The sequence below is a fragment of the Paenibacillus ferrarius genome, assembly GCF_002027705.1.
In the GTDB taxonomy this organism is placed as follows: domain Bacteria; phylum Bacillota; class Bacilli; order Paenibacillales; family NBRC-103111; genus Paenibacillus_E; species Paenibacillus_E ferrarius.
Window position 1 is genome coordinate 1 of sequence record NZ_MBTG01000028.1, and the last position, 57,671, is coordinate 57,671.

General features: G+C 46.6%; 47 protein-coding genes, 1 pseudogene and 3 riboswitches (1 of these 51 running past the window's edge). Of the genes and pseudogenes, 38 read left to right on the forward strand and 10 right to left on the reverse strand.

Annotated features, from left to right (window positions below):
• Nucleotides 1-78 precede the first annotated feature (78 nt).
• Nucleotides 79-1,235 (forward strand): annotated as a pseudogene (locus tag BC351_RS26290) (IS3 family transposase).
• A gap of 293 nt (nucleotides 1,236-1,528) precedes the next feature.
• Here the strand turns inward: BC351_RS26290 and BC351_RS43985 are convergent.
• A complete protein-coding gene (locus tag BC351_RS43985; protein WP_279628370.1) occupies nucleotides 1,529-1,654 on the reverse strand; it encodes a hypothetical protein in 126 nt (41 codons plus the stop codon).
• A gap of 27 nt (nucleotides 1,655-1,681) precedes the next feature.
• Between BC351_RS43985 and BC351_RS26295 the strand changes: the two genes are divergently transcribed.
• Both BC351_RS26295 and BC351_RS26300 read left to right on the forward strand, forming a co-directional pair.
• On the forward strand, nucleotides 1,682-1,885 hold the full coding sequence (locus BC351_RS26295; RefSeq protein WP_079416613.1) for a hypothetical protein: 204 nt from the start codon (nucleotides 1,682-1,684) through the stop codon (nucleotides 1,883-1,885).
• A 271-nt stretch (nucleotides 1,886-2,156) separates the two neighbouring features.
• Nucleotides 2,157-2,990: an alpha/beta fold hydrolase gene (locus BC351_RS26300; protein ID WP_158082237.1), complete on the forward strand. Its 834-nt coding sequence runs from the start codon at nucleotides 2,157-2,159 to the stop codon at nucleotides 2,988-2,990.
• A 192-nt stretch (nucleotides 2,991-3,182) separates the two neighbouring features.
• Here the strand turns inward: BC351_RS26300 and BC351_RS26310 are convergent, their stop codons facing one another.
• The gene (locus tag BC351_RS26310) at nucleotides 3,183-3,983 is read right to left on the reverse strand and encodes a LytR/AlgR family response regulator transcription factor (RefSeq protein ID WP_158082238.1); all 801 of its coding nucleotides are present in this window, start codon (nucleotides 3,981-3,983) and stop codon (nucleotides 3,183-3,185) included.
• A gap of 153 nt (nucleotides 3,984-4,136) precedes the next feature.
• Between BC351_RS26310 and BC351_RS26315 the strand changes: the two genes are divergently transcribed.
• On the forward strand, nucleotides 4,137-4,766 hold the full coding sequence (locus tag BC351_RS26315; RefSeq protein WP_079416621.1) for a hypothetical protein: 630 nt from the start codon (nucleotides 4,137-4,139) through the stop codon (nucleotides 4,764-4,766).
• Here the strand turns inward: BC351_RS26315 and BC351_RS26320 are convergent.
• The gene (locus tag BC351_RS26320) at nucleotides 4,737-5,378 is read right to left on the reverse strand and encodes a helix-turn-helix domain-containing protein (RefSeq protein ID WP_079416623.1); all 642 of its coding nucleotides are present in this window, start codon (nucleotides 5,376-5,378) and stop codon (nucleotides 4,737-4,739) included. The two genes, BC351_RS26315 and BC351_RS26320, sit on opposite strands and share 30 nt — an antisense overlap.
• Nucleotides 5,379-5,574: 196 nt before the next feature.
• Between BC351_RS26320 and sigI the strand changes: the two genes are divergently transcribed.
• From sigI to BC351_RS26340, 4 genes are all read left to right on the forward strand, one after another.
• Nucleotides 5,575-6,354 (forward strand): RNA polymerase sigma factor SigI, encoded by a 780-nt coding sequence (sigI, locus tag BC351_RS26325; RefSeq protein ID WP_079416625.1) that lies wholly within the window; start codon nucleotides 5,575-5,577, stop codon nucleotides 6,352-6,354.
• Nucleotides 6,355-6,383: 29 nt separating this feature from the next.
• Nucleotides 6,384-7,868, forward strand: a complete 1,485-nt coding sequence (locus BC351_RS26330; protein WP_079416627.1) for an anti-sigma-I factor RsgI family protein — start codon at nucleotides 6,384-6,386, stop codon at nucleotides 7,866-7,868.
• A 206-nt stretch (nucleotides 7,869-8,074) separates the two neighbouring features.
• Nucleotides 8,075-9,088 carry an aldo/keto reductase gene (locus BC351_RS26335; protein ID WP_079416629.1) on the forward strand — a complete coding sequence of 338 codons (1,014 nt, stop codon included), beginning with the start codon at nucleotides 8,075-8,077 and terminating at the stop codon, nucleotides 9,086-9,088.
• A 6-nt stretch (nucleotides 9,089-9,094) separates the two neighbouring features.
• A complete protein-coding gene (locus BC351_RS26340) occupies nucleotides 9,095-10,624 on the forward strand; it encodes a leucyl aminopeptidase (RefSeq protein WP_244209179.1) in 1,530 nt (509 codons plus the stop codon).
• Between the two features lie 241 nt (nucleotides 10,625-10,865).
• Here BC351_RS26340 and BC351_RS26345 read toward each other — a convergent pair whose 3' ends face one another.
• A complete protein-coding gene (locus tag BC351_RS26345) occupies nucleotides 10,866-11,423 on the reverse strand; it encodes a hypothetical protein (RefSeq protein WP_079416633.1) in 558 nt (185 codons plus the stop codon).
• Nucleotides 11,424-11,553: 130 nt separating this feature from the next.
• On the opposite strand from BC351_RS26345, the gene BC351_RS26350 reads away from it, so the two are divergent.
• From BC351_RS26350 to BC351_RS41780, 5 genes are all read left to right on the forward strand, one after another.
• A complete protein-coding gene (locus BC351_RS26350; RefSeq protein WP_079416636.1) occupies nucleotides 11,554-12,828 on the forward strand; it encodes an MFS transporter in 1,275 nt (424 codons plus the stop codon).
• Nucleotides 12,828-13,751, forward strand: a complete 924-nt coding sequence (locus BC351_RS26355; protein WP_079416638.1) for a Gfo/Idh/MocA family protein — start codon at nucleotides 12,828-12,830, stop codon at nucleotides 13,749-13,751. The genes BC351_RS26350 and BC351_RS26355 overlap by 1 nt, the downstream gene beginning before the upstream one ends.
• A 31-nt stretch (nucleotides 13,752-13,782) precedes the next feature.
• Nucleotides 13,783-14,757 carry a helix-turn-helix transcriptional regulator gene (locus tag BC351_RS26360; RefSeq protein WP_079416640.1) on the forward strand — a complete coding sequence of 325 codons (975 nt, stop codon included), beginning with the start codon at nucleotides 13,783-13,785 and terminating at the stop codon, nucleotides 14,755-14,757.
• Nucleotides 14,758-14,823: 66 nt separating this feature from the next.
• Nucleotides 14,824-15,231 carry a VOC family protein gene (locus BC351_RS26365; protein ID WP_079416642.1) on the forward strand — a complete coding sequence of 136 codons (408 nt, stop codon included), beginning with the start codon at nucleotides 14,824-14,826 and terminating at the stop codon, nucleotides 15,229-15,231.
• A gap of 35 nt (nucleotides 15,232-15,266) precedes the next feature.
• Complete coding sequence (locus BC351_RS41780) at nucleotides 15,267-15,455, forward strand: DinB family protein (protein ID WP_244209183.1); 189 nt, start codon at nucleotides 15,267-15,269, stop codon at nucleotides 15,453-15,455.
• 69 nt (nucleotides 15,456-15,524) lie between these two features.
• Here the strand turns inward: BC351_RS41780 and gcvPB are convergent, their stop codons facing one another.
• From gcvPB to gcvT, 3 genes are read right to left on the reverse strand one after another with little or no spacing between them, the layout of a single operon-like run.
• Nucleotides 15,525-17,006 (reverse strand): aminomethyl-transferring glycine dehydrogenase subunit GcvPB, encoded by a 1,482-nt coding sequence (gcvPB, locus tag BC351_RS26370; RefSeq protein ID WP_279628371.1) that lies wholly within the window; start codon nucleotides 17,004-17,006, stop codon nucleotides 15,525-15,527.
• Nucleotides 17,003-18,361 (reverse strand): aminomethyl-transferring glycine dehydrogenase subunit GcvPA, encoded by a 1,359-nt coding sequence (gene gcvPA / locus BC351_RS26375; protein WP_079416644.1) that lies wholly within the window; start codon nucleotides 18,359-18,361, stop codon nucleotides 17,003-17,005. Before gcvPA ends, gcvPB begins: the two co-directional genes overlap by 4 nt.
• 33 nt (nucleotides 18,362-18,394) lie before the next feature.
• Complete coding sequence (gcvT, locus tag BC351_RS26380) at nucleotides 18,395-19,486, reverse strand: glycine cleavage system aminomethyltransferase GcvT (RefSeq protein WP_079416646.1); 1,092 nt, start codon at nucleotides 19,484-19,486, stop codon at nucleotides 18,395-18,397.
• Nucleotides 19,487-19,597: 111 nt separating this feature from the next.
• Nucleotides 19,598-19,710, reverse strand: a riboswitch (glycine riboswitch).
• A 3-nt stretch (nucleotides 19,711-19,713) separates the two neighbouring features.
• Nucleotides 19,714-19,810: riboswitch (glycine riboswitch) on the reverse strand.
• Between the two features lie 188 nt (nucleotides 19,811-19,998).
• On the opposite strand from gcvT, the gene gcvH reads away from it, so the two are divergent.
• From gcvH to BC351_RS26420, 6 genes are all read left to right on the forward strand, one after another.
• Nucleotides 19,999-20,388 (forward strand): glycine cleavage system protein GcvH, encoded by a 390-nt coding sequence (gcvH, locus tag BC351_RS26385; RefSeq protein WP_079416648.1) that lies wholly within the window; start codon nucleotides 19,999-20,001, stop codon nucleotides 20,386-20,388.
• Between the two features lie 809 nt (nucleotides 20,389-21,197).
• Nucleotides 21,198-23,168, forward strand: a complete 1,971-nt coding sequence (locus BC351_RS26395) for a serine hydrolase domain-containing protein (RefSeq protein ID WP_079416652.1) — start codon at nucleotides 21,198-21,200, stop codon at nucleotides 23,166-23,168.
• 54 nt (nucleotides 23,169-23,222) lie between these two features.
• Nucleotides 23,223-23,897 (forward strand): response regulator transcription factor, encoded by a 675-nt coding sequence (locus BC351_RS26400; RefSeq protein WP_079416654.1) that lies wholly within the window; start codon nucleotides 23,223-23,225, stop codon nucleotides 23,895-23,897.
• A complete protein-coding gene (locus tag BC351_RS26405; protein ID WP_079416656.1) occupies nucleotides 23,894-25,246 on the forward strand; it encodes a sensor histidine kinase in 1,353 nt (450 codons plus the stop codon). The genes BC351_RS26400 and BC351_RS26405 overlap by 4 nt, the downstream gene beginning before the upstream one ends.
• Nucleotides 25,247-25,284: 38 nt before the next feature.
• Nucleotides 25,285-26,484, forward strand: a complete 1,200-nt coding sequence (locus tag BC351_RS26410) for a DUF418 domain-containing protein (RefSeq protein ID WP_144028540.1) — start codon at nucleotides 25,285-25,287, stop codon at nucleotides 26,482-26,484.
• A 793-nt stretch (nucleotides 26,485-27,277) separates the two neighbouring features.
• Nucleotides 27,278-27,880, forward strand: a complete 603-nt coding sequence (locus tag BC351_RS26420) for a DUF2238 domain-containing protein (RefSeq protein WP_079416660.1) — start codon at nucleotides 27,278-27,280, stop codon at nucleotides 27,878-27,880.
• A gap of 255 nt (nucleotides 27,881-28,135) precedes the next feature.
• Here BC351_RS26420 and BC351_RS26425 read toward each other — a convergent pair whose 3' ends face one another.
• Nucleotides 28,136-29,260, reverse strand: coding sequence for a PepSY-associated TM helix domain-containing protein (locus BC351_RS26425; RefSeq protein ID WP_079416662.1), 1,125 nt, complete (start codon nucleotides 29,258-29,260; stop codon nucleotides 28,136-28,138).
• Nucleotides 29,261-29,869: 609 nt separating this feature from the next.
• On the opposite strand from BC351_RS26425, the gene BC351_RS26430 reads away from it, so the two are divergent.
• Nucleotides 29,870-30,136 (forward strand): hypothetical protein, encoded by a 267-nt coding sequence (locus tag BC351_RS26430; RefSeq protein WP_144028541.1) that lies wholly within the window; start codon nucleotides 29,870-29,872, stop codon nucleotides 30,134-30,136.
• Complete coding sequence (locus tag BC351_RS26435; RefSeq protein ID WP_079416666.1) at nucleotides 30,112-30,429, forward strand: hypothetical protein; 318 nt, start codon at nucleotides 30,112-30,114, stop codon at nucleotides 30,427-30,429. The genes BC351_RS26430 and BC351_RS26435 overlap by 25 nt, the downstream gene beginning before the upstream one ends.
• 78 nt (nucleotides 30,430-30,507) lie before the next feature.
• Here the strand turns inward: BC351_RS26435 and BC351_RS26440 are convergent, their stop codons facing one another.
• Nucleotides 30,508-31,263 (reverse strand): spermidine synthase, encoded by a 756-nt coding sequence (locus BC351_RS26440; protein ID WP_079416668.1) that lies wholly within the window; start codon nucleotides 31,261-31,263, stop codon nucleotides 30,508-30,510.
• Nucleotides 31,264-31,413: 150 nt separating this feature from the next.
• On the opposite strand from BC351_RS26440, the gene BC351_RS26445 reads away from it, so the two are divergent.
• The 15 genes from BC351_RS26445 (at nucleotide 31,414) to BC351_RS26520 (ending at nucleotide 55,568) form a co-directional block, all read left to right on the forward strand.
• A complete protein-coding gene (locus tag BC351_RS26445; RefSeq protein ID WP_079416670.1) occupies nucleotides 31,414-31,914 on the forward strand; it encodes a DinB family protein in 501 nt (166 codons plus the stop codon).
• Nucleotides 31,915-32,906: 992 nt separating this feature from the next.
• Nucleotides 32,907-34,238, forward strand: coding sequence for a redoxin domain-containing protein (locus BC351_RS42445; RefSeq protein ID WP_158082239.1), 1,332 nt, complete (start codon nucleotides 32,907-32,909; stop codon nucleotides 34,236-34,238).
• A 353-nt stretch (nucleotides 34,239-34,591) separates the two neighbouring features.
• Nucleotides 34,592-35,269 (forward strand): L-serine ammonia-lyase, iron-sulfur-dependent subunit beta, encoded by a 678-nt coding sequence (gene sdaAB / locus BC351_RS26455; protein ID WP_079416672.1) that lies wholly within the window; start codon nucleotides 34,592-34,594, stop codon nucleotides 35,267-35,269.
• Complete coding sequence (gene sdaAA / locus BC351_RS26460) at nucleotides 35,270-36,154, forward strand: L-serine ammonia-lyase, iron-sulfur-dependent, subunit alpha (RefSeq protein WP_079416674.1); 885 nt, start codon at nucleotides 35,270-35,272, stop codon at nucleotides 36,152-36,154.
• A 1,175-nt stretch (nucleotides 36,155-37,329) separates the two neighbouring features.
• Entirely contained in the window at nucleotides 37,330-44,934 is a 7,605-nt protein-coding gene (locus BC351_RS26470; protein WP_079416678.1) for an S-layer homology domain-containing protein, read from the forward strand.
• Between the two features lie 94 nt (nucleotides 44,935-45,028).
• Entirely contained in the window at nucleotides 45,029-46,240 is a 1,212-nt protein-coding gene (locus tag BC351_RS26475) for a HupE/UreJ family protein (protein ID WP_079416680.1), read from the forward strand.
• A gap of 48 nt (nucleotides 46,241-46,288) precedes the next feature.
• The gene (locus tag BC351_RS26480; RefSeq protein ID WP_079416755.1) at nucleotides 46,289-47,308 is read left to right on the forward strand and encodes a permease; all 1,020 of its coding nucleotides are present in this window, start codon (nucleotides 46,289-46,291) and stop codon (nucleotides 47,306-47,308) included.
• 10 nt (nucleotides 47,309-47,318) lie between these two features.
• Nucleotides 47,319-48,248 (forward strand): TIGR03943 family putative permease subunit, encoded by a 930-nt coding sequence (locus tag BC351_RS26485; protein WP_079416682.1) that lies wholly within the window; start codon nucleotides 47,319-47,321, stop codon nucleotides 48,246-48,248.
• Between the two features lie 33 nt (nucleotides 48,249-48,281).
• Complete coding sequence (locus BC351_RS26490) at nucleotides 48,282-49,139, forward strand: cupredoxin domain-containing protein (RefSeq protein WP_158082240.1); 858 nt, start codon at nucleotides 48,282-48,284, stop codon at nucleotides 49,137-49,139.
• 134 nt (nucleotides 49,140-49,273) lie between these two features.
• A complete protein-coding gene (locus BC351_RS26495; RefSeq protein ID WP_079416757.1) occupies nucleotides 49,274-50,248 on the forward strand; it encodes a sugar-binding transcriptional regulator in 975 nt (324 codons plus the stop codon).
• A 117-nt stretch (nucleotides 50,249-50,365) separates the two neighbouring features.
• Complete coding sequence (locus BC351_RS26500; protein WP_079416686.1) at nucleotides 50,366-51,133, forward strand: C40 family peptidase; 768 nt, start codon at nucleotides 50,366-50,368, stop codon at nucleotides 51,131-51,133.
• 104 nt (nucleotides 51,134-51,237) lie between these two features.
• The gene (locus BC351_RS26505) at nucleotides 51,238-53,304 is read left to right on the forward strand and encodes a molybdopterin-containing oxidoreductase family protein (RefSeq protein ID WP_079416688.1); all 2,067 of its coding nucleotides are present in this window, start codon (nucleotides 51,238-51,240) and stop codon (nucleotides 53,302-53,304) included.
• Between the two features lie 31 nt (nucleotides 53,305-53,335).
• Entirely contained in the window at nucleotides 53,336-53,560 is a 225-nt protein-coding gene (locus BC351_RS26510) for a hypothetical protein (RefSeq protein WP_079416690.1), read from the forward strand.
• 421 nt (nucleotides 53,561-53,981) lie between these two features.
• A complete protein-coding gene (locus BC351_RS26515; RefSeq protein WP_079416692.1) occupies nucleotides 53,982-54,689 on the forward strand; it encodes a DNA alkylation repair protein in 708 nt (235 codons plus the stop codon).
• Nucleotides 54,690-54,878: 189 nt separating this feature from the next.
• The gene (locus BC351_RS26520) at nucleotides 54,879-55,568 is read left to right on the forward strand and encodes a DUF421 domain-containing protein (RefSeq protein ID WP_244209180.1); all 690 of its coding nucleotides are present in this window, start codon (nucleotides 54,879-54,881) and stop codon (nucleotides 55,566-55,568) included.
• A gap of 300 nt (nucleotides 55,569-55,868) precedes the next feature.
• Here the strand turns inward: BC351_RS26520 and queF are convergent, their stop codons facing one another.
• The gene (queF, locus tag BC351_RS26525) at nucleotides 55,869-56,369 is read right to left on the reverse strand and encodes a preQ(1) synthase (protein WP_079416694.1); all 501 of its coding nucleotides are present in this window, start codon (nucleotides 56,367-56,369) and stop codon (nucleotides 55,869-55,871) included.
• An 11-nt stretch (nucleotides 56,370-56,380) separates the two neighbouring features.
• Nucleotides 56,381-56,424: riboswitch (PreQ1 riboswitch) on the reverse strand.
• Between the two features lie 177 nt (nucleotides 56,425-56,601).
• Here queF and BC351_RS26530 point away from each other — a divergent pair.
• Both BC351_RS26530 and BC351_RS26535 read left to right on the forward strand, forming a co-directional pair.
• Complete coding sequence (locus tag BC351_RS26530; protein ID WP_079416696.1) at nucleotides 56,602-57,546, forward strand: thymidylate synthase; 945 nt, start codon at nucleotides 56,602-56,604, stop codon at nucleotides 57,544-57,546.
• A gap of 27 nt (nucleotides 57,547-57,573) precedes the next feature.
• Nucleotides 57,574-57,671, forward strand: partial view of a dihydrofolate reductase gene (locus BC351_RS26535; protein ID WP_079416698.1) — the start only. Its footprint extends 385 nt past the window's final position; only the first 98 of its 483 coding nucleotides appear in the window; its start codon is at nucleotides 57,574-57,576; its stop codon lies beyond the right edge, outside the window.

The following is a 57,671-nucleotide window of genomic DNA, read 5'->3' on the forward strand; positions in this document are numbered from 1 at the left end:
TGAAGTTAGACTATTTCGTAGACACACCTTAAGGAACAACCTTTATAATATAGATATTAAATAAGGTCGAGGTGTGGCATGGGATCACAACGTGAAAGTTATGATGAGGAATTTAAACGCAAGACAGTTGAACACATGGAGTCTGCTAATAAGAGACCAATTGAAATTTCTAAGGAATTAAATATTCCTAAAAGTACCCTAAGTCGGTGGATTAAACAGTACGGCAGTAGAACTGTAGAATCTCAGTCTCAGGTGTTTGTAGACTATGAACGAATGAAGAAGTTGGAGCAAAGCATCCTCGAATTAAAAGAGGAAAATGAGATTTTAAAAAAGGCGATGCACTTCTTCACAAAGGACCCGTGCTGATTTATTCGTTTATTTATAAACACCGCTTCCAGTACCGGGTCGAGAAGATGTGCACCGTTTTAGAAGTCTCACGAAGCGGATATTACAAATGGATTAAGAGGGAACCTAGTGCTCGTGAAAAGCGCTTAAAAGCGCTAGATCGGAAGATAAGAAGACTGTTTAATCACTTTAAAAAACGCGCAGGAAGTCCGACGATTACAGCCGTATTAAGAAAAAATGGGACTGCGGTTTCTTCCAAAACGGTCAGTCGGCGTATGAAGGAAATGGGATTGAAGTCAATAACCGTAAGGAAAGTAACGGCTACGACGAATTCTAAACATGACTTGCCTGTGTTCGAAAATGTGTTAAATCGTCAGTTTACTGTGCTAGCGCCGAATAAAGCTTGGGTAACGGATATCACTTACATCCAGACGGGCGAGGGCTGGTTGTATTTGGCAAGCGTAATGGATTTGTACTCTCGCAGAATTGTAGGATTTTCAATGGGAGCTCGAATGACAAGGGAGCTCGTTTTAGACGCGCTAGAGAAGGCATATAAGCGTCGCAAGCCTGAGCCAGGATTAATTCATCACTCTGATCGTGGCTCTCAATACGCTAGTCATGACTACCGCGCAAAGTTACAAGAGTACAAAATGATTGGCAGCATGAGCCGTAAAGGAAATTGCTATGATAACGCTTGTATCGAGTCCTTCCATAGCACGTTGAAAAAAGAATTTGTGTACCAAACAAAATTTAAGACCCGTAAACAAGCCATGAGAGAACTCTATGCTTACATTGAGTTTGACTATAATCGACTACGACCACATTCTACTCTAGGATACGAGACGGCTCATCATTTCGAACAAATTTACTACAGAAATCAGGCTGTCTAATGCCGTGGTTGTTCCTTAATTTTGTGTCTACGCTATTGACAGAAGTACAGTTTGCTGGAATTTCCCCATGGAGGGGTGTAATAAGGGATCGTACTTCCCTTTCAGCTACAAATTTCGGATTCTGAGTCAAATAGCGGATCATAGTTCCTTTTTGTAAGCTTGTTCTTGCAATTTTCTAGGTCGACAAGGGAAGGCGGACGAGAGTCCTGCCTTCTTTTTTCTTTCCATCAAGCCATGAAAATCGTCTGTTGGCTGTTGATTGGCTGCGAATGCTGAGATGCTGCGATTAATGATTAAGCCTCTACGCTGCTCCAGCAACCGATCGATTGCTGGAGCAGTCCGTGTTCAACCAACTTACCGGGTTGGTCGTGCAGGGTTAGACGGAGCTCGATTGCTGTGGCAAGAGAAGTTACAATCATCGTTATGATAACCTAGAGGATAAGCAAATGCAGACCCATGTCGCCGTTAGCACTGACGTGCACTCTCTTTATGTGTTCGCGGCAGACGTTGCATACGACTATGATGTTAGAACAGAAGATTTGGAACATGACACCGCTGTATACAAAGACGATCATTTGGACGAATTCTCGCGGAAGAACGCAAGACTTTTGGGGATCGATGATGCTTCAATTAGCAAACTAGCTTATTGAAGCTCAAAGAAAAGTATCTACACCAACTTCAACCCCCAAGTATGCGCAGTATGCCATCACGATCCTTCGTACCCATTACAACTATTGCCAACCCTATAAATCGCGGGACAAGCAGAAACTTACTCCTGCTCAGCGTCTTGGCTTAGCAGATAAACCATAAACTATCAAGGATATTATTTACATGATGTGAAAAATGATTGTTAATTTAAGGTTTCATAGTATAATTTTAGAAATAACACGGCTGCCACTACTACTAGGAGGATTGAGATGGATGCAAAGCTATTTCGTTAAAAGATCTGAAGGATTTCAAACTCACTATTTAGAATGGAAACCTGAAACACCAAGCAATAAACTCCCCGTAATTTGTATTCATGGGACTTTTTCTAATGCAAGGACATATAAATGGATTGGAGAAGAACTCTCCTCGGGGCGAAACGGAAGTCCCAGACATGTGGTTGCAATTGATACCAGAGGCTGCGGCGAAAGTGGAATGCCCAAAAATGGTTTTACACTAGAGCATATGTCAACAGATATTGATGCTGTAATGAAACATTTAGGTATTAATAAGGCACATTTCATTGCACATTCAAGAGGAGTATCCTACGTATTGAAGTATGCTTCACTTCACCCAAATAGTGTTCATGGATTTGTGGTTGGAGACTTCCAAGCACATCACCCAAAGGTAAAAGATGAGTGGGCTAAGAAACTTACTGATTCATACGAAACATATGAATCATGGGATCACTTATATACAATTCTAACGGCAGCCAAGGAACTGAGCCGTGAGGAATTTGAAGTTAGGAAAGATGATTTCTATATCGAAAAAGATGGCGTTATCTATAAAAGATTTGCTAAAGAATTGCCGATGTGTCTGCTACATGGACTAGAGGATTATGACCTTTCACCTGCTCTTGACAATATCGAGGGACAGCTGCTAATCCTGAAGGGTGCTGAGAATGGTTCTCTTTTAAACGACGATCATCTGAGAGAATATCAAAAACATAACCCAAAGATTATTATAGTAGATCAGGCTGGACACGATGTTCTAGAACCGAGAGAGCAAGTAAAAGATGCACTAATAAAATACTTTGACCAAGGCCTATAATTTAACGAAAAAGGATGGCGATTTCGCCATCCTTTTTACGTTTCACAATACCAAAGTAGTTGTCAATTTGAACGTCTAAAAAGTTTTTGCACCTCAAAACGGAACCCGTTACGATGAGCCATAACCGTTTTCCTTTTTTATTACAATCGCCAGTTGCAGTTATCGGTTCCCGAGAACGTCTTTGCAGTTGACTCACTGCGAATCCTGCAGTAATCTCGCAAACTCTTTCTGCAAATTCCGGCTTAGCGGTATTTGAATCGGGGTATGGTTCAGATGAATGAGAAACCTTCGCGATGTGGGAAATCCAATTTCTTTGTCATAGGAAACAACATGCCTTAAATTAACTAGAAACCCTTTGAAGGGACTGAACATATAGGAGGAGCTCTGCGCCAGAATATCCGATAAATTCGTACTGGATTCCATTTGCGCGCCATTCATAAGATGAATGCGTGTTAATCGCTTGTCCTCTTTCTCTATGAAAAGGATGGAATCCTCTGAAATTGGCAATGTTGATTTCTGATTTTTCACTGTAATCCATGTTGCAGCTGTAGGTTTATCGGTTTGAACCTGCTGACTGCGCGCTAGATGTATCTCATCGATCGCTTTCCGAATGGCTGCTTGGAACTTAGGCAGCATGACAGGCTTCGATAAAAAGTAGAGAGAGCCTAAGTCATGAAAGCTTGTCAAAACATGGTCAATATTCGTCGTGCCGCTGACCATGATAACTTTCTGCTGATACCCAGCTCTACGCAAGGCTTGAACCATTGAAATGCCATCTAATTTCCCTTCTAATCCTATGTCTACCAGCAAAATATCAGGCTGCAGCTGGTCATACAACCGAATGAATTGCTCACCATCAGAAACGATGGAGATAACTTTCAATCCGCACTGCTCACTGTAGCTCTCGAGCAATTTGCCTGCCCAGTAATTATCTTCTACAATCGCAACTGTGTGACGGTGCCCCATACGTTCATCGCACTCCAATTCTCTCACCCATGCCTCTTGCATCCTGTCAGCTTATGCTCAGAAACAGCCAACTTAGTCCACTTTGAACGCAAAAGCTCCGTAATCCTGTATAATTCTAGGTGCAGATAATAAGTTAAGGAAGACAGCTTAATAGCATGCTTAGAAATGAGGGATTTGTACTTGTTTACATGGGTGAATTTTATCCTAACCTGTATTGATTTTGTACCCATGATCTTATTTTCATTGGTGCTTTTCAGACAAAGACTGAAACCGCATTGGAAACAAATATCGCTCGCTGCATTGGCAGGAACGATTGTCACTTATTTTGATAATTGGCCTTTACTATACGTAATTATTATTTGTGTGCTGCTTAGAGTTGTATGGAAATTCAGTGTAATACCTTCGCTGCTTATCGCTTTGTCGGGCTACATTTTGTCTGTTATTGTCTCTACGGCTGTTCTTATTGGTTGTGAAATGACGGAGTTCATGCCCTATGCAGACCTCGGTTCAGATTCCAAAATAGCCAATGTGACGCTAATGCTTATTCTGACAGCCAAATGCAGTGTATTGTATCTCATTCTCAAGCTGCGCTTGGGGTTCACTTTTTTATCCAACTATACAAGAATTCCATTTACACCAGCCAATGTTGGTTTTTACTTGTTTATTGTTGTAGTTATCATCGGGATTGCCAATCGTCATTCGTACGCAGACAATGTCCTAAGCGCGCTCATGCCCATCCAAATGTTAAGTATGGCAACCGTGCTCTTCCTTTGCGTGATGTTAGGTAAGGAACTTGGCTTTCAGCGTTGAGTGTCCCAAAGCGGAATCTTCACCAATGAATTGGCCATTGTTACGAGCAGCACAATCAAGAAGGATCTGGTGATACTTTTTTTGCGGCAAAGCCGCGATGGTGACTCCGCAATGGTCCTCATAAAGATCAAAATAAAGTTTGCCTTCAGCGGGGGCATACTTTTTTATTTTGTTGAGATTCACGAACAAATGCATATCCATTTTCACAAATTCATGATCGGTTAAGGCATCTATAAAGCTTGTAAAAGCTACGAGTGATTCCACGTTTTCTTCTACCCTTGCCTCTGCCGTAACATATGTAATCGTTTTGATCCCGAACTCAACATACCAAACTGTATCTAATCGGACAGACAATGGCGTCTGTCCAGAAATCGCATCTTCTAAATAGCCGGCTTTCATTAATAAATCGGTATATGGATACTCATACGCTTGGGATAATTTCCTTAGAGTGTCTGGAGATGGCTTGATGACATCATTCGTGGTACGATTACGTCCTAGCTCTAAGTCTCTAATATAAGCATGAGATAAACCGCATTTGCTTGCCACTTTGCGCAAGGACATCTTGCCGCGTAATGACTCAAGAAACTTGCCAAATTGATTGTCTTGTTCCATAGGAAACACCTCCTTGCCCTAATTGTAAAGGATTCTTGATGAAAATGAAATCGCAACCAAAGGTTTTATTTGCCATTAGGTGATGATTTGCACATGTATGGTATAATAAATCTACTTTTTATTTTTTTATTTCAATTTATATACCCCCCTAATTAGGATACATAAGGACGAAACTACTATACTGTGAGGTGGAAAGGTGCTACTGGTACTATTCAAAAAGTTCCTTGGGAAGAAACAGTCCCAGGGACAAAGTGAACCCCATGCCTCTTCCCTTGAGGTTACAATCCATCAAATTCAAGCAGGGGACCTGCGACTAAGGAATCAATTTATTTCGGACTACCAGCCCTACGTAGCCAAAGTAACCAGCAGGTTCTGCAAACGATATATTGACCCGGCTCGAGATGATGAATTCAGTATCGCTCTAGGGGCGTTTAACGAAGCAATCAATCAATATTCTTCTGTGATGGGAAGATCTTTTCTGGGTTTTGCTGAAACCGTTATGCGAAGAAGATTAATTGATTTCTTGCGCAAGGAGCAGCGATTCAAAGGCCAGATTCCATACAGTTCATTCGATCAGGAAGATGATGAAGATAATCTGTTGAATCCGATTGAGATTCATCAAGCAATTGAAGCTTATGAAAAGCAAAAAGGTTTGGAAGAACGACGAAGTGAAATTCTTGATTTTAGCCGATGCTTACGTGATTTCGATATTGAGTTCTCTGAATTGACAGAGGCAGCCCCCAAACACGATGATTCCAGACAGATGCTGTTCGGTATCGGCCGCACGCTAGCACAGGATGCAGAACTTATGCGTACTCTTCTGACGAAACGGCAGCTGCCTATCAAAGAGCTGCTCGAGCAAGTACAGGTTTCCAGAAAAACATTGGAGCGGAACCGTAAATATTTGATAGCGATAGCTCTCATATTTAATGGTCCATACCCTTACTTGCGGGATTATTTACAGATTCGAGAATGAGGACAGCATAAAGAAGGGAAGAACAGCGCATGAACAAGGGAATCGTAATGGAACTGAGCGAAAACTCCATTATTGTCATGAATCCAGAGGGTCGGTTTGAGAAGCTTCCAAGGGGAACACGGAATTGTGAAGTTGGGGAAGAAATCCTGTTTGCCCCTGTAAAACGACGTTTGCGCGTGCCGCAGATGGCCATTGCATCGGGATTGACAGCTGCTATTCTTTTATGTTTTGTGTTAGTGTCAACGCTGACTGGAAGCGTTCCAGGCGGCCAAGTGGTTGCCTATGTAACGATAGATATCAATCCAAGTGTAGAAATTGGCATTGATAATGACGAAGTCGTACAAGACTTGCAAGGCTTGAACTCAGATGGCGACGAACTAATCAAGACGTTAGTGTTCAAGGGCAAATCGCTGGAGGCCGTTACCTCGGATATTCTTGACAAAGCGGAACAGGGCGCACTGGCTAAGGGGGAAGGCGATATTATTATCAGTTCAACTGTCGTCCAGCAGAAGACAGCTGTGAATGATGAAACTATCGCAACCAAGCTCAAAGCGCAAGTTAGCAAGCATATTGAAGCGGCACATCCGGATCAAGTGAACAATTATGGTGTGACCGCTTTCGCTGCACCGCAGGAAATCAGACAAGAAGCCAAAGCCAGCGGTGTATCAGCTGGGAAGTACGCGGTTTATCTTAATGCGGTGGATAATGGTGCTAAAGTCTCTCTGGACGATATCAAAACGGTGTCGATTCACCAGCTAGCCAAAGAAAGCGGCGGACTCGATAAGCTCGTCAAACCAGATAAACCGATAGATAAATCCTCCCTGCAGCGGTTGGTCGAAGAGGAGAAATCTGGCAAACTGAGCGAGAAAATTCAACAGATTCAAAACGAGAAATCGGATAAAGACAAAAATAACGGCAAAAACAACGATAAGAATAGTGATAAGAACAACGACAAGAACAATGATAAGAATACCGATAAGAATGATAAAAACAACGGCAATACAAAGAACGGCACCAATGGGAAGTCTACGAAGCCAACCCCTACGCCTAAGAATGATCGCAATACGGGCAAAAACGATAAGAACGATAACAAGAATGACAATAAAAATGACAACAAGAACGACAATAAGAATGACAATAAGAACGATAACAAGAACGATAACAAGAACGATAACAAGAACGATAACAAGAATGATAACAAGAACGACAACAATGATAACAAGAATGATGGCAAGAACAACAACAAAAATGACAAAAATGATGACAACAAGGCAACCCCAAAGCCGGGACGCTCGGATGAAGGTGATGACGACAATGATCCCAAGAAGGGATCTTCCAACAAGCCGAAACCAACGCCAACACCTAGTATGAAGCCTACATCCAAGCCCACAGCGAAACCAACGGCTAAGCCAACTGCGACACCAAAAGGGAATGATAGAAACGCGAATTTCAATTGGAATTGGGGAGATCGGGGATCAGATTTCAGGAATAGTGGAAATGATTCTAGAGATTAATTCATACAGGCAGCGGACTACAAGCACTTCAGGAACTCTTCGGTAGCGAGGAATTCCTAAAGCGCTTGTTTTTTTGTTTGAAAAATTCACGCAGGTACATTTTCTATGCATGGTTCATGGAAAGTAGGACCAAGTTGTATTACAATATGTTGTATATGCAATTATTCATGTAATCTTGGCAGCTGAATGGGAAGGGAGATAGAGACTTGCGATATTCAAGGTTTGGAAAGTCTGGTTTCAATGTATCATCACTTGGATTTGGTGCTATGAACCTGCCAAGCGTGCCCTTAGAGCAGGCAAGAGAAGCTTTAAATTATGCCCTTGATCAGGGTATTAACTATATAGATACCGCAGCGGCTTACCGCAATAGTGAAGAAATCATTGGCGAGTGCATTTCCCATCGCCGACAGGAATATTTCTTAGCGACGAAGACCGGGGCACGTGACTATGAAACGGCCAAAGCGGAAATCGAACGCAGCTTGGTACGGATGAAAACTGATCATGTTGATTTGCTTCAAATTCACTATGTAAATTACGTAAGCGAGTATAAGAAAGCGATGGATGTGGAAGGGGCCTATAAAGCAGCCCTCGAAGCTCAGCGGGAAGGGAGTGTCCGATTCATTGGCATTTCCGGACATCGCCCGGATCTTCTTGTCAAATGGATTGCCAAAGGGCAATTTTCACAGATTTTGTTTCATCTGAATTTGGCGCAGCCATTTGCGTTGGATGAATTGATCCCCAAAGCGACGGAAATGGATTTGATGAAAGTGGCGATGAAGCCTTTATCGGGCGGGTTTATTCAGCCTGTTGATCGTGCAATCCGTTATCCGTACAGCCAAGATGTACACGTTACCATCTCAGGAATGGTGAGCGTGCAGGAAGTTAAGGAAAACTTGGCGGCACAAGAGGAAGAAGTGGGTACGGAGGAACGCCTTGAGCTCGAGCAGTTGGCTTCCGAGCTGGGCCAGCATGATTGCAGGCGCTGCAATTATTGTTCCTGCCCGCTTGAAATCTCGATCCCGGATGTGATGATTGCCAGTAAATTCAGGGAGAAATTCGGGCTGCTGCCCAAAGGCCATGGATTTTTCGAGCGGCAAAAGGAAAGAATAACAGGCTGTGCAGATCACGATCCATGCCAAGAAAAGCCGCTATGCGAAGAGAAATGTCCTTATCACTTGCCGATGCAATCGGTTGTGCAGAAGGCCGCATCTTTCTATTAATATGATATGAACAGGGAGATTGAAGCTATGTTTGCTAAAATTACGAATATCACCACGCAAGTACATACGTCATTGCTGGAAAATGAGACGGGGGCAGACGCGATCCTTGTCTGCCTAAGTGAAGCTGAGCTGCGCCAGGACGCCGTCCTTGGGCATGCGCAGCTTGATCAAGCCCTTGCGCGCATGCGCGCCAAGGGCCAATTCACCGGCGCCTCAGACGAGCTTGAGGCGCTGCCTACCTACGGGCTGCTGCCGTACGCGTACGTGCTCGTTGCGGGGCTTGGCCCCGCAGCGTCACGCGATACGCTGCGCGCAGCCGCGGTGTTCGCAAGCCGCAAGGCGCTTGCGCTTGGGGTAGAGAGCTTGGCGCTGAAGCTGCCAAGCGGATTCGACAGCCGGTCAGCCGCCTCGGCGCTGACCGAAGGGCTGCTCCTCGGTACGTACCGCATCGCGGCGTACCGCAAGAACGAGCCGGCGCGAGCAGAGCTGCGCCGGGCGGTACTGCTCACAGAAGCGGCTGCGGATGCAGCGCTTCTGGAGGAAGCGATCGCAGCCGCCGAGGCGGTTGCGGAGGGCACGAACTATGCCCGGGATCTCACGAACCTCCCGGGCAATAAGCTCATTCCGGCTTCCCTCGCAGAGGAAGCCGTTCGGCTCGCGCAGCACTATGGCTTCGCCTGCGAAGTGCTGGACGAGCAAGAGCTGGCCGCCCGCGGCATGGGCGGTCTCCTAGCGGTTGGCGCAGGCAGCGTCAACCCGCCTCGCATGATCACCCTTCAGTATAAGGGGGATCCGGACTCAACCGACGTGCTGGGCCTCGTCGGCAAAGGCGTGACCTTCGATACCGGCGGCATCTCGATGAAAAGGCCAGATGGCATGGAAGAGATGATCAGTGATATGGGCGGAGCCGCCACACTGCTGGGTGCTTTGCACATCGTTGGGCAACTGAAGCCGAAGGTGAACCTAGTTGTGGTTATACCGGCTGCGGAGAATATGACATCAGGCGCTGCCTATCGTCCTGGCGACATCGTCACGCTGCTCAGCGGGCATTCCGTGGAAGTGCTGAATACAGATGCCGAAGGCCGGATTATTTTGGCTGAGGGCATCACCTATGCGAAGCAGCAGGGAGCTACCCGCTTAATTGATGTAGCGACGCTAACAGGCGCCATTCTGATCTGCTTTGCGGATGTCGCAACAGGTGCGGTTACGAATGACGATGAATTTCTGAAACCGCTGCTTCAGGCAGCTTCGGCGGCAGGCGAGAAAGTTTGGCAGCTGCCAAACTACCCTGAATATCGCGCCATGCTGAAGAGCGATGTCGCTGATATCAAGAATTCCACGTCCTCCGATCGCTGGGCAGGAGCGATTACAGCGGGCTTATTCATTGGCTTCTTTGCGGAAGAAACGCCGTGGATCCATTTGGATACGGGCGGCACAGCCTGGTTATGGTCCGCCAAAGGCATCGAGCCTAAAGGAGCAACCGGAGTGATGGTTCGGACGCTTGCCGCCTACTTGTGCGGGGAGCAGCTCAATTAGAAGTTAGCTGTTTTCAGGGGATAAGAGTCTTGAAGGACTCCTATTTGCATGAATAACAGGATTAAAATAAAAATAAGAGTCCCTAGGGACTCTTATTTCAGAAATAATGCCAATAGCAATTTTAGAAATTAGGAGTCTCTAAAGCCTCTTATTCCCTGGGAAATGCTCAATTTTCCGCGAATAAGAGCCTGTAGGGGCTCTTATTTTTTGGAATTTCGTCGTCCTCGGTTATTGCTCTAACCTAAGCGCCCACACTTTGTCCCGTTGCTGCTGGTTGTGAAATCGGCCGCTGGAGCAGCTCATTCACATCCGAAAGCTGAATTACTAAACGGCTAATTTCATTCGTTGTATAAGACAGCTGTTCGGTGCGCTGCTTAAGTTGGTTTAAGGAAATGCCAACCCAGTTCTTTTTGCTCCGGTGGAGAAAGAGATCATATTTTAATACCGTCATCGCAGCGGCTAGGGGATCCGGCTTGATGTACACATTTTTCATAACATCATCCAGTTGAAAGTAAAGCTTCCCGCTTGTCCAATTGACATAACCTGGTTCAAAATAGATCACAAGAAAATCGGAGTCCGCGTTATCTTTGTTTTCCATAGTAATCAGTCGGACAGCACCCTTGGCTTGATGCGGTTTAATGAATTGGCTGGTCCGGATATCAGGAAGAAAAGGGACAATGAGAAGAGGACCTACGCTTGCGATATACAAATAAGTTGTTGACTGAAACACAAGAGAGAGTACAATGAAGATCAAAAAGAGTAGTAAGCTTGTGATAAGACCAAATTGGTTTGGTTTCATAGCTATTCGATGATCCCGCCTGACATGATAGATTAGGAAGTCAGTCCTATTTTACCATAAGCGCTCTATAATTTGTAACTAGAAGATCAGCTAAACAACGAAGATTTACAAAATGGAGGCGGATTTGCTTATGAATGTATGGGATCGTGTGCGGCATCCTAGAAAAAAAATGTCCTCCAATCGAAAAAGCTTGCTCGTTGCGACCATGGAAGGCTTCCCGGCTGTTATCATCTTTCAGCTGTTAGGCGGCCCCTTCTTAACCGGATATTTGCTGTTTCTGGGCGCAACTTCAACGGAAATCGGCTTTGTTTTGGCGATCACAACCGTTGTGAATATGATCCAGATTGGTATGGCGGTGATCATGCAGAAATTCAGAAACCGCAAACGCATGCTGCTCATTTTTGCTTCTGCTCATCGTTTCTTATGGACTTCTGTTGGTATTATTCCTTTCGTATTTCCCAAGGACATGTGGGTTTTCATGTATATCGTGCTCTACACAGCCGCTCATTTAGGCAATGCCGCGGGGGGAATTGTTTGGACTTCGCTCATTAGCGATGCTGTCCCAGGTCCGGTCCGCGGACGTTATTTTGGGATGCGCAATACGATTCTGGGCGGTGTCAGCTCACTTGCCTTGTTCATAGGCGGGCAAATTCTGGACCGTTATCCCGGCGGGCAAGGTTTTAATATTTTATTTATGATCTGTGCGGTATGTGTTGTTTTGAATATATTAGCCTTCTCTTTATACCCGAACCCTCCCTTCGAGCCTTCGACGGAATCCAATCCGGTAGGGATGATCGGCAAGCCACTGAAGGATCGCGCGTTTCTGAAAGCGATTCTCTTTCTAGCTGTATTTTTATTCGTACAAGGGGTGACGGTGCCGCTCTTCTCGTATGTTATGCTTAAGTTAATGAAAATCAATTATGAAACGGTGTCGTTCATTACCGTGGTACATACTTTGGTCATGATGGGCAGCTACTATGTATGGGGCAATTTAAACACACGGTTCAGCGCACAGACCTTGCTGCTGTGGTCTTTGCCGATCATTGCTTTGGCTTGTTTATTATGGGGAGCAATCGCCTTCATTCCGGCTATCGTTGTTTTGTACGCTGTTCACATTGTGCTGGGCATTGGCTTAGGCGGGTTTAATCAGATGGTCTTCACATTCACGATTGGCGACACGCCGAAGAGTGAACGTCCGATGTACATTGCAACTTATTCAGCGATTACCGGCTTTGCAGCGTTCTTGGGGCCTATTTGTGGCGGAAAAGTCTATGCCTTGCTGACCGATGCTCCGCAGTGGGTTCAGATATACGGCGTTTCAACGATTGTTGGGGTGATTTTGCTCGTGTTAGGCTTGTTGGTGGGACGTTTGGTACTAGGAAAAGAATTAAGGAGTGAAGGATAATGACGAGAAAAAGAATTGGAATTATTGGATTAGGTGATATCGCGCAAAAGGTGTATTTGCCGCTGCTGTCGGTTAACGAACAAGTGGAGATTGCAGGGATTATGAGCTTTACGCAGGCCACGGTTGAACGGATGAAAGCTAAGTATCGCATTCCGTTTGGGACGACGAATTTGGAGGAACTTCTGGCTCTAGGATTGGACGCCGTATTCGTACATAGCCCGACATCAACACATTACGATATTGCAATGACCTGCATCAAGCATGGCGTTGCTGTTTATGTAGACAAGCCGTTGTCCTGTGATTGGGACCAGTCTGTTCAAATGGCCTCTTATGCGGAGCAAAAAGGGGTACTCCTCGCAGCTGGCTTTAATCGCAGATTCGCCCCGCTGTATATGGAGGCTAAGCAGTGGCTGCAGGAGACAGGCGGCTTCGATTGGTGCTCAGCTGTAAAGCATCGCGTGAAGCTGCAAAATCATGGCGCGAAGGAGACGCTTTATGATGATCTGATCCATATGCTGGATCTTTTGCTATGGCTCGGGGAAAAGCCTTATGACATCCAGGCCTATCATCAACAAGTCGACGAAGCGGGCAAATTGCTGCATGCATCCGGTACTTTGGCGTTTGGTTCCTCTTTGGGGACCTACAGCATGGTTCGACTTGCCGGTGTTGATTTGGAAAAAGTGGAGCTTCACGGCAGCGGCCGATCGGTAGAGGTAACGAATCTAGAGTCTGCTGTCTTCTATGAAAAGGGGACTGCTCCACGCATACGCACATTCGGCAGCTGGGATACAGTGCTGGAAAGAAGAGGTTTTGCCAGCGTTGTCCAGCATTTCCTGAATAGCTTGGATAATCCGAGCGCATGCACCATCCGTGGTGATCTTGTACTGGCTTCCCACCAATTAGTGGAACGTTTATCGGTCTGATCTATCGGTGGTCAGGAAAGGAACGAATGACATGTCCAAAGCGGATCATATGCTTTCTATCCTATGGCTGCTTAAGTCGCAAAGGCGGATAACAGCCAAGCAGCTTGCTGAGAAGCTGGAAATCAACATAAGAACGGTCTATCGCTATATCGACGCGTTATGTGCGAGCGGTGTTCCAATCATCGCTGATTCAGGCCATAATGGCGGGTACAGCCTTCTTGGACAGTTTAACGATGCTCCGCTTGTATTTGATCTGGACGAGCAAAAGGCGCTGATACATGCAGCCGCATTTGCTCAGGAGGCGGGCTACCCTTACGGGGAGAAGCTTAGTCAAGCCATTGCCAAGCTGAAAATGTACACAAACCAAGATCAGCTTCGCCAAATCAACCTGCACGAGCAAGGATTAGATGTTATTCACCCGCAAGCAGATGCTTCAGAAGCCGTTCTCCTGCAGGAAGTGGAAGTAGCTGTAGCTCAGAGCAAAACGATTCATGTGCAATATCAGAAAGGGTATGGCGCTGTCACGGAGGCCCGTGAGATCGACCCCTACGGACTAGTTTGCTGGAAAAATAAATGGTATGTGGTCGGTCATTGCCGTCTTCGCAATGAAATCCGCAGCTTTCGCGTAGACCGGATTCGTGCGCTGGACACGAGGGATACATCCTTTGAACGGCCGGCGGATTTCTCAGCGCGAAAGTTCCTCCTCGCCGGTGTGCTGCCGGAATCCGATAAATCCGTTCAATTGATATCGGTTAAAATTACGGGAAAAGAGCAAGCATTAGACGATTTATGCGGGCATTGGTTTCTTGTTCACACCCTAGTGGAGCGAACACAGTTTGAAGCGCATTTTAGAATGGAGGAAGGGGCCATTCGCTTGCACTTTCCTTATTTACTTCTGACTTACGGGGGCACCATTCAAATTAAAGAGCCGCCGCTGCTCAAAAAGTTAATGGTTGGGATAACGAAAAATTTATACAATTATTATGCGGCAGCGGAGCTTGACTGACCATTTCTGTCAGTGAAGATGGGCTAGAATGGGTGTAAAGCAAGCGAAACCCAAGGAGGAAATAAAATGAAACTGCTGCAAGTGCGTATTTTGGTGGAAGACTTTCAGAAAAGTGTAGCTTTCTATAGGGATCAATTAAAATTGAAGGTCGACTGGTATGAAGAATCCATGGATTATGCCTTGTTTGACACAGGCGCTGCGCGGATTGAGCTGATGTCCCGCAAAGCAATGAGCGAGTCGCTTGGCGAAGATCTGGGGCCAACTCTTCCATATGCAACGAATTTCTTGCTCAATATTGAAGTGGAGAATCTTGATGCTGCTTACGCTCGTTTACGAGAGCATGGTGTTCATTTTGTGAAAGAGCCTTTTCTTAATCCGCTATGGAATGGACAGTTTGCTTATCTACGGGATCTTGATGGCACATTAATCGAACTATATCAAGCTGCCCAAAAAGAGGGAGAGGCTCATGTCTAATTTTTTCTGAGGATTGTCGGAATTTCTTGAGCGGCGTGGAGGATGTCCAAGGTACTATACGTTTTCCGCATCCAATCTTAGGGGTTCTCGCTACCAACATCAACGAAGTGATTCAGCACATCGTGAATCATGGTACCTACCACCGCGGCAATATTTTTCGATGCTCCGTCAGCTCGGACATGCGGGTGCGTCCAGCGATTATGTGTTTTATTTGTACGAGGTGAATCAGGTTAAGTAGGGCGTAAGCAAAGAACCTTCAAGTCCACAGAAGAAGTGGATTTGAAGGTTCTTTGTTATCCGCAGGTGCAGTTAAGAACGGGCTTGCGAGCGGCGAGCGCTTCGTCCATCCGGCTTACGACGGTTGTATAAGGCGCATTTTTGACAAGCTCCGGATTATCTTCCGCTTCCTTGGAGATGGCAATCATCGTGTCGATGAATTCGTCCAAGGTTTGTTTGCTTTCGGTTTCGGTGGGCTCGATCATGATGCACTCTTCCACGCTAAGCGGGAAGTAGATGGTCGGAGGGTGATAACCGAAGTCGAGCAGCCGTTTGGCGATATCGAGCGTACGTACGCCAAGCTTCTTCTGTCTGTTGCCGGACAGCACGAATTCGTGCTTGCAGAAGCGAGGATGCGGCACATCGAAATATGGCGTTAGCCGAGCGAGCATATAGTTCGCGTTGAGTACAGCGTATTCGGACACTTTGCGCAAGCCTTCAGGACCAAGCGTGCGGATGTACGTATAGGCGCGCACGAGGATGCCGAAGTTGCCGTAGTAGCCTTTGACGCGCCCAATGGTTTGCGGGTAGTTGTAGTCAAAATAAAAGCTGCCGTCTTCCCGTTTGGCAATGAGCGGTGTTGGCAGGAACGGAATCAGCTTCTCTTTGACACCGACAGGACCTGCTCCAGGGCCCCCGCCGCCGTGCGGTGTGCTCATGGTTTTGTGCAGGTTGAGATGCACGACGTCGAAGCCCATATCGCCGGGACGCGTGATGCCCATAATCGCGTTGGCATTAGCACCGTCGTAATAGAGCAATCCCCCAGCGGCGTGCACGATCTCGGCGATTTCGACGATTTGTTCTTCGAACAAGCCAAGTGTGTTGGGATTCGTGAGCATGAGCGCTGCGGTATCGGGACCCACCGCCCGGCGTAATTCATCAAGGTTGACGAGGCCGCGCTCGTTGGACTTGATGGTAATGGTTTCGAACCCGGCAACGGTGGCGCTGGCTGGATTCGTGCCATGCGCGGAGTCAGGGCAGATGACCTTGGTGCGTTTCTCGCCGCGGCTTTCGTGGTAAGAGCGAATCATCATGAGGCCGGTCCACTCGCCATGAGCGCCTGCCGCAGGCTGCAAGGTTACGCGGTCCATGCCAGTGAGCGCTTCAAGGTCATTTTGGAGATTATAGAGCAGCTCCAGTGCGCCTTGCAGCGATTCTTCCGGCTGGTACGGATGTATTTTGGCGAAGCCTGGGAAGCGAGCGACGTCTTCATTAATTTTGGGATTGTACTTCATCGTACAGGAGCCAAGCGGATAGAATCCGTTATCGACGCCGAAGTTGCGACGGGAAAGAGCGGTATAATGACGGATCACATCTACTTCGTATACTTCAGGGAGGTCCGGCGCTTGTTTGCGGACGAATTTCGCAGGCAGAGCCTCGTCAAGATCTATCTCTGGGACATCTGACTCCGGCAAAGCATAAGCGACACGACCGGGGTGGCTCATTTCAAAAATGAGCGCTTTGCCGTCGGCTTTCACGTTTACGTTATTTTCACTCATACGAGTTCCTCCAGTACGGCGGCGAAGGCATCGATCTCTTCGCGCGTTCTTTGCTCGGTGACGGCAATCAGCATATGGCCAGCTAGTTCGGGGTAGTCGCGGCCGAGGTCGTAGCCGCCGATGATGTTATGCTGCAGGAGCTTGCTGCTGAGCTCCTGCACATTCGTGCCGTCCGGCAGCTTGACGGCGAACTCATTGAAGTAGCTGCCTGTGAATGGCAGCGAGAGTTTCTGTGACGCGGTCAGGCGCTTCGCCGCGTAGTGGGCTTTGTGGACGTTGAGCTTGCCAACGTCCTGAATGCCTTGCTTGCCCATCGTGGACAAGTAAACGGATGCGCAAAGCGCGAGAAGCGCTTGATTGGAGCAAATATTCGACGTGGCTTTCTCACGGCGAATGTGCTGCTCCCGCGCTTGCAGCGTAAGCACGAAGCCGCGCTTGCCGGCGCGGTCGACGGTTTGGCCCACGATGCGCCCCGGCATGCGGCGCATCCAGCTTTCGGCGACGGCGAAGTAGCCGCACGTCGGCCCGCCCAGCGAAGCTGGGATGCCGAGCGGCTGGCAGTCGCCGACGACGATGTCAGCGCCGAGCTTGCCCGGCGCTTCGAGCAGCCCGAGCGTGAGCGGATTCGCGCTCACGACGAGCAGTGCGCCCGCGCCGTGCGCGAGGGGCTCCACCGCCGCGATATCCTCCAAGCAGCCGAAGAAATTCGGCGATTGGAGGATGACTGCGGCCGCGGTGTCGCCCTCAAGCTTGGAAGCGAGGTCTTCGAAGTCGGTCACGCCAGCTGGCGTGAGACCGATCTCGACCACTTCCAAGTTGAGCCCGCGGGCGGTCGTGCTTAGAATCGCGCGCGCCTCCGGATGCACCGCGCGGGAGACAAGCAGGCGGCTGCGCTTCGTCGCACCGCTGGCGAGGGCGCCAGCTTCAGCGAGCGCCGTGGCGCCATCGTACATCGAGGCGTTTGCCACGGCCATGCCGGTCAGCTCGCAGATGTACGACTGAAACTCAAAAATCGCCTGCAGCTCGCCCTGGCTGATTTCCGGTTGGTAAGGCGTATACGCCGTGTAAAACTCCGAGCGCGAAATGACGTGATTGATCACCACCGGAAGGTGATGATCGTAAATGCCAGCGCCAAGGAAGCTGGCATAGCGGTCGAAGTCGGCGTTGCGACCCGCCAGACCGCGCATATAGCGCAGCAAACCTTGCTCATCGAGCGCTTGGGAGACCTGTAGTTCCCCTTGAAAACGCACCTTCTGCGGAATATCTTGAAACATTTCCTCCATCGAGGAAATGCCGATAGTGTCCAGCATTTCTTTTTGATCCTGCTCGGTAATAGGCAAATAGCGGTGTTTCATGACGGGAAGGACTCCTCTCAAGGGACAAATAGGTTAAGGTTTTCTTTTATGAAAAGGGGTAGCTGCGACTTTCGCTTTCACTTGCACCCCTCTAATTTCAACGTTCACTTCGGTACCTAACGCGCTGTAAGCGGAATCGATTAAAGCCAGGCCTACATTTGTTTTGTATGTCGGAGACTGTGTCCCGGTTGTGACCTCCCCGATCTGTTTGCCCTCTGCATACAAAGGATAATGCGGGCGGGGAATACCGCGTTCGAGCATTTCGATACCGACCAGCTTGCGGGGGAGTCCATTTGCTTTTTGCCCAGCCAATACGTCACGACCGATGAATTCGCCCTTATCCAGCTTCACAAAAAATGAAAGTCCAGCCTCAAGCGGCGTAATATCTTGGGAAAGCTCTTGCCCATAGAGTGGGAGTCGTGCTTCGAAACGAAGCGTATCGCGAGCGCCTAATCCGGCAGGAACAAGACCATGCTCACGACCTGCCTCAAGGAGGAGCTTCCACAGCTCCACGGCATCCTTTTCAGCTATATAAAGTTCAAATCCATCCTCGCCCGTGTAGCCCGTGCGCGAGACAAGAGCTTTAATTCCCTTGATATCTACCTCGTTCAGGAAGCGAAATGGTTTCAAGGCATGAATCCGGGCGTCCGTCACGTTAGCCAAAATCTGTTCAGCGAGCGGCCCTTGCAAGGCGAGCAGAGCCGTATCTTCCGAAACATTGACAAGCTCCACTTGCCCAGCAAGGTTCATCTGCATCCAAGCGACATCCTTGTCGATATTGGAGGCATTGATGACCAGCATGTAGTCGTTATCGGTGAGCTTGTATACGAGCAGATCGTCTACAACACCGCCATTTGGATAGCACATGAGGCTGTACTGGCATTGTCCGGCTTCTAGTTTCGCTGCGTCATTCGTCGTTATGCGCTGGATAAAGTCGAGCGCATCCTCTCCGCTTACCCTGACCTCGCCCATGTGGGACACGTCAAATAGTCCTGCTTGCTGTCTCACGGCATCGTGTTCTTTCTGAATGCCGGCGAACTGTACGGGCAGCTCCCAACCGCCGAAATCAATGACTCTCGCTCCATGCTCCGCATAAATCGGGAAGAGCGGCGTTCGTTTTAGCATGCTCCCAACCTCACCTTCGATCCACAATTTGTATACTGTTTATGTTGCCCGAAACATCCTGACAGGCATGCAAAAAAGAGCAAAAAGTATGCAACACAAACATACCTTTTGCTCTGTCCTTTATACCTGAGAGTTACCTTGAGCGGGCTATCTTTCGCGTTCCGTCAAGTTTCCCCTTGGGTGTCCGATGTTCCGCCGAGTGCGGTCATCGAAGCTCTCCAGAGTTGCGTCCGATACAGGTCCTTTTGCCTGAGAGATTCACCACTGCGGGCTTACTCCTTCGGCGCCGCGAGCTTGCTCTGCGGTCTCTCCCTATACCATCATTCGCTAATATTTAATTACTTTAATATTTGCCCAAGTTGGTGGGAATTGTCAACTGCTACTTTTTTTGCGTCTTGCTTCGGTAAGCATGTGGGGCTGATTCGGTACATTTTACGCAACTCGCCTTGACTTTGAGGTTCCCCTTAGATTAAGCTAAAAGCAAAATTTGCTGGTAAGTGAGGCGTTAAGCGATGAGTGAAGTACAAGCCAATTTGTTATACACCAAAGAGCATGAGTGGGTAGAGAAGCTGTCGGAGACCGTTGTACGTGTGGGCATTACCGATTTTGCCCAAGATCAATTGGGTGATATTGTGTTTGTGGAGCTCCCGAAGGTCGGAACAACCATTACCGCAAATGAAAGCATCGGAAGTGTAGAATCTGTGAAGACCGTTTCTGATATTTTCTCACCCGTCTCAGGCAAAGTAACAGCTGTGAATAGTACGCTCGAAGGTTCGCCCGAATTAGTGAACAGTGCGTCTTTCGCTGAAGGCTGGATGGTCGAAGTGGAAGTATCGGGCGCGGATGCGTTGGAAGGCTTGCTCACCGCCGATGAATATGCTTCGTATATTGGCAACGACTAACGTGTAGTTGATTTTTCCATCCTGGCCGATCGTTAACACATGACCGGTCTGTGTTTCATTAGGCTCATTGTCTTATTAACAGGATATGAGCAAAGGAAATTTGCGTGTCTTTGCAACAAATCTACTGAATATTTGGGGCTGTCTCTCAAGTAGATAAATCTACTGCGGGCAGCCTTTTTCATTCTGAAATGGGCTGCTTTTGACGAAAAGACAGCTGGAATCAGCGGGAACATGCCCAATTTGGTTGATTTGAGTCGCTTGAGTATGGCCCAAGCTGGCAGTTGTTCTTCGCGGCCGTAAATTTCGCCTAATTCCTGCGAATATGCATCCTTTTCGTCTTGGAAATAGGGGAAATAGGGAAAAGCCTGCGATTGTGCATCTTTTCGAGACCTTATTTCGATTCCTGGATGGAAAAGCTTAAAAAACCTGCATAATCGCAGGCTTTCTGAGGTTTTCGCATGATTTGAGCGAAAAAGCCTGTATTTTCGCAGGTTTTTCAAAATCGGTGAGCTATGGACAAAGCTTATAAACACTGGGCAGCCTCTGAAGCTTGCCGAGGGGAGATGCTCAGTGCCGGATTTGGCTAGCCGAAGCGCGACCTGTTCATCTCTTTCCCGCGTCTCGGGTACGGTGGCGCATTCGCTATCCGTGGCTTTGAGTCAGTCCTATTGTTGTGTATTTGTATTTCTATTGTTCGAAGTTCGTTATTAAGAACAATAGGTTCACTCTGCGTTCACACTTTTTTGATAAGATTTCTTCAGAAAGTCAAGAAGCAGCTATCAAAAAAACGGGAATGTTGGAGGTTTATCATGTCATCGTCTATGAGGAAAATATCTTGCAAAATGATGTTGATGGCGATGCTGGTCGCTATAATGGGGACGAGTATATTAGGCAGCAGTGGATTGCCTGCAGCGGCAGCGGCTCCCTCAACTGCAGGGACATCCGTGAAATCGGACGGAGCGGCGGATTTGAATGATGTCGCCCAGCTAACGGCTTTCATCGATGGTATTATGAAGGGGCATATGGACAGCTTCAAAATTCCAGGCGCCGTCGTCTCGATCGTTAAGGATGGGAAGCCCCTGCTTGCTAAGGGGTATGGTCATTCGGATATGGAGGAAGGTAAGCTAGTTGATCCGGAGACCAGCCTCTTCCGAATCGCTTCGACAACGAAGCTGTTTACGTGGACAGCGGTGATGCAACTGGTCGAGCAGGGCAGGCTCGATCTGGATACAGACGTTAACACCTATTTAAAAACGTTGCGAATACCCGATACCTTTCCAGAGCCGATTACATTGCGTCATCTCTTGACCCATACGGCCGGTTTTGAAGAAGGTGGCGTAGGCTATCAAATTACCACGGATCCTCAGAAGCTGCCAGTGTCGATCTCGGAAACGCTTTCCAAGCACATGCTGGCACGGGTGAAGCCTCCTGGGGAGCTTGCGTCTTATTCCAACTATGGCGCCTCATTGGCAGGGCTGATCGTTGAGGAGGTTAGTGGTACTCCTTATAACGACTACATAAAGAAACATATTTTTGATCCGCTTGATATGAAATATGCAACGGTCCAGGAACCAATTCCGGCGTCTTTGGAGCCGTATGCGGTGAAGGGATACGCACGTGAGAATGGTCAATTCGTTACGAAGCCACTGACGTTCGAGGGAGGCTTCCGCCCAGCAGGGTCAGCGGCCGTATCGGCGCTTGATATGGCGCATTTCATGATTGCCCATCTGCAGGACGGACGTTATGGGAATAAGCAAATCCTCAAGCCGGAATTCGCCAAATTGATGCATGCAACTGCTTATCAGTTTGACAAGCGGCTGCCGGGAATGGCCCTTGGCTTCTATGAATTGAACATGAACGGACTGCGTGTTATCTCTCATGGGGGTGCAGACCCGCTGTTCATTTCGGAGCTGTATCTTGTACCCGATAAGCAAATTGGCATCTTCGTTTCCTATAACGGCGGGGATGGCGGAGCGGCATCGCAAGGGTTGTCCAAAGCCTTCTTTGATCGCTACTTCTCGGCGCCAGAACTCAAGCTGCCTCCTGCAAATGCGGAGCTTGAAAATTCCTTGCAGAAATACGCTGGTTCCTATCAGTTTACGCGACGCAATTTAACCGATATAGATAAGTTTTTTAGTTTTATGTCGCAGATGAGTATTGCCGTTTCGGATAATCGATTATCCATTGGAAGTGGAGCTGAGCAGCAAGTTTTCGCTCCGATCGCGCCTGATTTATTCCAGGAAGTCGGGGGCGTGCATCAGATTGCATTCCGCACGGATGCATCTGGGAAGAGTACGCATATGCTTTTTGATTTTCTTCCCTTCATGCCGCTTGAGCGCACGCCGCTGATGGATCAGAATAAGTTCTGGTTTCTCCTTATTGGCATCTCAATCGCGCTGTTTATTACTGTTTTGTTAGGGTTTGCTTACCGCAGGGGGGATATCAAAGCGATGCCGAGACCTCAGAAGTGGGCAGTTCGACTGTCGGCAATTACCGCTGCTTGGGCTTTAGCGACCTTAGCTGGTACATTCGTTGTGGTATTGAACATGGATATGCTGGATCGCCTAAGTCGTATCACACCATCGTTAAATCTCTATCTGTTCATGCCGATCATACTAGTCGGATTGACAGTAGCGATACTAGCTTTAAGCGTGATGGCGTGGAAAAGCAAGTATTGGACGATGCTGAAACGTGTGCATTATACGCTCGTTGCGCTATCGGCAGTGGTCTTATGTTGTTTTTTCTATCATTGGAATTTATTGGGGTGGCATTTCGGTTGAACCAAGCCCCTGTTCAGGAGAAATAGGTCGGAGATTGGAGAGGAGCGGGTTCTTGTGGCTAGAATTCTTATCGCGGACGATGATGTCTACATTCGCGAGTTGATCACCTTATTTTTACGGAATGAAGGCTTCGAGATTCTGGAAGCAAGAAACGGAGCTGAAGCGCTTGCGATAATGGAAGAGACGCGTGTGGATTTAGTTATTCTCGACATTATGATGCCTGAAATAGACGGTTGGGAACTATGCAGGGAGATTAGGCGCATTGATGTGAATATCCCGCTTTTGATGGTCACGGTCAAGGGAGAATCCGGACAAAAAGTCAAGGGATTTCAGCTTGGCACGGACGATTACTTAACGAAACCGTTCGACCCGTTTGAGCTTGTGATGAGGGTGAAGGCGCTGTTAAAACGGTATATGATCGTCTCTTCACAAACCATACAACTGGGCGGCATTATGTTGAATCGGCGCAACTTTCAAGTTGTTCGAGGAGAGGAAATACTGAATCTGCCGTTAAAGGAGTTCGAGCTGTTGTTCAAGCTGGCTAACCATCCGGGGCAAATCTTTACTCGGGAACAGTTGATCACGCATATCTGGGGGATGAATTACGAAGGCGATGATCGAACGGTAGATGTTCACATTAGTCGGCTTAGGGAAAGGTTTGCCGACGATGCCCACCATTTTCAAATTGAAACGGCCCGCAGTTTGGGGTATCGGCTTGTGATAACATGATCAAAACCTTGTACGTTCGCGTCATTTGTACGTTTCTTGCAGTCATTATGTTCAGTTTGCTATGCTCTTTTTTTATCGGTTACTCCGTATTCAAAACAGAAATCAACCATGCCGGACAAGAGGATATGATTGCTGTTGGTGAGGAAATCATTCGTCTTTATGATCAATCAAAGCCCGTTGACTGGGATGCGTTTGTAAAGCGCATGGTCAAGGTGTCCTCTTATCCGATTCATATTTATGATGATGCCAACAACGTAACGTTCTATGACTTAAAAGATACGCAAAGTGTTGAAATTACGCCGGAAACAGTTCAACAGGTGCTGCGGGGACAATATTATCGTGCTCCGAGCAATGCAAGCCAAACCTATATCGGTCTTCCTTTTTCAATTGAAGGCAAACCGCATGCTATGTTTATGCAGTTTTCCCCGCAGAATGAAAATATCTTTAATCGGATGATCTTGTTTATTTTGCTGCTTGCCTTGGTTATTGGAAGCCTCTGTATTTTGATTGCGGCCAGGTACTTGGTGAAACCCCTTCAGGCTTTGACACGTGCGACCAAACGACTAGCGAAGGGAGATTTCGACGTTGAGATCCAAACTAAACGCATGGATGAAATGGGCGCCTTGACTCAAAGTTTTAACGAGATGGCGAGTGAGCTTAAACAGCTCGAGAAGATGAGGCAGGATTTCGTATCGAATGTTTCCCACGAAATTCAAACCCCGCTAACGTCAATCTCCGGTTTTGCTACGGCTATGAAGAGCAGCAGTCTAGTGGCGGAAAGCGATCGCAACTATTACCTGGATATCATTATTGCGGAGAGTGGGCGACTATCCCGGCTTAGCGATAATTTGCTCAAGCTCGCTTCATTGGATTCGGAGCATCATCCGTTCGAGGCGGTTACGTATAATCTCGACGAGCAAATCAGGCAGCTCGTCGTCACTTGTGAGCCGCAGTGGCTGGCTAAGGGCATTCGCATCGAATTGGAAATGTCCAGCGGCGTCAAAATTAACGCGGATCGAGACCAGCTTAATCAAGTTTGGATGAATTTACTTGGCAATAGCATCAAATTTACGCCGATAGGCGGGCATATCGAAATAAGACTGAATCATACAGCAAATAAAATCTTCTTCGCGATCAGCGATTCGGGGATTGGCATAGCACCGGAGAAGCTCGAATATGTTTTTGAGCGGTTTTACAAAACAGACCCGTCGCGGAACCGCAGCATTGGCGGCAATGGCTTGGGGCTTGCCATCGCGAAGAAAATCGTTACGCTCCATCATGGCAGTATTGGCATGAAAAGTCAGATCGGCACAGGTACGACTGTGATTGTTCAGCTGCCAAACCGCTAATGCCCACGAAATTCAAAGGCTAATTGGAGGTGGTTCAAGTGGTTCATCAATCAAATAGATTGTGTATTATAGACAGCATGCGGGGATTCAGCTTGCTGGGCATTCTGCTGGCGAATATGCTTATTTTTCAATATGGCATATGGGGAAAGGACGAAATAGCCTTATATTCCTTATCGCAAGCGGATTCGGCTGCCAGGACGCTTTTGCACATTTTCGTCGAGGGCAGCTTTATGCCCATTTTTACATTTCTATTCGGCTTTGGGATGATCAAGATGAAGGAGAGTCTTGAAACGAAAGGCTTGAAACCCAAAAGGTATTTGGCTCGCCGGTTTCTTTTGTTGTTTGCAGCAGGCATTGTGCATGGCACTTATTTGTGGGAAGGGGACATCCTAGGTTTCTATGGGGGCATGGGCTTCTTTCTGCTTCTTTTCATGAATAGGAAAGCGAAGACTCTGCTGATATGGGGCGCATTGCTGCTGAGTTTGTTCGGCCTGCTGGGGTTAGCGCCTGAAAGCACGAGTAATCATTCCTTAACAGAAGATAAGCCCCGTATGGAAACCTATGTGAAGGAAACGATCACGATTTACGGAACGGGCACTTACGAGGAGATCAAGCATCACCGCAATACGGCAGATCCACTTGGATTAAATGATTACTTGATTGTAGGCATGCTGCTGTTTGCGCCGCTGCTGACGGCACCATTGTTTCTGTTCGGTATGTATGCGGCCAAAAAACGATGGTTCCGCCAACCAGATGATGAACGATCTATGTATTTGAAAGGAATGCTCAATTTCCTGCCGATAGGACTCCTGTTGAAAGGGGCAAAGGTTGTGTTTCCTGGCCAAGGCTGGAGCGAAATGGCCGAAATGATCGGAGGAAATCTCTTGTCGCTTGGGTACATTTTCGCGTTCTCTCATCTGTATGCGGCAGCCAAATCGTCGCCTTGGTTCTTGCGTTTCGAAGCTTTAGGGAAGTTATCTCTGACCAACTATTTATTGCAATCCATCATCTGCACATCGATTTTTTATGGCTACGGAATGGGATGGTTCGGCAAGCTGGGGGTAATCGCAGGCTGCGGGCTAGCCCTTGTCATTTATATCGGTCAGCTCTTCCTTAGCCGCTGGTATCTGACACGCTTTCAATCCGGGCCCGTAGAGCGGGTGCTCCGCATGTGGACCTATTTCTCCTTCAGCGGTAAATCCAGAAGCAAGGTTCCATATGAGTCCTCCTCGATTTAGACGAACAGACATGATGATAAAGCGTTGGCCATAAGGGGCCAGCGTTTTTTTGCATGCTACGGCTTAATTTTAAAATGTAAATCATCTAATTAACTGATCCAGCATTGGCATAATAACTATGAGGGATCCCATGAATGTAGGCGTGGAAAGGATAAGACTAGTAATGGCTAGATATCTATAGCAAAGGACCAGTCCAATACTTATATTTTAAGATGAAAGAGCGAAAGTCGTAAGTACTAAGTATAAATAGTACTAGCGTCATTAGTTTAAGCCTACTAAACTCAAATTATAAGATTTGGATCGAGTTCGGAGGGAAGCTTATGACACTAGTCATTTTGTTTATAATCGGAATAACCATAGCAAGCGTCAAATATGGCCGTTATGGGGCGAGCCGGATGGTAGTTTTTGTTGAAATCATCTTCGCTATTGGAATGCCGGTATGTTTATTTTATCTATACAAGATTTGGTTCCCTAGTTATTATGGTGGATTCATTACAGGACTAGGTGCTCTCTTCGTTGCAAGTATGATGATTTTCGTGAATATAATATGTATCTATCCATTGACAAACTATCTTCGCAGCAAGCTCCAAAATAAGCGTATGACTTGTTACATTTATTTCCCCCTCATGTTACTCTCCGGTCTGAGTCAATATATGTGGTTAGTTTGGTTAAACTGAATATGGACACAATGATGAGAGGGGCACAACACGATGTTTAGGAATCAATCATACGGTTTAATGTTACCTATTTAATCCAACAACGGTATGTTTCGAGGCGAGTGAGGGGATTGCACATGAAAAAGTATGCAGACAGAGGGAACGACCTCTTCGAACTGGTCATGTATGGAGTTGCGGCGGTTTGTTTTGTTTATTTTTTGATAAAGGGTAACTGGGCAAAAGTGTTGGAGGCCGCATTGATCATTGGCGTGCTGCTGCTGATTCGAGTCGTGGTGAAAGTCACCCAAACGCCTATGTTTGCTGCGCTGAGGTTCTGCATTTTATTGTTCATCACGATCACTATGATTATGGCAAATGAGTTCGGGTTCTACAGTATCATTCCCTATCTGGATAAGTACGAGCATCTGTTTTCAGGTGTTATTTTATGCTTTGTCGGCTTATTAATTTATAAAAAGGCGAATGACAGCGGCACAAGCAGTGCATCCAATTCCCGTGTTGCGATATGGCTGAGCTTGTTCTTTTCCATTGCGATGGCGGGAGTTTGGGAAATATATGAATTTACGACGGACCATTTCTTAGGTCTGAACTCGCAAAACGGCAGCTTGGTTGACACGATGACTGATATTATTTGCGGTACCGCAGGTGCAATCGGAACGAGTATTTATTTGGCTTTTCAAGCGAAAAACAAAAAAATGCCTCTCTTGGATGAGAAGCATTGATTTGAATGTTGGCAGGTGACATTGCTTCGATGAAACGGAACTAGGGTACGCTATTGTGAGGAAAATCAGCTAAACCTGAAGGAAGCGGAACTGGGGTACGCTATTTGTGCCAAATAGCACGATTTGTGATCAAAAAGTCTGAAATAGCGTACTGTAGTTCCGCTTCGTCCGGAATTTAACTCATTTTGCTGAAATAGCGGATTCTAGTTCCCTTTGAGAACAATCCTCTCCATAAACTGGATCGTATTTATAATCTTAAGCCGCCGCCGCAGATGAAGCTGATTTGTTGCGGCTTTTTTTGCGTGCGTTGGCTTTGATGCGCCAGATGAAAAGGCCTGTGATCATGAGCGCGAGCGGCGTCATACCGAAGAAGAAGCTGATGATTTTGAGCGGTTCGCCGCCCCATGTGGCGAAATGCAGGCCTTTTCTCCAAGCGTTATACAGGTTGATCGCTAGATTTGGGTTCGTTTTGTATAAAATAGCTCCTGTGGAGCCATCCATGTAAACAGTGCTGTTGCTGCCTGTGGAAGCGCTGAAGCCTTCTTGCAAGCCGATTTGGTAGGATTGGCCGGCTTTTTGGGGCAGTTGTATTTTGATCAATTCACTTGTAGGATAGGTTTCTTTAACGATCTCAACTGCGCGGTCCAGTGGAAGCACGGCTGCGTCCTTCGTTTTGCTTTGTAAAGCTGTCGCCGGAATTTCTTCCTTCGCCTTGAAGCCGACCCAAGTTGGGATCGATTTTTCGAAGGCGTTGATTGTACCCGTTAACGCCAAGACAAGCAGGAACGGAATGGAGATGATGCCTACGGTTTTATGCAAACTCATATGCTTCAAGAACTTGCCGCGACCCAGCACAACTCGAAAGCCTGTTGCAAGTTTTCGAAGACCCGGCCACCATAGGTATATACCCGTTACGAGCATTAGAACGAGTGCGATGCCTAAGATCCCAACGACGGAAGCTGCCGGAACTTTACCGATTACTGAGGTCAGCAAGAGATAGCGATGAAGCTGATAGATGGTGGCAAAAGGCTCCAGACGGTCCACTTGCACGCGGCCAAAGGTATCTCCTGTACCTGGATCTGCATAGACGGTGAAGTTTTCTTTGCCGCCGTTAGCTTGGGTCAAATGAACACGATAGTATGGTTCTTTGTTAGGATACTCGATCCGATCGGTAAAGAATCCAGGATTGGCCGAATCGGCATGTTGTTTAATGACAGATGGACTAACACTCCCTGATGTTGCTGTGTGATTCACAGGATGCATCCAGCTTTCGACTTCAGGTTCAATCAGCAGAAGACTGCCTGTCGTACAGGTTAATACCACGAATATGCCCAGCGTCAAGCTGAGTATAAGATGGATGGCTAAAATGGTTTTTCTCATTACGTAATTCCCCCAGTATCCTATGTAGATATATAATTCTCTGTCGCTTTCTCAAATGATAATGATAATCATTCTACGAATTAGCATTTACAATGATAATCATTATCAATTTAAATGTCAATAAAGTTTACATAAAAATAGGGGAGTAAAGTTGAAACTTTTTTTACACACATAAAGGAGCTGCCCAGAGGTACGCCGATAATGTTCAACAGGTTAAAAAATTTAACGAAGAGGTCAAAAATCTGCCTATTCATGTGTAAATTTTTCCAGAAGAATAGAAGGTAACAGCTAGATCTGAACTTAAATGAAAGCGTTTTAATTATCAAGGAAAGGAGTTCATATGCGAACATTCTGAAGTCAGTTACACACCCAAAGGAGGAAGAATGTGATGATTTTACGGACGGATTATAAACGATCCATAAATCGCTGACAGCTATTAAGGTTGAACAGGCCTGGGCCAAAGAGAAAGGGCTCATTGACGATCTGAGCTACAGCAGTGAGCTGAAGCGCTGGAAGCAAGAAAATGAACGGAGAAATCAAGCGGTTCGCCAGAAGAAACCGATCTATGGACCGATTCAATACGAGGAGCGTGGATTTTATGAATATGAATTGTCTAATTTGCGAATTCGATTGAAAGAAGTATTATCCAAGCAAGTTTATAAGATTTCTGATGATGTGCTGAGAATCAAGTACGAAGCAATTAAGGAGCAGCAGTTCAAAAAGCCGGACACCATTCAGCTATGGAAGGTTGCCATCCCCGATCAGGACGGAAAAGGAAAAGAGCGCATGAAACTAGCCAGCGATAAGCTTGCCAAGGCGAGGATTTCAGGCAGATCGCTCAGAGCTATGCAATGGATGGGAAAGGTTGGGAGCTAGGCATAAATGGCGACAATCAGAAACAGATATCGGAAACAGCTCCGATATTGTTTGAGGAAGCGTTAAAGCTGCCGGCAGGACAGCAAAGCTCGGTTTTCGAAGAAAACGGCACGCTGTTTATCGTAAAATGCGCAGCTCGGACGCAAGGAGGATATGAGCCTTTTGAGCAGGTGAAACGGCAGATCAGCTCCTTTTATGTGGAGGAGAAATATAAAGAAGAGGTGGATCGGAGGACGCAAGCGGCCACCACTGAAATTGTTCAGAAAAATTTGGATAAAGTCGAGATTACATAGGGAAGGTTTCGTGTGAGATAAAGGGATGATTGCTTAAAGCATGGTGCAGTTTGGCTCCTAAGAAGCTCGCAAAAGCTTTCAATCCCTAATGAGATAACCAGGCTCAAGCTCAATCTCCGTAAATCCAGCCAAATGGCGGGCTTGATAGTCAATCGGCATGTTTCGGCCAATGATGATCATATTCTGCACATCCCGAACACCGTCAGCTGGCAAAGCGAAGGTCTTCGTGTAAGCAAATTCCTCGCGCAGTGTCGTATGGATGGCATGGATGAGCCGGTCTTGCTGCCCTTTGCCGAATAGATTCATGATGACCGAACCTTCGGGTTGGAGCTTTTCACGGGTTAGCTTGAAAAAAGCCTGTGAGGTTAGATGCCGCGGCGTTCCTTTGGAGGTGAAGGCATCCAAAATCAAATAATCATAGGTATGCGGTTCCTCCTGTTCAAGCAAAAGCCGACCATCGCCAATCACGACGTTGTTCTGGGTGTAATGGAAGAAACGCTTGCTTAATTCCACGACGGTAACGTCTAGCTCCGCTATTTTAAAGCGTTTCTCCGGGAAATGGCCGGCGATCGTCCCGATCCCATGTCCGATGACGAATACATGCTCGAAGGAGCGATGATTCATTTCCATAAGGTGAATGATGGCCCGCGGGTATTCAAAAAGGATGCGTGCCGGATGATTGACATCCAGAGCGCCTTGTATCGCATCATTTGAGAATTGCAAAACACGAAACAGACCTCTCTCGCCGTATAGCTCCGTGGTCTCATAGACAGATATATCATGATTATCGTTGGATTCTCTAAATAATGGCTGCAAGTTTATAATCTCCTGTATGCTGTGTGAAGTGTTTTATTTATAAAGTATAGTCAAAATTTTATTTTCTTCCGTTCGAACCCTGACAAATTGTTGTCAGGGTATTAGTCGTATCATAAAGGAAACGCTTAACGATATCAACGAATACGGGCGAACAAGGGAGCAGAAATCATGAGCCATATTGCGAGAACGATGTGCGATTTCCATGTCTGGGCGAATCAAACGATGTTAACTCACCTGCAGAAGCTGCCAAAAGAGGTATACACAAGAGAGATTCAAAGTGCTTTTCCGACGATATCCAAAGGCATCTCCCATATTTACCTCGTGGATACGTGCTGGTTGGATATTGTGGCGGGAAAAAGCATGAAGGAAGCTATGGCCATTGATCCAGAGTGGAGCCAAGATATAGAAATGACAAATATTGAGGAAATGATCGTTCTCTACGCCGAACTGGCGGAGCGGTTTAAAGCTTTTTTGGACCAACAGGCGGACTTGGATACAAAGCTTGTGGTGGATAATCCTTATGCGGGAGTCAGGGATACCAGTATGACGGAAATGATCTTGCAGATTGTCAATCACGCAACCTACCATCGCGGCAATATTACGGCAATGCTGCGCCAAATGGGGCACGCCTCTGTGATGACGGAGTATGCGTTGTATTGGTATTCATGATGGACTAAGGTTCACTAAGGTTCAAACACTTGGGAGTATCTGCAGGAGTGAGTTCCTGCGTATGTGCATCTATTGGTGGCTTTGAAGCAACTGTAGGATCAAATTCCTGCGAGTGTGCATCTTTTTTTCTATAAATCCACCTGCATGACCTAAATTCCTGCGAATATGCATCTTTTGGTAGATTATTTCTAGTTTTAGGAAGAATAATCTATAGATTCCTGCATAATTGCAGGTTTTTGCATTTTTCAGGCGATTTTGTTGAAAAAGCCTGCACTTTTGCAGTTTTTAGAGTGAGGAACTCTTCAGTGGTACCTGAATTGCTGCGATTGCTCATCTTTTGGTGACTTTGCACTTTTGCAGTTTACAAGGTAACTACGCGCTCCTTCAGCACACGGGATTAGCTCAACACCGCACCTTAAAGCTCCCAACAAACTCCTGAGGCCATCCGCAAAAAGATTGCACGGAGTACGAGGATGATCCGCTAGAAGCTCTAGGCTATTTCACTCTGCTGTCAGTAAATCGACGCCAAGCATGGTCTAGTGGACATGCCCGGTCTCAAGAAAGCTGCCTGCATTCTGTAGGTTCCCTCATGTTGATCTATGCCTTTTTGTACTATGATCAAGTAGATAAAGTCTGAATTCTTAACCAAGGAAGGTGCTCGAGCCGCCTATGACTAAACGTTGTTCTAATCACTTTGGGCTGATGACGACGGGGAGTATCGCTTATTTCATTGCTTCCAAGGAAATTCCGCGCAAGTGCACCTGATCAAACGAGAGGGGAATACGCTCATTTCGTCAAATGGGGGTCTCAGGCGGTGTCCGGTTGATCTCATAATCGATATAATGACCTGCTAAGGCTAAGGGCCTAATGACGGGTCATTTTTTTGTCGGATTTGCAATAAATTTATGCAAGATATGGTAGTCATTCTCCCTATTTTCAGCTACACTGAAGGAAGCAAAAGTTAACTATGATGCAAAATTGGGGTGCCAAATATGGCTAAGAAAGGTTTATCGATCGGGAAGAAAGCAGCACCATTTCGATTAGACTCTACGCAAGGGATCAAAGGTTTGGAAGAGTTCAAAGGAAAGCCGTTAGTCATTATTTTCTTGCGTGGAACATGGTGCCACAACTGCCAGAAGCAGATGCCGGAATTAAACGAATATTACGAGCGTTTTTTGGATAAAGGCGTTAATCTAATTGCTATTGCTGGGCAAAAGTTGGCTAACATCAAGGATTATGCGGCAGCCAAAGGCATTAAATTTCCTATTTTATCCGATGAAACCAGAGAAGTGATCAAGTCCTACGAGGTTTTCACACCGATTAAGTGGGACTCTTTTCGTATTGCCATTCCAAGTACCTATATTATTGATGAAAATCAAATGATTCGATATTCCTATATTGGCGAAAATCAAGCAGATCGGCCATCGGCGAAGGAAATTCTCGAGGTCATTGACACGCTGTCGATTGTTTCGGATGACTCTGGCTCCATTCAAGAGGAGCTTCCGGTTTTCTTGGCGAACATGAAGTCTACATTAGAGCATGTAAATACATCTGCCGCCTACGTAACGAAGAGTGTAGAAGGCAATCTGCATAATATTGAAGGATTAAAGAAGGCTTCCCAACGAAACTACGAGCATTTAGAGGGGGCCGTGGACAATTATCAGAAGAAGTCGAGCGAGTTAAACGAATTCAGCCAGCAGCTTAATGCCACCTCCGATGAATTCACTGATATCCAGCAGATGAATGATCAATTGAGTCATAATATTCAAACGACACGCGGATTAATGGATGAATTGATCAGCATGACGAATGTCGTTAATGATATGAGCGCGGTCATCTCCCAAATTTCCAAACAAACCAAAATTCTCGCCTTGAACGCTTCGATCGAAGCAGCTCGCGCGGGTGAGCATGGCAAGGGCTTCGCTGTAGTCGCCCAGGAAGTAAGCAAACTGGCGCATGGCACCGAGGAATCGGCGGGTAGTATTACGGCACAACTGCAAGCCATTGATGAGAAAATCAATCAAAGCTTCTCTTCGTTTGCTACTTTTGAGACGACGATGAACACCGTTCGAGAACGCATTTCAGTCAATTCCGCTCAAATCCTCACCATTTCGGATGGGATCAAGAGCATCGCAGATGACTCCTTGCAGCTGGGGGAAGAGTTGAACCAGATCAAAGACAGCCAGCAGCATGCACAGATCGATTTGAGCCAAATTCAAGAAATAGAAACGACGATTAATTCCGAAGTCAATGACATCTTGCATGATATGCATTATCATGTCGACCAGTTGAATGCTTTGGATGAGAGAATGAAAAAGAAGTGAAGAGCGGAATTTAGTGAATGCGGAGTGAAAACTAGGCAAACAAGTAAGAAAAGAGTAGTAGTTTAGTGAAGCTCCTTCATAAGCCCTTTGGCTTAGTGGATGGGGCTTTTTGCTGGCCCAGTTCTTATTGCTGGGGTTCAATAACAGTCGGGATGAGATGGTGTTTTACATGCAAAGACTATTTATACGTGAATATGTTACTATGGAGGTTGACTGCACATAGAGCCGCAAATGCCGCCTGGATTGGAAAAGCAAGCTTTTGTGGAAATATAAGGATAAAACGACGCCTTGTCTTTCTGTGAATCGCTTCATACAATAGAAGAAGGAACATCATAAGAATGGAGCGCTGCATGATGCGGTTTAAAGATGTATTTTCCATCATCGGGCCATCCATGATTGGCCCCTCCAGCTCCCATACGGCTGGAGCTGTTCGTCTGGGACGTGTCGCCAGACAGCTGTTGGGTGAGCAGCCAACCAAGGCTGAAATTACGTTATTTGGATCCTTTGCCGATACGTATAAGGGACATGGCACTGATTTGGCACTTGTTGGCGGATTGCTGGATTTCGAAACCGACGATCCGCGTATTCCAACGGCTGCTGAAGAAGCCGAAACGCTAGGTGTTGAAATTGCTTTCCTTACAAGCAAAGACAAAGCAGACCACCCTAACACGGTACAGTTTGCTCTTTCATCCGGTACGCGCGAAGTGACCATGACGGGCGCATCCATTGGAGGCGGCAACGTTGAAATTGTGAACGTCAACGATTTTGATGTAAAGTTTACAGCCGTGTATCCGACGTTAGTCATTTCTCATCATGATCGTCCGGGGATGATTGCTGATATTACGACCTTGTTGGGGCGCAACCAAATCAATATTGGGTTTATGGATCTGGATCGGAAAGGCCGTGATCGCGAAGCGATGACGGTTATTGAAACGGATGCGGACATTCCAGATTCTTTGATTGAAGAGCTGATGAATTTAAGTATGATTACGAATATACGAAAAGTGGATCTCTCAGAAAGAGGCGATTAAATGAGATTCAGGACATTAAAACAACTGGCTGAGCTCAGCATGTCAGAGGGAAAGACAATTGCCGAAGTCATGCTGGCCGACCAAAGCCAAGAATCAGGGAAGCCGCCGGAGTATGTATTTCAAAAGATGCGCGACTACTACCAGATTATGAAAGAAGCTGTTGCCAAGGGGCTGACTGAGGATACCACCTCGCGGAGCGGGTTAACGGGGAAAGATGCGCAGCGCGTTGCCAGCTATTTAACCACCTCTGAAGCTTCATTAGGTGAAGAAGCTTGCAAAGCGATGGCTTATGCCCTTGCTGTATCCGAAGTCAACGCGTCCATGGGCCGGATTATTGCGACACCGACGGCTGGTTCCTGCGGCATTATTCCCGGTGTTTTTATTAGCAGTCAGCAGCGTTTCGGCTGGGATGACGATCATATGGTGAATGGGTTGTTAAGTGCAGGCGCCATCGGTTACGTGATTGCGAATAATTCTTTCGTCTCGGGTGCCGAGGGAGGCTGCCAAGCCGAAGTCGGCTCTGCCATTGGAATGGCCGCGGGGGCGCTGGTTGAGCTTCGCGGCGGCACACCGGAGCAGGCGATGCATGCGGTCGGGCTTGCGCTTAAGAACACCCTTGGGCTCATTTGTGACCCAGTGGGCGGCTTGGTTGAGATCCCTTGTATCGTTCGCAATGGATTCGGTGCGGTGAATGCCATGGCAGCGGCCGATATGGCTTTGGCCGGTGTTAGATCGGTCATCCCTTCGGACGAAGTCGTCCAAGTGATGTATGAAGTGGGCACGGCGATGCCTGAGAAACACCGCGAGACCGCCAAAGGAGGCCTGGCGCAGACGCCAACAGGCCGGCAGATTATGAAAGAGCTTAATTTGAGCAAAAAGCGATAGAGAGAGGAACCTGCGGCGGGTAGCCGCAGGTTTTTTTGTTGTTTTAGCGCTAAGGTGGGCGAAAAGCTTAAGATGACCTCCTTAAAGCTGAAAAACAGGCTTACAGGGGGAAGGTGCTGATTTCTCCGCGAGTGGAAGCTGAGAGGCTGAAAAACAGCCCTAAGGTGAGGCAGGATGCGCGAGAGGAGCTGCATAAAATCAAAACGATCATAAGGTTGAGGGATGATTCCTATCCCCTGACCTTATTTTGCCTGGATGTCGGTGGGAAGACAGAGTCTGCCAAGGGGAAAACATCGAGTTCGCTCTGACCTGGCTGAAAAAGTGCTCTCCACTTGATAAGAAGGCAGTCTCGCCCCCCCGAAGCAGGTAATATCCGCCCAAAAGCAAGCTGAGCCTGCCGAAAAGGCAGTCTCACAAGAAGAAAAGCCCCCACCCCGCTCTGAGCCTGCCAAAAAGGCAGTCTCGACTCCTGAAGCAGGTAATATCGGCACAAAAGCAAGCTTAGCCTGCCGAAAAGGCAGTCTCACAAGAAGAAAAGCCCCCACCCCGCTCTGAGCCTGCCAAAAAGGCAGTCTCGCCCCCCGAGGCAGGTAAAAATCCGCGCAAAAGCAAGCTGAGCCTGGAGATTTTACACAGGGAGTTGGCCTATGATAATTGTGAACATATGTTAATTTTAATATTTATCTTATGTTCATTTATGGTTCATTTCGAGATTAAATTTATTTGGGAATACATGGAACAATGATGATAATTTTCTTAAAAATAGGTAGTATTTACCTTATAGAATACCGTTTTTCCACGAAATTACATTAAAGAAATTATGTTCATTCGAAATAAATCTTTTTTTTAAAAATTTACATTCACCTAACAAATTCAGAATTGAATCATGTTATAATTCCATTGATTCTGCGCATAGAGGAGTAGTATGCACGGGGGTAGAGGGAGGGGAGTAGGGATTAACGACCATAAAAAAGCCGCTATCCATTAGCTTTTGGCGGGGCGCATGGATAGACAGCTGATGAGGCTTCTTAGCGAATGAGAATGCTCTTTCGTTAGGAAGTTCTACTCTATAATGTAACAGAAATTGGAATCTGTATGCAAATCGGCATTAGAAGAACGGACAGTAAAATAGATGTTATTCACATCTACTGATTTCAGGGAGGCGAATCTTATTCATGTTTCAATATATAAGTAAGCATAAGAAGTGGTACAGCCTCATTATGACCCTTGTTATGTTAGTAACAATGGCGATTCCACTGCGACCCATTGGAGCGGAAACGGCTTCTACAACATTAGTAAAATGGGATTTTGCCAACTCAACGCCAACCGCGACGGAGGGGATATCGGAGAACCTGAGCAAGCAGGTATCTGTAGTTGGGGCTGGTACCTTGGGGTATGTAGCAGGAGCTTCAGATAAAGCTGCTACGACAACCAATTGGGTGGCGGATAGTTCCTACTGGGAAGCCCCGTTTGTGACAACGGGTTACACGGGAATTCAATTATCTTCCAAACAAGGAAGTTCGAACAAGGGGCCCAAAGATTTTAAAGTTCAGTATAGTTTAGATCACTCTACATGGAAAGATGTACCCAATAGTGCTGTTGTAACTGCAAACAATTTTACGTCAGGCGTGTTAAGTAATCTTAGCTTGCCTTCAGAGGTAGATAATCAAAGCATCGTGTATGTAAGATGGGTAGTTGCCTCTACGATTGCTGCTGATGGTACTGCGATCACTAGCGGAGGGACGAGCAAAATTGATGATATCGTCATCACAGGCACCTCCAAGAACCCTTCGAATACGCCGCAAACAGCAGCTCCAGTCGCAGCTAAGCTTTCTTTTCCTACATTAACTAATGTAAAGGGAACAGCTGGGGCGGTAGGAAGCAGTGTGCAGGTCGCTGTATATTTTGACGACAATGCCTTGGCTGGAGCAACAACAGCTGCAGTAGACGGCTCGTTTGATCTAACGATCACCAACGCGCAGTCCAAAGCCTCTGTGTTTATCACAGCGACTGAAAATGGCAAAGATCCAAGCAATAAGGTTCAGGTAAACCTCACGGTAGCTCCCAAAACGGCTCTTCCTGTTGCATCGAAAATCACATTCCCGAATGTGTTAACGATCAATGGTGCCGCAGGAGCTGTTACAGCGAACAGTTCCGTTACGATCAACTTGGCGGATAACTCGATAGCTGGTTCAGGAACGGCGGGAGCAGATGGTTCTTTTGCCATTAGCCTAACAAATCCAAACTCGAATACTGTCGTATATGTTACTGCGCAAGAGCAAGGGAAAACAAGCAGCGATAAGGTTGCTATTACGCTTGCTACACTTGCAGACTCTTACAAAGCTGGAGACATTGTCTTTAGTCAGTTTTATGTAAATGGCGGTAATAGCGGCGCGTTCTATAAAACCAAATTTTTAGAACTGTATAACACGACAGACCAAGATATCAATTTGAATGGCTGGTCTGTTGCCTACACAGCGGCGGGTACCATGGCGTTTGCGGCTGGAAAACCGCTAGCAGGGATCATTAAAGCGCATGGCTACTACTTGATTGCTGGAAATACAGGCGCGACAGGTGCAGCTTTGCCTGTGAAACCTGACATCGATTTGGGAAGCGGGATAAACCCAAGCGCATCAACGGGAGGAGCCTTTGTTCTTGCCAAGAAGACGGACGCTGTAACAGGTACAGCCGATACGGATGTTATCGATCTGTTGGCTTTTACGAACGCTTCGACAACGACATTTAAAAACCCGCTTTACTGGGGACAACCTTTTGTGGCTACCAATCTAGGAAGCGGTACGATCTTACGGAAAACGATGGAAGGATCGGATCCAAGAGGTGCGGTTGGTTCAAACAATGGCTGGTTTACGAAAGATCCATCCAAGGATTTTGTTGTGAATGCACCTTCTTCCACCAGCAATCCGGCTGAAATTATTATTCGCAATTCAAGCTATATGATTTCACCAGTTGCTTCCAAAATTACGCTTTCCACAAGTGGAAACACAAGTCAGGCAGTGGGCACAGCAGGAGCGGTTCCAGGCGCTTCAACTGTAAAAGCCTACCTTGAGAACAATGGTGTAGTAACAAGTGCAGCTCAAGTTACAGCTGCTGCAGATGGCTCTTTTACACTGAGCTACACGAATTCCACCAATAACCCTACTGTTTATCTCACACATACGGATACACAAGAAAGCAAATACACACAGATTCAAGTAGCTGGATCTAACACGCAGACGTCTACAATTGCTAATTTACGTAAAAACGATATAAACGGATTTCCGCTTAGTCTAGGTTACACCGCTACGATCGAAGGGGTTATTACCTCAACGAATGGTGCGCTGGGCAGCGAATTAACAAGCTTTTACGTGCAGGATGCTACAGGCGGTATGAATATTATTAGCCCTATTTCTCCTGCCTATGAAGTTAAAGTTGGCAAAAAATTGCGTTTGACAGGTCATGTTGTCATGACTAGCGGTACAACACAATTTGTTCCTTCAACGGTAACGGAATTAGGAGATGACACGGCTCCAGTGCCTGTATCTATTCCTCTAACGGCCCTGAGCAGTTACGCGACGGCGGAACAACTGGAAGGAAAATTCGTTTCTTTTAAAGCGAAAGTGACGAATATTCCTGCATCTGGTCCGGATTACAACGTAACGGTTACAGATGAATCAGACAACACAGCGATCGTGAGTCTCTTAAGCACTACAGGCATTGACGTGGCTGGCGGGGCTGTGACACTTGGTGAAACTTATACCTTCACGGGGATTGTGAAGCAAGCCAAGATCACTTCGCCTTATACGAGCGGTTATATGGTAATGCCTAGAGCAGCTTCTGACATTTTGGGAGAGCTGCAAATTGCTCACACGCCGTTAACGAAAGCGTATATCGGTGTCGATACGAGCTTCAAAGCTTCCGTGAAGTTTGCGGATCGTGTAACGGTTTGGTACAAAGGGCAGCTTGATGCTGCGTATACACCAATTGCTTTAGCTTCAGCAGATAAGCTGAATTACAACGGCAAAATTGCTGCAGGCAGCATGCCAACCGGAAAGCTCTTGTATTATATGGAAGCTGTAAACCAGAGTACCACCAAAAGTGTAGGCAGCAGTTCAGCCCCTATTACCGTGGATATTGTGGAAGATACAGATGGACCGGAGTATACAGATCTGCTTCCTCTAGAGGGAGACGAGCTGGAAACCAAACATCCGGCTATATCAGCTACTCTGGATGATGCGAATGGTGTTGATCCTGCATCTATTCGGATTTATATCGATGATCTAGCGCATGATTTTACATCTAAGGCTGTAATTACAGAGACAAGAATTAAGCTGGTCTTAACGACAGCAGATGATTTGAGTGCCGGAGAGCATACCATCATTCTTAAAGGCCAAGATAAACTTGGCAATGCCTCCACAAAATCATGGAAGTTCAAAATTGCGGAAAGATTCGTCGGCGGTAATCACTATTACGGGACAACGCATAACCATACGAACATTTCTCATGATGCGGATGGTTCGCCGGAAAGTGCCTTGATTGCAGCGAAAGCGCACCATTACGACTTTTTCGCTTTTTCTGATCACTCGCATGATATCGACTCTTCCTTAGTCGGCTCGGATAACGTGGATCACAACGGGATGCCAGAGCGGACAGGCGGATCGAACTGGGCGTTGACCAAAAGCCTCGCAAAAGATTATACGAAGGATGGAAGTTTCGTTGTATTCCCTGCCTTCGAAATGACTTCAACAACTTGGGGACATTCCAATGTATTTGGAACATCGAATTTTATCGACCGGGTTGAAAGTGGCGGCAAGTATCAAAATTTACAGAGCTACTATGCTTGGGTTCTGACTTACGATAATATCGTGGCTCAATTCAATCATCCGGCTATGTCAGCCAATGCTTTCGATAATTTTATTCCCTATGATAAAAATGTTGATCGACTCTTTACGATGTTAGAAGTAGGTAACGGTTCTGGTAAATATTCGTATGCAAACGCGCAGGATAAGTTTTTCAGTGCGCTTGATCTAGGATGGCATGTCGCTCCGACGTATGGAGAAGACAACCATGATGCGACATGGGGAGAAACTAAGCAGCGTACGGTTATCGTCGCTAAGGATCTAACGCAAGACTCGCTAATGGACGCTATGCGCAAGAAAAGAGTTTACTTTACGGAAGATCCAAACGCCAAACTAGAAGTATCCGCCAGCGGCTGGTACATGGGCTCAACAACAGATTCCAAAACATTGGATTTTCAAATTGTTGGCAGTGATTCGGTTCTGGAACAGAAATCAGATCCTGCTTACAGCTATCTGAAAACCGTAAGCAATGACAATATTGCTAAGGTGGAACTCATTACGAATGGCGGAAGAGTGATAGACACTTATGTGCCTAAAACGGATAGTACTTCCTTTACTTGGTCGCCTACCGTTAATGTGATCGGCGGACAGCAATGGTTTGTGACACGGGTAACGCAAAAGGATGGAGATCGCATCTATTCGTCGCCGATTTGGTCGCCAGTTGAGCCTATTGCGGTTAAAGTAAGCAATGTTTCTGCTGTTGAGGGAGCCGTTGTAGGTGGATATGATGCACCGCTCAAAGCAGGAATCAGCAACATGGGGACAGTGGATGTTACTAACCTCACGGCTCACTTTTACTATGATCAAGTAGATGCAGCTCATCTTATCGGTGATGCGCAAGTCGCTTCTCTGAAAACGAATAGCTCAACTACAGCTAGTGTGGTTTGGAGCAAGCCTCCAGCTGGAGATCATCGCGTCATCGTCGTTATGAATTCGACGGATCAAGATTTGGGAGACAATAAATTCGAACAAGCGTTTACTGTAAAACCTCCCCTTGGAAAAACAATCTTGATCGATGCTTCCAAGAACAATGAAAATACGACCAAAGATACAGGGACGTACAAAGATAACTTGAAGCTGTTTACAACGATGATGAGACAACAGGGATATACGGTAGCCGAGAATACGGCGGCTATTACAGACGATACGCTTAAATCTGCGGCTGTCTTGTATATTTCACACCCATCGTCCAGTTATGGCTCTGCCGAGATTGCTGCTATCACTAAATTTGTAGCGCAAGGCGGATCTCTCTACTTAGCGGAGAAAAGCAATTATGGCGGTTCCAATCAAAATCTGAATGCCATTTTAGCAGGTGCAGGCTCAAGTCTCATGGTCAATAATGATGGCGTGTTCGATGAAACGGCCGATGGGAACTTCTGGGGAACACCACTGACTTCTAATTTCTCAGTCCGTGCTCATCCGAAGCCGGTTAGCAATAACTTAACCGATTTTGTTCCAACGATTGAATACTACAGTGGATCCAGTGTGGCGAAAAGTGATGGCAAGGGGAATAAAGTTGCCTTGACTGATACAGATGCTTTGACGATTCTAGTTCGCGGGAATGAATCAACGTTCCAAGATGCGGCTCAAATCAAAGCAGATTCTGTCGCCTATAATCCTCGCACACCTAATGGAAAAGCGGGTCCAGCTTTAACGGATGTAACAGGCGGGTCAGCTATTCCTCTCGTTGCATCTGAAATTGTCGGCAAGGGCAGAATAGTCGTTTCCGGTATGAACATTTTCAACGATAAACAAATGGATCAAACATTTAATGCCAAAGGTAATGATCCGTTTGCCATGAATGTGATGAACTGGTTATCACACTTGGAACCCAAAGTAACGCCAATCGGTGATGCACGTAATTTAGCCGAAGGTACAACCGTTCTGGTCCAAGGCAAGGTAACGACCGCAGCAGGGAACTTCTTCGATTCAGCTTATGTACAAGATGAAACCGGCGGTATTATGGCGTTTAATGAAGTACCAGTTGGCACTCTTAAATTAGGCGATGTTGTTCGTGTATATGGACACATCAAAATTTTTGAAAATAATACAGAGCTCGAATTTGATAAATTTGATAACAGTATTGTGAAGGTTAGTTCAGGTACTCCGCTTGTTCCTAAAGTTGTGAGTACGAAGGATTCCATCTCGGATGCTTACCAAGGCCAATTGGTCAAGGTAACAGGTAATGTCGTCGCAAGACCAGACGCTACAACGTATGTAATTAACGATGGTTCTGGCGAAGTTATGGTATTCGTGGATGGATACATTATTAATCAAAGCGGACCGATTCCTCAGCTGCAAGTGGGTGAAACCCTAGAGGCCATTGGTCTTTCAGGAAAGTATTCACAAGGTGACCGGATCCGGGTACGGGATACGAAGGAACTGAAAAAAGTAACGTCCATGCCAGTGAAAGTAACCGGAGTAACGCTGGACAAAGCAGCAGTAAGCTTAACAGTGGGAGCGCAAGAAACGTTGACAGCAGCAGTAGCGCCAATGGATGCGACGAACAAAGCTGTGAAGTGGAGCACGAGCGATAGCAAAGTCGCCACCGTAGTGGACGGAGTTGTGACTGCGATAAGCGCAGGAACAGCGACGATCACCGTGCAAACGGATGACGGATCATTCGAAGCTGCGACGGTTGTGACGGTTAGCAGTAAGAACGAAGGAAATGGCGGTAATGGCGGTAATGGCGGTAATGGCGGTAGTGGTGGTAGTGGCGGTGGTGGCAATAGTGGTGGCAATAGTGGCGGCAATAGCGGCAACAGCGGTACCTCTAGTCCATCTACGCCAACAACAACCCCTGAGGAACAGTCAGGGAAAGTAGTCATTTCTGCGGAACAGCTTAAATCGCAAGAAAGTGGAAAAACAACGATAGCAGTTAAATCCGATACGACAGAAGTGAAATTGCCATCCCATGCTTCTGAACTGCTTGGCAGCGGAAATCTGGTGATTAAGTCAGACAAGCTGGCGGTGGAAGTGCCGGCTAGTATTCTGAAACAGCTGGAGAGCAAGCTTACTTCGGAAGATCTTAAGGATAGCGCGATTTCGTTGAAATTGAGCCCAATCAACTCGGCGGAGGCCAAGACGATTATTGCTCAAAGCGAGCGTACGTCATCTGCGACAATTAAGCTGGCAGGCGAGGTGTATGAATTCAGTCTGTCGATCACCTCGGCAAACGGCAAAGTGGAGCAGCTAACGAAGTTCGATCAACCAATCGTGATTCGTTTGAAGGTAGATGCGAGTATTAATCAAAAGCTGGCAGGTATATTCTATATCTCTGATTCTGGAGAATTGACGTATATTGGCGGCGACTACAAAGATGGCGAGATAACAGCAGCCATCAGCCATTTTAGTAAATATGCCGTGCTGGAAGTGAAGAAAACATTCAAAGATGTGCCTGCGAGTCACTGGGCATTCAATGTGATTTCGGAGCTTACGGCTAAGCAGATGCTAAATGGAACTGGGGAATCAACGTTTGAACCTTCTCGCTCAATTACGCGTGCTGAGTTTACAACGATGCTCCAAAACGTAATGAAATGGAGTGACGCGAGCACACTGGCGATCTTCTCCGATGTGCCTGCAACGGCTTGGTATGCGAAAGCTGTAGCAAGTGCTAATCAAGCAGGCATTGTTACGGGCAAAAGTGCCACCCAATTCGATCCTAATGGTCTCATCACGCGTGAGGAAATGATTACGATGACGATGAGAGCCTACGAGAAGTTTGGCGGTACGAAGGCTCAGGTTCAAAAGGACACCAGATTTGACGATATGAATCTCGTTTCTTCATGGGCCCAAGAGCACGTGCAGAAGGCTGCTAAACTGGGACTCATTCAAGGAAGGGCGCAAGGGCAATTTGATCCTTCGGGCATGACTTCCCGCGCCGAAGCGGCACAAATCATTTATAACTTACTTGGCAATAAATAAATCATTTTACCGAAAGGGAGAGAGGGACCATTCCGAAAGAATGGCATCCCTCTTCCTTTTCTCTACATTATTTTAACTAAAATGGGGGATTTTCATGTATAGGCAATTAGTGTCTAAAGGCCGGTTGGCGGTGTGTTTGATCGCCTTAGCTTTGCTTTTAGTCCTGCCATTCAAGCAAGCGGCTTATGCCCATGCGTATAGTGCAAGTTATGCTACGCTCGATCTAACCCAATCACAAACCCGCTTAACGTTTGCCATCGATGAGCTCTCTGTTATCGAATTGGCCGGTGGGGATACAGATAACAACAAGATGCTGGACCAAGCGGAGTTTGAGGGAATTCGCGATAAATTTGCAGATGTCATTAAACCTCAATTAACGCTGAAAATCGGTGGTCAAATTCAGGCTATGCAGCAAATTCAAAGCATTGTACTTGATCGGGAAGGCGATGCCTCCAAAGTGCTGCTAACTGCGATCTATCCGCCAGTACTCGCTTCACAGAACATTTCATTGAAGGATACCCTGTATCAAAATGATACGAAAACGAATTATGTTAATTTATTGACGATTCATTACGGTACGCAGAGCAGCACAGCGGCCTTGTCGGCAGAGAACCGCAGCTGGGCGATGCAGCTGACGGATGCGGATTTTGCCAAATTGCCGCCGGATCTGCAAAGCATGCCAGCTGCTGCTTCTCAGAAAGCTTCTTCGGCCACAGACGCAGGGAAATCGGTCGATAGCAAAGTGGAAACGGACGCAATATCCGGCTGGTACTCCTTTTTTATGCTGGGCATCCATCATATTCTTGGCGGTTATGACCATTTGCTGTTCTTATTTTCATTGCTTATCGCCAGACAGACTTACAAGCAATACGCCACTATGATTACGGCTTTTACAATCGCGCATAGTCTTACGTTAACCCTTACTGTCCTAAATATTATCGCAGTTCCTCCTTCTATCGTGGAGCCGCTTATTGCGCTAAGCATTTGCTATGTGGCCATTGATAATATGGTACGCAAATCAGTCAGCTACCGCTGGCTTCTCACGTTTCTATTTGGCTTGATTCATGGTATGGGCTTTGCTGATATTTTGAAAGGGATGAACATTCCGAAGACCGAGCTGGCTACGGATTTAATCAGCTTTAACCTAGGGATCGAAACCGTGCAGCTGATCATCGTGGCCATCTTCATTCCGCTTTTGTACATGATGCACCGGGTCAAATATGCGAGGAAAATTGTGATTTCCGGATCTGCGCTGGCTTTGTTGTTAGGCGGGATCTGGCTGGTTGAAAGAGTGTTCGAAACGTAACATTATTCAAGTTGTATCATTCGTTAGGAGAGGGTCCTGTTGCAGCAAATGGCAGTAACGAAAAAAACAAACAAGTCCAATGCTAACCTATTTGTTCTACTGTTTCTTCTAGGTATCGTTTCTCTCTATGTGTTTACGTATGAATCACCCGGGTCTGTCCTAAGCAGTCCCAAGCTCCAAGTGTTCAAGACGGTGTTCATTTCCATGATTATCGAGGCGATGCCGTTTATTTTGATAGGCGTGTTTGTATCCGCGCTTTTGCAGGTGTATGTATCGGAGCAAATGATCCGCAAAATGATTCCTCGCCATCCTGTGCTGGGCATTCTAACGGCCAGTGTACTTGGTATCATCTTTCCCATTTGCGAATGCGGCATGGTACCAGCGATCCGCAAGCTGATTCGCAAAGGCATGCCCGTTCATGTGGCGACAACGTTTATTCTTGTTGGTCCTATCTTGAATCCGGTTGTGTTCTGGTCCACTTGGACAGCTTTCCGCAATCGGCCGGAAATGGCCTTTTCACGTATGGGATTGGCGTTCCTATGTGCCCTGCTCATCGGGCTGATCGTATATCGGTTTGCAAAAGGCAACCCGCTGCGTCAAACAGCAAGCGATTTGCACAGTCATGATCACGAAGAGGATCATTCTCATACACATGCAAGCAATAAAGTTGTAAGTGTCATGGGTCATGCAATTGAAGAATTTTTTGAAATGGGCAAATATTTATTGTTCGGCGCGTGTCTAGTTGCCGTTTTGATAACTTTCATCAGCCAAGAAAGCTTGGTATCACTTGGACAAGGCGCATGGAGCTCCAATTTCATGATGATGGGTCTCGGCTTTCTTCTGTCATTATGTTCGACCTCGGATGCTTTTGTGGCTCAATCGTTCATGACCACCTTCTCCAAAGGTTCGTTGATTGCGTTCTTGGTCTTTGGGCCGATGCTGAATCTCAAAGGTCTTCTTATGATGCTGGCCGTTTTTAAAACAAAATTTGTTGTTCTATTAAGTCTGTTAGTTTTTGTGTTCGTCTATGCAGGCTCTATCATTCTAGAATATACAGTACTGAAATGAGGAAAGACCTATGCCGAAAAACTGGAACATAAAAGCCCTCCATCATTTTATCAAGTCCGGCATTCTTGCAGGGTTTGCAGGAGTCTTGCTGAAGCTGCTCCTTACAGGGGACATGCTGCTGTATATCGCACCGCACTTAATGCTCTATGTCGACATCGCAGTGTGCGGCTTAGTGATCATGACTGCATTTCAAATCTATGTCGCTTTCCTATCTCTTAAGAAAAATGTCGTTGTCTGCGATTGCGGGCATGATCATTCCCATAGTCATTCCCATAGTCATTCTCATGAGCCTTCGCGCTCTTCTTGGTTGCATGTAGGGATTTACAGCCTATTTATTTTTCCGCTTATTTTGGCCACGATCTTGCCGAACACAGCTCTAGCCGGTTCAATGGCTCAAGGCAAAGGGATGAATGTTAGCGGCATTTCGGCCAAAGGGAAAGACGGCCCCGTTGAATTGGTCAGCATGAAGGGCGGCGTAGATCCAGCCGTACAAAATATGTTCAAAACGAACGTGTACAATCGCGATTACGCGAAACTAGGCATGCGCTTGTACAATCAGGAAATGATTGAAATGAAAGATCAATGGTTTATCGAAAAGCTGCAAGCAATCAATACCTTTGTGGATAACTTTCAAGGGAAGAGTATTAAAATTACAGGTTTTGTTTATCGCGAAGAAGGACTTCCTGCCTCCCAATTTATTATTGGACGTATGGCGATGACGCACTGTATAGCGGACATCTCCCCTTATGGGATCATTACGGAGACACCGGATGCGGGCCAGTATCCCAACGATACGTGGCTAACCATTACAGGAACGATTGATCACACAGAATATCACGGGCAGAAAGTAATGAAGATTAACATTGAGCAGATTGAACCGGCAGTGGCTAATGCAGTTCCTTACGTGTATCCGGATTGGAATTTTGCCTCTGAATTGTAAGTGAATTTCTAGTCTTCTATGGAGGTGCCCTGTATGGCGCTCAGTATTGGCAGTTTGGTTCTTATAGGTTTAGGTCTAAGTTATTTCCTTATAAATCTTTATAAATGGAATGCTGCGCTATCCAAGTTGGCTGGCAAGACGATCATCACTCTGCTCGCAGCGATTGCTGGCTTGTCGGTAGGGATGCTGAGCATTCAAATGTTTGCCTACCAAGTTTATTTATCCCTAAGCTTATCCATTTTCCTGATGTTGGTTTTAGGTTACATGGCGGGTAGATTATGGGGCGTGTATGCGATATGGAACACTGTGCTGACGGGGATACTTGGAGCTATCGTGGGTGTTCGTTGTGGCATGATCTTCTATTTATCCGGCAAAGTGATGTTTGTTACGGATGTCATCGTAATGATCCTGCTGTTTTTACTTTTAAAAGGGATGGAGTGGCAGGCGGGTCTTTCCTCTCAAACAAAAAGCTCTAAAACGAACCTGCTTTCAGCAAGGCTTGCGACTTTATGCCTTTCTGTAATCGTGGCAGGAGCTGCTATTGCCTTGCTTGTTCAGAAAGATCAGATCGTTGTTGGTCAGATTGGACAAAAAGAGACACAGGAAGCCGTCTATGAGGAATCGAACGATCTGCAAACCATCAGAATTGAGTTGAATGCAGGGGGTTTTAACCCGAAGAATGTCAATTTTAAAAAAGCGACCATGATTAAAGCCGTCTTTGTCGTATCCGCGTTAAGCGATGAAGGTTTAAAGTTGAAGTCGACGGACTTGCATATCGATGCCGTATTGAAGAAAGGCGACAATGTATTTCTGCTGAACAACCCGCAGCCTGGCACGTATACGTACACGGTTGGCGATCAGAAGGCGACAGGCACTTTTACGATAAAATGAAGTTGTCATATTGGACATATATGGATATAATTAGCTGAAATTATGTGCAATTTGTTTGCTCATACTTTAATGTGAGAAGACGAAAGTGTGGGTTGCAAGTGTCCGAGGAACGCACCGATGATAAATTAGCGAGAATGATTGATGCTGCCAAAATGTATTATCAGTTGGATTACAGCCAGCAGGAGATTGCCAAAACGTTCGGAATCTCCCGTCCGACCGTTTCCCGTTTTTTGCAGCAAGCGAAGGATGAGGGGTATGTGCAAATTAAGATTAACGACCCCAGGGAGAACAACGAGCATTTAGCAAGGGAAATCGAAAAGAAATTCCAGCTAAAGAAAGCAGTCGTCGTATCTGTTCCGCAATATCAGGATGCGATTGTCAAAAAGTACTTGGGTGAAGGTACTGCGCAATATGTATATGAAACGGTCAAGGATGGCGATATTATTGCCACAACGTGGGGAACGACACTCTATGAAGTCGCGCTCAATCTGAAAGATAAACATCTGAAGGATGTTAAGGTTGTCCAGCTAAACGGTGGCGTCAGCCACTCGGAAACGAATACGTATGCCCATGAAATCGTTAATTTGTTCGGCAAAGCGTTTCATACCTCGCCTTATTTCATACCGCTTCCAGCGATTGTCGATCATTCCGTCGTGAAACATGCGATCGAAGCGGATCGTCATATTCGCAACATTCTTAATTTGGGCAAACAGTCCAACATTGCTATTGTAACGGTAGGGGCGCCAACGGAAGATTCCGTGCTGATTAAAGCCAATTATTTTACCGAATCCGATTTGAAAGTCATTTATGAAAAAGGTGCGGGAGATATTTGCTCTCGTTATATTGATATACACGGAAATATTTGTTCGGAAGAGTTGAATCAAAGAACAATTGGCATAGAATTGGAAGAATTAAAATGGAAAGAACAATCCATTCTGGTCGCTGGCGGTGCTAAGAAAGTAGACGGCATCTATGGTGCCCTGCAAGGCAAGTATGCGAACGTGCTGGTCACGGACCAATTCACAGCCAAATACTTGCTTGAGCGCGTCTGCCCAGTGCAAGAGGCGTCCGAAGAAGATATTGAAGATTTCATGAAGAAGGCTACCTAATACCAGAAGTCTTAAAAGGGCCGTTAAGGAGATTGATTCCTTGACGGTTTTTCTTGTTGTGTTTGTTTTTCCGAAAAATTGGCATCCTAAAAGCATCACAAACTAAGGAGCTACAAGATGCCACAAATACGGTCATATCTATGGTTGTCCTGCCTACTCGCCTTGCTTAGCGGATGCTCTCAGCAGCCGAAGATTCATCAACAAGGAGTTCGGGAACATACGAACCTTGCTGCCGAGCGTGAAACTGACAATAAGATGTCGAATTGGAATCTAACAAGCAAAGATGCTGAACTCTACAAAGGAGATTTGGGTATCGGCCAGCCTGTTCGCACGAATCAAGTGAAGAGCTTAGAGGGCGGAGGCGAGAAACCTTCCATTCACTCTAACAGTTCTTCCTTGGTTCAAGTATTTCCCGATACTTCCATCGTTTCGAAGCCAGGCGGATTGGTTGAAAATGTGATTGATACAGCGATGTCTTATTTGGGGACCCCTTATGAATATGGTTCTGACCGCTCAGATCCCTCTTCCTTTGACTGCTCGGATTTCACACATTGGTCTTATCTCTCTGCGCTTGGCATGGATTTGCCGATAGATTCTAGAAGCCAAGCTGCTTATGTAGAAACCTTTTCCAAAAGGAAATATACGGATATTAACCAAGCGCAGCGGGGGGATCTCTTGTTTTTTATCAGCTACCTAGGCAACTCGCCTTCCGATTACCAAGGATTAAATGCGTCCCAGAAAACCATCACCCATACAGGGATTTATTTAGGGGACGGTAAAATCATTCATACGGCCTCGCAGAAAACAGGCGGGGTTCGCATCGATCAAATTTTTGACAATCATCTGCAATACCGCTTTGTTCTTGGCGGGGGAGTCTTGGACTAACCCATAAAAGTGCGGATTTGTACAAACGGGCAGCTGTTTCCCTTCCATCCATTTCGGTATAGAATAAAAGCATTGAAGTGTAGGGAAGGGAGTTAGACCAAGGTATGCATACGATGATGAGCAAGGAACAAAATGGTGTATTTCCAGCTGTATGCTCACTGGATTGTCCGGATCAGTGCGGCTTACTGCTTCATAAAGAAGAAGGCAAGATTGTGAAAATAGAGGGTGACCCGAATCATCCGGTGACTCAGGGAGCCATTTGCAATAAAGTTCGCAATATGGCGGCGAGAATGTATGACGAGAAGCGCCTGCAATATCCGATGAAGCGGGTCGGCCCCAAGGGTGAAGGCAGTCAGTTTGAAAGAATCACTTGGGAAGAAGCGATCACGACGATCACGAGCCGCTGGAAACAGCTGATTGCGGAGAAAGGCCCTGAGTCTATCCTGCCTTACAGCTTTTATGGCAATATGGGGCGAATCGGGACGGAGGGCATGGATCGACGATTCTTTAATCGGATGGGAGCCAGTCGATTGCTGTATGCGATCTGTGAGGCTGCGGGCAGCGAAGGCTATAAGTATACGATGGGGGGCAGCTTCGGCACGGATCCGGAAGATACGGTTCATGCCAAGCTGATCATCATGTGGGGGATCAATGCGGTCAGTACGAACATGCATCAGGTGATGCTCGCTGAGAAGGCGCGCAAAAATGGCGCTCAAATCATCGTGATTGACGCCCATAAGAATCAGACAGGCCGCTGGGCGGACTGGTTTATTCCTATTTTGCCGGGGACGGATGCGGCCTTGGCTCTTGGAATCATGCATATTTTGTTCGCAGAAAATAAGGTTGATGAAGATTTTCTGCACCAGTATACGAAGGGACACGAAGCGCTCAAAGAACATGTGAAGCAGTACGATCCTTCCATGGTATCCACCATTACAGGTGTTCCTGTGGAAGATATTTATCGTCTTGCCCGGCTGTATGGCGATACCGCTCCATCTTTTATCCGCATTGGGAACGGGATTCAGCATCATGATAACGGTGGGATGTGCGTGCGAACCATCGCTTGCCTGCCGGCTTTGACCGGTCAATGGCTGCACCAAGGCGGCGGCGCCATCAAGGGCAATGGCGGCTACTTGGAGCACAATATTCCTGCGTTGCAGCGTCCTGATCTGCGAGAAGGCAATGCTCGTCAAATTAATATGAATCTGCTGGGGAGCGCATTATTGGAGCTTGATCCTCCTATTCATTCGCTGTATGTGTACAATTCCAATCCAGCGTTAGTTGCGCCTCATGCGAATAAGGTGAGAAAGGGGCTTGAGAGGGAAGATGTATTTACCGTTGTGCACGATCTTTTCCTGACAGAAACGGCGAAATACGCAGATATCGTGCTCCCAGCTACCTCTTCCTTCGAAAATACGGACTTTTACCGCTCTTACTGGCATCGATATGTACATTTGCAGCTTCCAGTCATAGCTCCTTATATGGAAAGCAAAGCGAATGTAGACGTATTCCGGCTGTTGGCAGCAGGGATGGGCTATGAAGAGGATGCCTTGCAGGATTCTGACGAAGCGCTGATACGTCAAGCTCTGGATCATCCAGGCAACCCTGCTCTGGCCAATATTACGTACGAAACGCTGCTGGAGAAACAATTCCTGAAGGCAGAGGCGAAGCCGCTATTTCCTGGGGAATTAAAGACGCCAAGCGGAAAGATTGAGCTGTATTCCGAAGAAATGGAGCGCAAGGGTTTTCCTCCGCTTCCAACGTATACACCGCTAGTCGATGAAGGGGATTTGCCGTTTTTGTTTATCCCGGCACCCAATCATAACTTTCTGAATTCAACCTTTGCACATAATGAGAAGCATAGACGCATGGAAAAGACGCCTAAGCTTCATATGAATGAAGCAGATGCGGCCTCCTTAGGGCTCGTGAGCGGTGATTATGCACGTGTATGGAACGACCGGGGCGAGTGTGAGCTGCTTGTTGCAGCAGGAACAGACGTCTTGCCCGGAGTGGTTGTGAGTCAAGGCCTATGGGCGGATGTACCTGGGAAAAAGGCATTGGTCAATTCGCTAACGCCTGATCGTGTGGCGGATATGGGCGGAGGGGCAACGTTTTTCTCAGGGCGCGTGCGCATAGAAAAGAGCAAGTTCACTGAACCATTAGGCGGCTAACCGCATAAGGTAGTTCAGGAGGTGATGACCTATGTCATTGCAGCACAAAGCGCACGCTTGGATCGGAAGGCCAGTAGGTGTATCCCTAAAGGACGGAACGGGCACATCGGGTATTTTGTGCAATATTCAAAGCGGCTCCATCTATGTCATTGAATATTTGTACCATACGCAATTTGCCACCAAACACTACAGATTGGATCAAATTCAAGATATTCTGCCCTTCCCGCACTGTCCGCAGCCGTTGTATTCCCAATAGAAATAGCATGCCTTGCGGCTCTGTTGGTGGCTTGTCGAACCAACGCGAGCGAATTCCAATATCCGAGAGAAGGAACAGCTGTCCAACAAGCCTGCAATTGTGCATCTTTTTTACTCTTGAAGCAGCTTCAAACATTAAATTCCTGCGATAGTGCATGTTTTTGAGGCTTTTTTTGGATGAGAGGTCGGAAAAGACGGAGATACCTGCACAATTGCAGGCATTTTCACTTTTTAATTAGATTTGCCCGAAAATTCCTGTACATTTGCAGGTTTTGTTGCCTACCAATAGTGTCTATGCTGGAGATGCAGTTGTAAACTATTGAGAAATAGTGTTGAAGTCGGACTTCATCGACATCTGCTTATTAGCATCAAAAACTGGATTATGTTACGATACGGAAAACAGATGCTTGGTAGGTGAGCCTATGACATTCGAAGAGATAATGGAGCATTTAGCGCAGTTTGGCAGCGAGCAAACGAAGAAAACATTTTTGCGGCATGGCGCGCAGGAGCCTTTGTATGGGGTGAAAGTGGGCGATCTGAAGAAGCTGGTTAAGGTTGTGAAAAAGGACCGAGAGCTGGCGCTCGCACTCTACGCTTCAGGCAATACGGATGCGATGTATTTGGCGGGGCTCTCTATCGATCCCAAAACGATGACAAAAGATGAGCTTCAGCTTTGGGCAAGACAAGCCTATTGGTACATGCTGACCGAATATACCGTAGCGGGAGTGGCGGCAGAAAGCAGCAGCGCGCTGGAGCTAGCCCGTGAATGGCTGCAATCTCCGAATGAATTGCTGGCTACTTGCGGCTGGAGTACCTATGCCAATTATATTAGTGTGACACCGGATGAGAAGCTTGATCTTCACGAGATTGCAGGTTTGTTGGAGCAGGTAAGGACCACGATTCATACAGAACGAAACCGGGTAAGATATACCATGAACAGCTTCGTCATTATCGTAGGAACGTATTGCGAACCGCTTTCCAAACTTGCCATCGAAGTGGCGGCTGAGATTGGCAGCGTACAGGTGGCCGTCGGCCAAACAGCGTGCAAAGTACCTCTAGCTAGTGCATATATTCACAAAGTAGAGGCAATGGGCAGAATCGGAAAGAAGAAAAAGACGTGCATTTGCTAAAATAAGAGGCTATGACGTAACGGTGAAGCATGCCGCGATGTCATAGCCTTTTTGACCACAAGGGGGGGATACATTTAAGGTTCCCGATAAAACCTACCTCCAAACGATTCTCATAAATCTCACCGAGAAATAAAGGGAAGTTCTTTCTCTTGAAGAAAACTAGACACAAGAAAATCAACGATCCAAGGAGTGATCAAGATAGATAACAACTTGTATATCACAATCGCTATAAAGCTCGTTGTCGCTTTGATCGGACTATTGATCATGACTCGGCTTCTGGGGAAGAAAGAGATTTCCCAATTGACAGCTTTTGATTTTGTCTCTTCCTTAATGCTGAGTGAATTAGTAGGGAATACGATTTATGATCCTGAGGTGCATCTCAGCCATCTTGTTTTTGCTTTAGTTGTTTGGACGCTGCTGGCGCTAGGCTTGGAGAAGTTTATTGCTTCCATGCCATGGCTTTCTCGCTATGCGGCTGGAACACCTGATCTAGTCATCCGCGATGGGGTGATTGATTTCAAGGCGATGAAACGCAATAACCTTGATTTTGCACAATTGGGCATGCTGCTGCGTGAAAACAATGTGTTCTCCCTGCGGGAAGTCGCCTATGCTCTGTTCGAGACGAACGGCAGTATCAGTGTGCTGCGCCAAAAGGACCCGGACAGCTTAAGCGGTGATGCCAAAGCGCAGCAGACCAAAGTGTGCCTTCCCGAAAGCATCATTGAGAACGGCAGCATCAACGAAGACGCATTGAGACGTCTCGGGCGCGATGTCCAGTGGCTGCAGCAGCTTTTGCAGCTTAGCGGTATCGCGCATCATGAGCGAGTGCTTTATGCGGAATGGTCGGACGCCAGCGGCCTTTTTTATCAATTGAAGTAGCGTTGCTGCTTGGGAATGCTACGTGAGTGAGTGAGTGAGTGAGTGAGTGAGTGAGTGAGTGAGTGAGTGAGGACTGCTGGTATTGGTGCGAGCTGAGCGGGAGATGGTGGTTTAAGCGAGCGAGCCTGCTTTTTTGGCAGTCTCGGACCGAGGCTGAGCGGGGAAGGCCGGTTTCCGCAAGCCCGCCCGCCCTCTCGGCAGTCTCACAGCCGACTGCCAAAAACACACATAAAAAAACCTAGCCATCGGCTAGGTCCATCTATCTTCATCTATCTTCATCTAATTCCATCTATCTCATAATTAACGATTATCAATTTTCTCCGGATATAGATCGTGGTTCATCAAGCGGTGCTCCGCCATCGCTTCGAACTTCGTGCCTGGCTGACCCCAGTTGCAGTAAGGATCAATAGAAATGCCGCCGCGCGGTGTGAATTTCCCCCACACTTCGATATACCGAGGGTCCATGAGAGCAATCAGATCATTCATAATAATATTGACACAATCTTCATGGAAATCGCCGTGATTTCGGAAGCTGAACAAGTACAGCTTAAGGGATTTACTCTCCACCATTTTGATATTCGGAATATAGGAAATGTAGAGAGTGGCGAAATCAGGCTGCCCGGTCACAGGACACAAGCTGGTAAACTCGGGAAAATTAAATTTCACAAAGTAATCTCGGTTCGGATGTTTGTTATCAAAAGCTTCCAACACCGCAGGGTTATAGCTGAAAACATACTGAGTTCCTTGATTGCCCAAAAGGGTAATCTCTTTCAAATCTTCATTGCTTCTTCCAGCTGACATGGGTAAATCCTCATTTCATAGTTTTTTAGAGAGGGAGTTTGCGAACCTCTTCTACGAGCAGGTAAGGTCCGCTCCTAGAGATGACTTCCTTTTTCATAAAAAATGTATCATATACAGGGAGAAAATGCATCTAGTATACAGCTGGGATTTCGTGGAGGCTGCCTTGTAGATAAGACAGAATACAGGTAGAATAAACAAATATATGTGACTATCGAGATGGAGGGTAACAAGTTTGAAAGCCTATCATGAGCTATTGCAAGATATACTTGCCAATGGGACAAAAAAGGAAGATCGCACAGGAACAGGGACGATTTCTGTTTTTGGTAGACAGATGCGCTTTGATTTGTCCGAAGGTTTTCCTTTGGTAACAACGAAAAGAGTGCCTTTTCGCTTAATTGCCAGTGAACTGCTTTGGTTTATTAAAGGAGATACGAATATTCGCTACTTGCTGCAGCATAACAACCATATCTGGAACGAGTGGGCGTTTAAGAAGTGGGTAGAAAGTGCTGATTATCAAGGGCCTGATATGAGCAACTTTGGTTTGCGTTCTCAGCAGGACGAAGGCTTCAAGCTTCAATACGAGGAGCAGATGGCTGATTTCGTCAAAAGGGTGCTGGAGGACGAGCGATTTGCTGAGCAATACGGAGAACTTGGCGATGTGTATGGGAAACAGTGGCGTGATTGGACGACAAGAGAGGGAGGTACGATTGATCAGCTAAAAGAAGTGATTCACATGATCAAAACGAACCCGGATTCTCGCCGTCTGATTGTATCTGCCTGGAATCCAGAGGACGTGCCGAGCATGGCTCTTCCGCCTTGTCACACGATGTTTCAATTCTATGTAGCGGAGGGCAGGCTATCCTGCCAGCTGTATCAACGTAGTGCGGATACGTTTCTGGGAATTCCTTTTAACATTGCCGGTTATGCGTTGCTGACGCATTTGATCGCTCAAGAATGCGGATTAGGAGTTGGAGAATTCGTACATACGATTGGCGATGCTCATATTTATACAAACCATATGGAGCAAATTCAAACGCTGCTGGCTCGTGAGCCACGACAACTGCCAACACTTAAGCTCAATCAGAATGTCGCTTCTGTTTTTGATTTTGATGTCAGCGATATCGAAATGATTGGCTACAATCCGCATCCTACTATTAAAGCGCCTGTAGCCGTATAAACATCTGAAAATAGGAGGGCTGAATGGATGAGTATTTCATTTATCTTTGCCATGGATCGCAATCGGGCAATCGGTTTGAATAATGCATTGCCTTGGTATTTGCCGGCCGATCTAAAGTTTTTCAA

Bases quoted from the DNA above. Each gene is read 5' to 3' on its own strand.
- BC351_RS43985 (WP_279628370.1), bottom strand. From the start codon at position 1,654: ATGATTGTAACTTCTCTTGCCACAGCAATCGAGCTCCGTCTAACCCTG.
- BC351_RS26295 (WP_079416613.1), top strand. From the start codon at position 1,682: ATGCAGACCCATGTCGCCGTTAGCACTGACGTGCACTCTCTTTATGTG.
- BC351_RS26300 (WP_158082237.1), top strand. From the start codon at position 2,157: ATGCAAAGCTATTTCGTTAAAAGATCTGAAGGATTTCAAACTCACTAT.
- BC351_RS26320 (WP_079416623.1), bottom strand. From the start codon at position 5,378: ATGGAACAAGACAATCAATTTGGCAAGTTTCTTGAGTCATTACGCGGC.
- BC351_RS26330 (WP_079416627.1), top strand. From the start codon at position 6,384: ATGAACAAGGGAATCGTAATGGAACTGAGCGAAAACTCCATTATTGTC.
- BC351_RS26340 (WP_244209179.1), top strand. From the start codon at position 9,095: ATGAACAGGGAGATTGAAGCTATGTTTGCTAAAATTACGAATATCACC.
- BC351_RS26345 (WP_079416633.1), bottom strand. From the start codon at position 11,423: ATGAAACCAAACCAATTTGGTCTTATCACAAGCTTACTACTCTTTTTG.
- BC351_RS26350 (WP_079416636.1), top strand. From the start codon at position 11,554: ATGAATGTATGGGATCGTGTGCGGCATCCTAGAAAAAAAATGTCCTCC.
- BC351_RS26355 (WP_079416638.1), top strand. From the start codon at position 12,828: ATGACGAGAAAAAGAATTGGAATTATTGGATTAGGTGATATCGCGCAA.
- BC351_RS26360 (WP_079416640.1), top strand. From the start codon at position 13,783: ATGTCCAAAGCGGATCATATGCTTTCTATCCTATGGCTGCTTAAGTCG.
- BC351_RS26365 (WP_079416642.1), top strand. From the start codon at position 14,824: ATGAAACTGCTGCAAGTGCGTATTTTGGTGGAAGACTTTCAGAAAAGT.
- gcvPB (WP_279628371.1), bottom strand. From the start codon at position 17,006: ATGAGTGAAAATAACGTAAACGTGAAAGCCGACGGCAAAGCGCTCATT.
- gcvPA (WP_079416644.1), bottom strand. From the start codon at position 18,361: ATGAAACACCGCTATTTGCCTATTACCGAGCAGGATCAAAAAGAAATG.
- gcvT (WP_079416646.1), bottom strand. From the start codon at position 19,486: ATGCTAAAACGAACGCCGCTCTTCCCGATTTATGCGGAGCATGGAGCG.
- gcvH (WP_079416648.1), top strand. From the start codon at position 19,999: ATGAGTGAAGTACAAGCCAATTTGTTATACACCAAAGAGCATGAGTGG.
- BC351_RS26395 (WP_079416652.1), top strand. From the start codon at position 21,198: ATGTCATCGTCTATGAGGAAAATATCTTGCAAAATGATGTTGATGGCG.
- BC351_RS26405 (WP_079416656.1), top strand. From the start codon at position 23,894: ATGATCAAAACCTTGTACGTTCGCGTCATTTGTACGTTTCTTGCAGTC.
- BC351_RS26420 (WP_079416660.1), top strand. From the start codon at position 27,278: ATGAAAAAGTATGCAGACAGAGGGAACGACCTCTTCGAACTGGTCATG.
- BC351_RS26425 (WP_079416662.1), bottom strand. From the start codon at position 29,260: ATGAGAAAAACCATTTTAGCCATCCATCTTATACTCAGCTTGACGCTG.
- BC351_RS26435 (WP_079416666.1), top strand. From the start codon at position 30,112: ATGGATGGGAAAGGTTGGGAGCTAGGCATAAATGGCGACAATCAGAAA.
- BC351_RS26445 (WP_079416670.1), top strand. From the start codon at position 31,414: ATGAGCCATATTGCGAGAACGATGTGCGATTTCCATGTCTGGGCGAAT.
- BC351_RS42445 (WP_158082239.1), top strand. From the start codon at position 32,907: ATGGCTAAGAAAGGTTTATCGATCGGGAAGAAAGCAGCACCATTTCGA.
- sdaAB (WP_079416672.1), top strand. From the start codon at position 34,592: ATGCGGTTTAAAGATGTATTTTCCATCATCGGGCCATCCATGATTGGC.
- sdaAA (WP_079416674.1), top strand. From the start codon at position 35,270: ATGAGATTCAGGACATTAAAACAACTGGCTGAGCTCAGCATGTCAGAG.
- BC351_RS26470 (WP_079416678.1), top strand. From the start codon at position 37,330: ATGTTTCAATATATAAGTAAGCATAAGAAGTGGTACAGCCTCATTATG.
- BC351_RS26475 (WP_079416680.1), top strand. From the start codon at position 45,029: ATGTATAGGCAATTAGTGTCTAAAGGCCGGTTGGCGGTGTGTTTGATC.
- BC351_RS26480 (WP_079416755.1), top strand. From the start codon at position 46,289: ATGGCAGTAACGAAAAAAACAAACAAGTCCAATGCTAACCTATTTGTT.
- BC351_RS26485 (WP_079416682.1), top strand. From the start codon at position 47,319: ATGCCGAAAAACTGGAACATAAAAGCCCTCCATCATTTTATCAAGTCC.
- BC351_RS26490 (WP_158082240.1), top strand. From the start codon at position 48,282: ATGGCGCTCAGTATTGGCAGTTTGGTTCTTATAGGTTTAGGTCTAAGT.
- BC351_RS26495 (WP_079416757.1), top strand. From the start codon at position 49,274: ATGATTGATGCTGCCAAAATGTATTATCAGTTGGATTACAGCCAGCAG.
- BC351_RS26500 (WP_079416686.1), top strand. From the start codon at position 50,366: ATGCCACAAATACGGTCATATCTATGGTTGTCCTGCCTACTCGCCTTG.
- BC351_RS26505 (WP_079416688.1), top strand. From the start codon at position 51,238: ATGCATACGATGATGAGCAAGGAACAAAATGGTGTATTTCCAGCTGTA.
- BC351_RS26510 (WP_079416690.1), top strand. From the start codon at position 53,336: ATGTCATTGCAGCACAAAGCGCACGCTTGGATCGGAAGGCCAGTAGGT.
- BC351_RS26515 (WP_079416692.1), top strand. From the start codon at position 53,982: ATGACATTCGAAGAGATAATGGAGCATTTAGCGCAGTTTGGCAGCGAG.
- queF (WP_079416694.1), bottom strand. From the start codon at position 56,369: ATGTCAGCTGGAAGAAGCAATGAAGATTTGAAAGAGATTACCCTTTTG.